56 protein-coding genes and 1 pseudogene are annotated in these 56,934 nt (G+C 71.6%); 26 read left to right on the top strand and 31 right to left on the bottom strand.

The window, feature by feature from the left end; all coding sequences use genetic code 11:
* Positions 1-78 precede the first annotated feature (78 nt).
* Positions 79-756, bottom strand: a complete 678-nt coding sequence (gene mtrA, locus HF999_RS07795; protein WP_168545325.1) for an MtrAB system response regulator MtrA — start codon at positions 754-756, stop codon at positions 79-81.
* 73 nt (positions 757-829) lie between these two features.
* On the opposite strand from mtrA, the gene HF999_RS07790 reads away from it, so the two are divergent.
* The 3 genes from HF999_RS07790 (at position 830) to HF999_RS07780 (ending at position 4,034) form a co-directional block, all read left to right on the top strand.
* Positions 830-1,468 carry a dTMP kinase gene (locus tag HF999_RS07790; RefSeq protein WP_168545324.1) on the top strand — a complete coding sequence of 213 codons (639 nt, stop codon included), beginning with the start codon at positions 830-832 and terminating at the stop codon, positions 1,466-1,468.
* Between the two features lie 100 nt (positions 1,469-1,568).
* Positions 1,569-2,852, top strand: coding sequence for a transglycosylase SLT domain-containing protein (locus HF999_RS07785; protein WP_168545323.1), 1,284 nt, complete (start codon positions 1,569-1,571; stop codon positions 2,850-2,852).
* A 45-nt stretch (positions 2,853-2,897) separates the two neighbouring features.
* Entirely contained in the window at positions 2,898-4,034 is a 1,137-nt protein-coding gene (locus HF999_RS07780) for an Mrp/NBP35 family ATP-binding protein (RefSeq protein WP_168545322.1), read from the top strand.
* 123 nt (positions 4,035-4,157) lie between these two features.
* On the opposite strand, the gene HF999_RS07775 is transcribed toward HF999_RS07780, so the two are convergent.
* From HF999_RS07775 to sigE, 5 genes are all read right to left on the bottom strand, one after another.
* Entirely contained in the window at positions 4,158-5,270 is a 1,113-nt protein-coding gene (locus HF999_RS07775; RefSeq protein WP_312854061.1) for a type IV toxin-antitoxin system AbiEi family antitoxin domain-containing protein, read from the bottom strand.
* A 24-nt stretch (positions 5,271-5,294) separates the two neighbouring features.
* The gene (gene tatB, locus HF999_RS07770) at positions 5,295-5,771 is read right to left on the bottom strand and encodes a Sec-independent protein translocase protein TatB (RefSeq protein WP_168545321.1); all 477 of its coding nucleotides are present in this window, start codon (positions 5,769-5,771) and stop codon (positions 5,295-5,297) included.
* Positions 5,772-5,819: 48 nt separating this feature from the next.
* Complete coding sequence (locus HF999_RS07765; protein WP_312854060.1) at positions 5,820-7,289, bottom strand: S1C family serine protease; 1,470 nt, start codon at positions 7,287-7,289, stop codon at positions 5,820-5,822.
* Between the two features lie 9 nt (positions 7,290-7,298).
* Positions 7,299-7,673 carry a hypothetical protein gene (locus HF999_RS22465; RefSeq protein WP_168545320.1) on the bottom strand — a complete coding sequence of 125 codons (375 nt, stop codon included), beginning with the start codon at positions 7,671-7,673 and terminating at the stop codon, positions 7,299-7,301.
* Between the two features lie 118 nt (positions 7,674-7,791).
* The gene (gene sigE / locus HF999_RS07755) at positions 7,792-8,445 is read right to left on the bottom strand and encodes an RNA polymerase sigma factor SigE (protein ID WP_168545319.1); all 654 of its coding nucleotides are present in this window, start codon (positions 8,443-8,445) and stop codon (positions 7,792-7,794) included.
* A gap of 241 nt (positions 8,446-8,686) precedes the next feature.
* Here sigE and HF999_RS07750 point away from each other — a divergent pair, with 241 nt between their 5' ends.
* Positions 8,687-9,346 carry an O-methyltransferase gene (locus tag HF999_RS07750; RefSeq protein WP_312854059.1) on the top strand — a complete coding sequence of 220 codons (660 nt, stop codon included), beginning with the start codon at positions 8,687-8,689 and terminating at the stop codon, positions 9,344-9,346.
* 126 nt (positions 9,347-9,472) lie between these two features.
* Here the strand turns inward: HF999_RS07750 and HF999_RS07745 are convergent, their stop codons facing one another.
* The 6 genes from HF999_RS07745 to rfbD form a co-directional block, all read right to left on the bottom strand.
* Positions 9,473-10,384, bottom strand: a complete 912-nt coding sequence (locus tag HF999_RS07745; RefSeq protein WP_168545318.1) for an aminoglycoside phosphotransferase family protein — start codon at positions 10,382-10,384, stop codon at positions 9,473-9,475.
* Between the two features lie 10 nt (positions 10,385-10,394).
* Entirely contained in the window at positions 10,395-11,240 is an 846-nt protein-coding gene (locus HF999_RS07740) for a hypothetical protein (RefSeq protein WP_168545317.1), read from the bottom strand.
* A gap of 101 nt (positions 11,241-11,341) precedes the next feature.
* The gene (locus tag HF999_RS07735; protein ID WP_168545316.1) at positions 11,342-12,148 is read right to left on the bottom strand and encodes an SGNH/GDSL hydrolase family protein; all 807 of its coding nucleotides are present in this window, start codon (positions 12,146-12,148) and stop codon (positions 11,342-11,344) included.
* A gap of 10 nt (positions 12,149-12,158) precedes the next feature.
* A complete protein-coding gene (locus HF999_RS07730; protein WP_168545315.1) occupies positions 12,159-13,262 on the bottom strand; it encodes a mannose-1-phosphate guanylyltransferase ManB in 1,104 nt (367 codons plus the stop codon).
* Positions 13,262-14,188: a glycosyltransferase gene (locus HF999_RS07725; RefSeq protein WP_312854058.1), complete on the bottom strand. Its 927-nt coding sequence runs from the start codon at positions 14,186-14,188 to the stop codon at positions 13,262-13,264. Before HF999_RS07725 ends, HF999_RS07730 begins: the two co-directional genes overlap by 1 nt.
* A gap of 9 nt (positions 14,189-14,197) precedes the next feature.
* Complete coding sequence (gene rfbD, locus HF999_RS07720; RefSeq protein ID WP_312854057.1) at positions 14,198-15,130, bottom strand: dTDP-4-dehydrorhamnose reductase; 933 nt, start codon at positions 15,128-15,130, stop codon at positions 14,198-14,200.
* 122 nt (positions 15,131-15,252) lie between these two features.
* On the opposite strand from rfbD, the gene HF999_RS07715 reads away from it, so the two are divergent.
* Together HF999_RS07715 and HF999_RS07710 are read left to right on the top strand one after the other, a co-directional pair.
* Positions 15,253-16,944 carry an LCP family protein gene (locus HF999_RS07715; RefSeq protein ID WP_168545314.1) on the top strand — a complete coding sequence of 564 codons (1,692 nt, stop codon included), beginning with the start codon at positions 15,253-15,255 and terminating at the stop codon, positions 16,942-16,944.
* Entirely contained in the window at positions 16,932-17,633 is a 702-nt protein-coding gene (locus tag HF999_RS07710) for a TIGR03089 family protein (protein ID WP_168545313.1), read from the top strand. The genes HF999_RS07715 and HF999_RS07710 overlap by 13 nt, the downstream gene beginning before the upstream one ends.
* A gap of 57 nt (positions 17,634-17,690) precedes the next feature.
* Here the strand turns inward: HF999_RS07710 and HF999_RS07705 are convergent, their stop codons facing one another.
* The 4 genes from HF999_RS07705 to HF999_RS07690 form a co-directional block, all read right to left on the bottom strand.
* On the bottom strand, positions 17,691-18,851 hold the full coding sequence (locus HF999_RS07705; protein ID WP_168545312.1) for an acyl-CoA dehydrogenase: 1,161 nt from the start codon (positions 18,849-18,851) through the stop codon (positions 17,691-17,693).
* A 129-nt stretch (positions 18,852-18,980) separates the two neighbouring features.
* A complete protein-coding gene (locus tag HF999_RS07700; RefSeq protein WP_168545311.1) occupies positions 18,981-19,637 on the bottom strand; it encodes a dihydrofolate reductase family protein in 657 nt (218 codons plus the stop codon).
* Between the two features lie 10 nt (positions 19,638-19,647).
* Positions 19,648-20,160, bottom strand: a complete 513-nt coding sequence (gene purE / locus HF999_RS07695) for a 5-(carboxyamino)imidazole ribonucleotide mutase (RefSeq protein WP_168545310.1) — start codon at positions 20,158-20,160, stop codon at positions 19,648-19,650.
* Entirely contained in the window at positions 20,153-21,379 is a 1,227-nt protein-coding gene (locus tag HF999_RS07690) for a 5-(carboxyamino)imidazole ribonucleotide synthase (RefSeq protein ID WP_312854056.1), read from the bottom strand. Before HF999_RS07690 ends, purE begins: the two co-directional genes overlap by 8 nt.
* Before the next feature lie 117 nt (positions 21,380-21,496).
* On the opposite strand from HF999_RS07690, the gene HF999_RS07685 reads away from it, so the two are divergent.
* Positions 21,497-22,036, top strand: a complete 540-nt coding sequence (locus HF999_RS07685) for a GtrA family protein (RefSeq protein ID WP_168545309.1) — start codon at positions 21,497-21,499, stop codon at positions 22,034-22,036.
* A 17-nt stretch (positions 22,037-22,053) separates the two neighbouring features.
* Positions 22,054-23,361, top strand: coding sequence for a sensor histidine kinase (locus HF999_RS07680; RefSeq protein ID WP_168545308.1), 1,308 nt, complete (start codon positions 22,054-22,056; stop codon positions 23,359-23,361).
* 21 nt (positions 23,362-23,382) lie between these two features.
* Here HF999_RS07680 and HF999_RS07675 read toward each other — a convergent pair whose 3' ends face one another.
* Genes HF999_RS07675 through HF999_RS07660 form a run of 4 tightly spaced genes read right to left on the bottom strand, consistent with a single transcriptional unit; the run spans position 23,383 to position 27,052 of the window.
* Positions 23,383-24,954 carry a GMC oxidoreductase gene (locus HF999_RS07675; protein WP_168545307.1) on the bottom strand — a complete coding sequence of 524 codons (1,572 nt, stop codon included), beginning with the start codon at positions 24,952-24,954 and terminating at the stop codon, positions 23,383-23,385.
* Positions 24,955-24,990: 36 nt separating this feature from the next.
* Entirely contained in the window at positions 24,991-25,677 is a 687-nt protein-coding gene (locus HF999_RS07670) for a response regulator transcription factor (protein ID WP_168545306.1), read from the bottom strand.
* Positions 25,674-26,219, bottom strand: coding sequence for a PH domain-containing protein (locus tag HF999_RS07665; protein WP_168545305.1), 546 nt, complete (start codon positions 26,217-26,219; stop codon positions 25,674-25,676). The genes HF999_RS07670 and HF999_RS07665 overlap by 4 nt, the downstream gene beginning before the upstream one ends.
* A 2-nt stretch (positions 26,220-26,221) precedes the next feature.
* Positions 26,222-27,052 carry a biotin--[acetyl-CoA-carboxylase] ligase gene (locus HF999_RS07660; RefSeq protein WP_168545304.1) on the bottom strand — a complete coding sequence of 277 codons (831 nt, stop codon included), beginning with the start codon at positions 27,050-27,052 and terminating at the stop codon, positions 26,222-26,224.
* 73 nt (positions 27,053-27,125) lie between these two features.
* On the opposite strand from HF999_RS07660, the gene HF999_RS07655 reads away from it, so the two are divergent.
* The 9 genes from HF999_RS07655 to HF999_RS07615 all read left to right on the top strand — a co-directional run bounded on the left by HF999_RS07655 (position 27,126) and on the right by HF999_RS07615 (position 35,203).
* Positions 27,126-28,772 (top strand): acyl-CoA carboxylase subunit beta, encoded by a 1,647-nt coding sequence (locus tag HF999_RS07655; protein WP_168545303.1) that lies wholly within the window; start codon positions 27,126-27,128, stop codon positions 28,770-28,772.
* On the top strand, positions 28,769-29,041 hold the full coding sequence (locus tag HF999_RS22460; protein ID WP_168545302.1) for an acyl-CoA carboxylase epsilon subunit: 273 nt from the start codon (positions 28,769-28,771) through the stop codon (positions 29,039-29,041). The genes HF999_RS07655 and HF999_RS22460 overlap by 4 nt, the downstream gene beginning before the upstream one ends.
* Complete coding sequence (locus tag HF999_RS07645) at positions 29,038-29,673, top strand: Maf family protein (RefSeq protein ID WP_168545301.1); 636 nt, start codon at positions 29,038-29,040, stop codon at positions 29,671-29,673. Before HF999_RS22460 ends, HF999_RS07645 begins: the two co-directional genes overlap by 4 nt.
* A gap of 99 nt (positions 29,674-29,772) precedes the next feature.
* Positions 29,773-30,672: a sulfurtransferase gene (locus tag HF999_RS07640; RefSeq protein ID WP_168545300.1), complete on the top strand. Its 900-nt coding sequence runs from the start codon at positions 29,773-29,775 to the stop codon at positions 30,670-30,672.
* Positions 30,669-31,085, top strand: coding sequence for a SufE family protein (locus HF999_RS07635; RefSeq protein WP_168545299.1), 417 nt, complete (start codon positions 30,669-30,671; stop codon positions 31,083-31,085). The genes HF999_RS07640 and HF999_RS07635 overlap by 4 nt, the downstream gene beginning before the upstream one ends.
* Positions 31,086-31,101: 16 nt before the next feature.
* Positions 31,102-32,586 (top strand): condensation domain-containing protein, encoded by a 1,485-nt coding sequence (locus HF999_RS07630; RefSeq protein ID WP_168545298.1) that lies wholly within the window; start codon positions 31,102-31,104, stop codon positions 32,584-32,586.
* A gap of 128 nt (positions 32,587-32,714) precedes the next feature.
* Complete coding sequence (locus HF999_RS07625; protein ID WP_168545297.1) at positions 32,715-34,526, top strand: acetyl/propionyl/methylcrotonyl-CoA carboxylase subunit alpha; 1,812 nt, start codon at positions 32,715-32,717, stop codon at positions 34,524-34,526.
* A gap of 4 nt (positions 34,527-34,530) precedes the next feature.
* Positions 34,531-34,758: a hypothetical protein gene (locus HF999_RS07620; protein ID WP_168545296.1), complete on the top strand. Its 228-nt coding sequence runs from the start codon at positions 34,531-34,533 to the stop codon at positions 34,756-34,758.
* 43 nt (positions 34,759-34,801) lie between these two features.
* Positions 34,802-35,203 (top strand): hypothetical protein, encoded by a 402-nt coding sequence (locus HF999_RS07615; protein ID WP_168545295.1) that lies wholly within the window; start codon positions 34,802-34,804, stop codon positions 35,201-35,203.
* A 57-nt stretch (positions 35,204-35,260) separates the two neighbouring features.
* Here the strand turns inward: HF999_RS07615 and HF999_RS07610 are convergent, their stop codons facing one another.
* The gene (locus HF999_RS07610; RefSeq protein WP_246207469.1) at positions 35,261-35,668 is read right to left on the bottom strand and encodes a type II toxin-antitoxin system VapC family toxin; all 408 of its coding nucleotides are present in this window, start codon (positions 35,666-35,668) and stop codon (positions 35,261-35,263) included.
* The gene (locus HF999_RS07605) at positions 35,668-35,928 is read right to left on the bottom strand and encodes a type II toxin-antitoxin system Phd/YefM family antitoxin (protein ID WP_168545294.1); all 261 of its coding nucleotides are present in this window, start codon (positions 35,926-35,928) and stop codon (positions 35,668-35,670) included. Before HF999_RS07605 ends, HF999_RS07610 begins: the two co-directional genes overlap by 1 nt.
* 181 nt (positions 35,929-36,109) lie before the next feature.
* On the opposite strand from HF999_RS07605, the gene HF999_RS07600 reads away from it, so the two are divergent.
* On the top strand, positions 36,110-36,670 hold the full coding sequence (locus HF999_RS07600; RefSeq protein WP_168545293.1) for an NADPH-dependent FMN reductase: 561 nt from the start codon (positions 36,110-36,112) through the stop codon (positions 36,668-36,670).
* A gap of 68 nt (positions 36,671-36,738) precedes the next feature.
* Here HF999_RS07600 and HF999_RS07595 read toward each other — a convergent pair whose 3' ends face one another.
* Positions 36,739-37,359, bottom strand: a complete 621-nt coding sequence (locus tag HF999_RS07595) for an LGFP repeat-containing protein (RefSeq protein ID WP_168545292.1) — start codon at positions 37,357-37,359, stop codon at positions 36,739-36,741.
* A 103-nt stretch (positions 37,360-37,462) separates the two neighbouring features.
* Between HF999_RS07595 and HF999_RS07590 the strand changes: the two genes are divergently transcribed.
* The 4 genes from HF999_RS07590 to HF999_RS07575 all read left to right on the top strand — a co-directional run bounded on the left by HF999_RS07590 (position 37,463) and on the right by HF999_RS07575 (position 43,949).
* Entirely contained in the window at positions 37,463-41,947 is a 4,485-nt protein-coding gene (locus HF999_RS07590) for an ATP-dependent helicase (protein ID WP_168545291.1), read from the top strand.
* 267 nt (positions 41,948-42,214) lie between these two features.
* Complete coding sequence (locus HF999_RS07585) at positions 42,215-43,105, top strand: hypothetical protein (RefSeq protein WP_168545290.1); 891 nt, start codon at positions 42,215-42,217, stop codon at positions 43,103-43,105.
* A 157-nt stretch (positions 43,106-43,262) separates the two neighbouring features.
* A complete protein-coding gene (locus tag HF999_RS07580; RefSeq protein ID WP_168545289.1) occupies positions 43,263-43,649 on the top strand; it encodes a PaaI family thioesterase in 387 nt (128 codons plus the stop codon).
* A 90-nt stretch (positions 43,650-43,739) separates the two neighbouring features.
* A complete protein-coding gene (locus HF999_RS07575; RefSeq protein WP_168545288.1) occupies positions 43,740-43,949 on the top strand; it encodes a dodecin in 210 nt (69 codons plus the stop codon).
* Positions 43,950-43,975: 26 nt separating this feature from the next.
* On the opposite strand, the gene HF999_RS07570 is transcribed toward HF999_RS07575, so the two are convergent.
* Positions 43,976-44,419: an SRPBCC domain-containing protein gene (locus HF999_RS07570; RefSeq protein ID WP_168545287.1), complete on the bottom strand. Its 444-nt coding sequence runs from the start codon at positions 44,417-44,419 to the stop codon at positions 43,976-43,978.
* Positions 44,420-44,547: 128 nt separating this feature from the next.
* Here HF999_RS07570 and HF999_RS07565 point away from each other — a divergent pair, with 128 nt between their 5' ends.
* The gene (locus HF999_RS07565; protein ID WP_246207467.1) at positions 44,548-46,173 is read left to right on the top strand and encodes an MDR family MFS transporter; all 1,626 of its coding nucleotides are present in this window, start codon (positions 44,548-44,550) and stop codon (positions 46,171-46,173) included.
* A gap of 50 nt (positions 46,174-46,223) precedes the next feature.
* A complete protein-coding gene (locus HF999_RS07560) occupies positions 46,224-46,805 on the top strand; it encodes an META domain-containing protein (protein ID WP_168545286.1) in 582 nt (193 codons plus the stop codon).
* On the opposite strand, the gene HF999_RS07555 is transcribed toward HF999_RS07560, so the two are convergent.
* The 4 genes from HF999_RS07555 to HF999_RS07540 form a co-directional block, all read right to left on the bottom strand.
* The gene (locus HF999_RS07555; protein ID WP_168545285.1) at positions 46,806-47,450 is read right to left on the bottom strand and encodes a response regulator; all 645 of its coding nucleotides are present in this window, start codon (positions 47,448-47,450) and stop codon (positions 46,806-46,808) included.
* Entirely contained in the window at positions 47,451-48,587 is a 1,137-nt protein-coding gene (locus HF999_RS07550) for a sensor histidine kinase (RefSeq protein WP_168545284.1), read from the bottom strand.
* A 1-nt stretch (position 48,588) separates the two neighbouring features.
* Positions 48,589-49,596, bottom strand: coding sequence for a DUF418 domain-containing protein (locus HF999_RS07545; RefSeq protein ID WP_168545283.1), 1,008 nt, complete (start codon positions 49,594-49,596; stop codon positions 48,589-48,591).
* A 112-nt stretch (positions 49,597-49,708) separates the two neighbouring features.
* On the bottom strand, positions 49,709-51,511 hold the full coding sequence (locus HF999_RS07540) for a glycerol-3-phosphate dehydrogenase/oxidase (RefSeq protein WP_246207465.1): 1,803 nt from the start codon (positions 51,509-51,511) through the stop codon (positions 49,709-49,711).
* Between the two features lie 27 nt (positions 51,512-51,538).
* Between HF999_RS07540 and glpK the strand changes: the two genes are divergently transcribed.
* Complete coding sequence (gene glpK / locus HF999_RS07535) at positions 51,539-53,092, top strand: glycerol kinase GlpK (protein ID WP_168545282.1); 1,554 nt, start codon at positions 51,539-51,541, stop codon at positions 53,090-53,092.
* Positions 53,093-53,159: 67 nt separating this feature from the next.
* A complete protein-coding gene (locus HF999_RS07530; protein WP_168545281.1) occupies positions 53,160-54,317 on the top strand; it encodes an aminotransferase-like domain-containing protein in 1,158 nt (385 codons plus the stop codon).
* A gap of 40 nt (positions 54,318-54,357) precedes the next feature.
* Here the strand turns inward: HF999_RS07530 and eno are convergent, their stop codons facing one another.
* From eno to HF999_RS07515, 3 genes and pseudogenes are all read right to left on the bottom strand, one after another.
* Entirely contained in the window at positions 54,358-55,656 is a 1,299-nt protein-coding gene (gene eno, locus HF999_RS07525; protein ID WP_168545280.1) for a phosphopyruvate hydratase, read from the bottom strand.
* Positions 55,653-56,672: a type I glyceraldehyde-3-phosphate dehydrogenase gene (gene gap, locus HF999_RS07520; RefSeq protein ID WP_168545279.1), complete on the bottom strand. Its 1,020-nt coding sequence runs from the start codon at positions 56,670-56,672 to the stop codon at positions 55,653-55,655. The genes eno and gap overlap by 4 nt, the downstream gene beginning before the upstream one ends.
* Positions 56,673-56,755: 83 nt before the next feature.
* A pseudogene (locus tag HF999_RS07515) lies at positions 56,756-56,934 on the bottom strand (class II fructose-bisphosphate aldolase); the annotation flags it as partial.

Raw genomic sequence — 56,934 nt, 5'->3', positions numbered from 1 at the left:
ACCGCGTGCACCGCCTGCCGCAGCCAGTCGCCCAGCCGGGCCGCTCCGGCCCGCCCCCTCACGATCGGCGGGGTCCCGTCACGCCGGACCCGCCTTGTAGCCGACCCCGCGCAGCGTGAGCACGATCTCCGGGTTCTCCGGGTCCTTCTCGATCTTGGCGCGCAGGCGCTGGATGTGGACGTTCACCAGGCGGGTGTCCGCCGGGTGGCGATAGCCCCACACCTGTTCGAGGAGCACGTCGCGGGTGAACACCTGACGGGGCTTGCGGGCCATCGTGACCAGCAGGTCGAACTCCGTGGGCGTCAGCTGGATCACCTCGCCGTCGCGGGTGACCTTGTGGGCCGGGACGTCGATGATCACGTTGCCGATGGACAGCAGCTCACTGGGCTCGTCGTCCGTGCGGCGCAACCGCGCCCGCACGCGCGCCACGAGTTCCTTCGGCTTGAAGGGCTTGATCACGTAGTCGTCGGCACCGGACTCCAGGCCCAGCACCACGTCGACGGTGTCCGCCTTCGCCGTGAGCATGACGATCGGGACGGAGGAGTCGGCGCGCAGCACGCGACAGACATCGATGCCGTTCATGCCGGGCAGCATGAGGTCGAGCAGGACCAGGTCCGGCCGGAACTCGCGCGCCGCGCTGAGCGCCTGCGTACCGTCGCCCACCACGGCCGAGTCGAAGCCCTCGTTGCGCAGGACGATGGTGAGCATCTCCGCCAGCGCGGGATCGTCGTCGATCACCAGGATGCGGGGTTTCATGGATCCATACTGTCACCTCACGCGGCGTGTCCGGTTCTGCGACACCGGTCACCGGTGAATACGATCGGCGGCCATGGGACGACTCGTTGCGATCGAAGGCCTCGACGGTGCCGGGAAGAACACGCTCACCCGCGCGGTCACCGAGCGCCTCGAGGCCACGGGCCGGACGGTGACCGCGCTCGCCTTCCCCCGCTACGGCACGCAGTTCGCCGACCTCGCGGCGGAGGCGCTGCGCGGCGGCAACGGCGACGTCGCCGATTCCGTGTACGGCATGGGCCTCCTCTTCGCCTTCGACCGGCAGGCCGCCGCGCCCGACATCCGCGCCGCGCTCGAGCGGCACGACGTGGTGCTGCTCGACCGGTACGCCGCCTCCTCGGCCGCCTACAGCGCGGCCCGTCTGCACGAGGGCGCCGACGGTGCCGTGGCCGGGTGGGTGCGCGAGACCGAGTTCGGCCGGTTCGGCCTGCCCGTCCCGGACCTGCAGGTGTACCTGGACGTGGGCGTGGCGCTCGCCGCGGAACGGGCGCAGCGCCGCGAGGCGGGCGACGCCTCCCGCGCGCGGGACGCCTACGAGACGGACGCGGGCCTGCAGGCGCGGACCGGGGCGGTCTACACCGGCCTCGCCGAGTCCGCGTGGGTCTCGCCGTGGCGGATCCACGGCGCGGACGACGCCCCGGAAACACTGGCCGACGCGATCGCATCGCTTTCCTGAAGATCAGCCCTGTAATTCACGCAAGTCCCACCCGCACCGGTACTACGGCGAAGTACCGTGCGACACGAAACTGACTCGTCAGTAACCGGAAGGGGCGACCGTGCGGATCGTCGGGGCCGGTGCCGCCGTGGGCGCCGCAGCGCTGCTGCTGGGCGTCGCCGGCGCGGACGGGGCATCGCTGCACGCCCCGACCCCGGCGCGCACCACCGGGCCCGAACTCGTCGCCCAGGCCGCGGTCGGCATCACGGACCTGCGCCCGCCCGCACCGTCGGACGCGCCGCCCGCACCCGCGCCGCGGCACGTCCCGATCCCCCCGCGTCCCGAGGCGGTCAAGGTCGCGCCCGGCCCGCTCGGCATCCCCGGCGCCGCGTACGCGGCCTACCGGGCCGCGGCCGACCGGATGGCCCTCGAGGCGCCGGGGTGCGGCATCGAGTGGAGCCTCGTCGCGGCGATCGGCCGGATCGAGTCGGGGCACGCGGACGGCGGCAACGTCGACGCCACCGGCCTGACCCTCACCCCCATCGAGGGGCCGGCGCTCGACGGCACGCTGGCCGGCAACGCCGTGATCCGCGACGGTGCCGGGTACGCCCGCGCGCTCGGCCCCATGCAGTTCCTCTCGACCACCTGGGCCCTGTTCGGCGGCGACAACTCCGGCGACGGCAAGGCCGATGTCAACAACGTCCGCGACGCCGCCTACGGCGCCGCGCGTTACCTGTGCTCCAGCGCGTCCGGGCTGCAGTCCGAGGCGCAGCAGCGGACCGCGGTGTTCGCCTACAACCAGTCGAACTCCTATGTCGACAACGTCGTGGCCTGGGCGAAGGCGTACCGGGACCGCGCGATCCCGGTGGGCGGCATCCCCGATATGACCGCGCCCGTCGCCCCGCCGAAGGAGCTGCCCAAGCCGCTTCCGCCCGGCCAGGTGGTGATCGTCGGGTGCGGCGCCCCCGACGGTGCCGCGCGCCCCTCGGGATCGGCCCGCCCCTCCGCCGCCCCCTCGGCCAAGCCCGCGCCGTCGGCATCCGTCGCCCCCTCCCCCTCGCGCGCTGCGAAGCCCTCGGGCCCGGCGGCACCGTCGTCCGCGGCACTCGGGCCCGACGGTAAGCCGCTCCCCACCGTGAGCGACTGCCCGACCGCGGTGCCGAGTGCGCCCGGCGCACCGTCGTCGGGCCCGGCCCTGCCCCCGACTCCCGCCCCGATCGGCCCCGGCGGGGCGCTCGCGATCGCGCCGAGCGCACCGTCGACCAGCGCATCGAGCCCCGCACCGGCGCCGTCCTCGGTCCGCCCCGCGCCGGCCTCGCGCCCCGCCCCCTCGAGCGCGCCCGCACCCTCGGCCCCGCAGGTCGCACCGTCGTCCTCGCCCGCGGTACCCCGTCCGCCGCGCTGAGGCGGATTTCCGCGGCCCGGGCCTGCGGATACGATGGAGGACGTTATGAGTGCGGTTACCGAAGAGAAGATCCGGTCGGCCCTGGCCACCGTGAACGACCCCGAGATCGGCAAGCCGATCACCGATCTGGGGATGGTGAAATCGGTCGCGGTGCAGTCCGACTCGTCGGTGGACGTCGAGGTGTACCTGACCACCTCGGCGTGTCCCATGCGCACGCAGATCGTGGACCGGGTGCGGACCGCGGTCGCGGACGTTCCCGGCACCGGCGAGGTGCGCGTCGAGCTGGACGTGATGAACGACGAGCAGCGTGCCGAGCTGCGCAAGACGGTGCGCGGCGACAAGGCCGAGCCCGTCATCCCGTTCGCCCAGCCCGGCTCGCTGACCCGCGTGTACGCGGTCGCGTCGGGCAAGGGCGGCGTGGGCAAGAGCTCGGTGACAGTGAACCTCGCGGCGTCACTGGCGGCGCGCGGCCTGTCCGTGGGCGTTCTCGACGCCGACATCTACGGCCACTCCGTTCCCCGCATGATGGGCACCGACGCGCGACCCACCCAGGTCGATTCGATGATCATGCCGCCGCAAGCGCACGGCGTGAAGGTCATCTCGGTGGCCATGTTCACCACCGGAAACACGCCCGTCGTCTGGCGCGGACCGATGCTGCACCGCGCGCTGCAGCAGTTCCTCGCCGACGTGTTCTGGGGCGATCTCGACGTGCTGCTGCTGGACCTGCCGCCCGGCACCGGCGACGTGGCGATCTCCATCGCGCAGCTCATCCCCGGCGCCGAGATCCTCGTGGTCACCACCCCGCAGACAGCGGCCGCCGAGGTCGCCGAGCGAGCCGGCGCCATCGCGCTGCAGACCCGCCAGCGCGTGGCCGGGGTCATCGAGAACATGTCCGGCCTGACGCTGCCCGACGGCACCGTCCTCGACGTCTTCGGCTCCGGCGGCGGCGAGCAGGTCGCGGCCCGCCTGACCCGCGCGGTGGGTGCCGATGTTCCGCTGCTCGGCCAGATCCCGCTGGATCCGCAGCTGCGCGAGGCCGGCGACGCCGGAACGCCCGTGGTGCTCTCCGCGCCCGACTCCCCCACCGGCGCGGCGCTGCGCAGCATCGCCGACAAGCTGGCCGTCCGCAAGCGCGGCCTGGCCGGCATGTCCCTGGGGATCGACACCACCCGCCACCTGTAGCCCGACGGTCCGCTCGCCCAGAGGTTTCGGCAGCGCGCTGCCGAAGTTCGCGAGCGCTGCCGTCGATCTGCAGCGTTGAGCAGTCTCGTCCGCGCGCTGCCGAAACCGCGGGCGCGTCGGCGCTCATGCACTGGCCTCGATCAGTCCGCCGCGGGCCAGCGCCGGCAGAAGTAGCCGACGAAGACCGTCTGCCGTGTTCAGCGCGCGCCAGCGCCATCTGACCACCTCGATCCCCGCCGCGGCGAAGAGCTCGTGGCGGCGCTTCTCCTCGGCGAGCGCGGCGTTGATCTCCTCGGGTTCGTCTCCGTACTTGGCGCGGCCGTCGAACTCGCCCGTCACAGTGCCCCAATCGAAGTCCGCGTAGAAGAGCTCCTCCTCGATGACGTGCGGAGTCTGCAGGCGCGGCATCGGGAGGCCGGCGGTCAGCATCTGCACCCGCGACAGCGACTCTCCCGCCGACTCACTGCATTCGACCGACAACTCGAGGGCTCGACGAGCCGTAGCACCGCCCCGGCATCGAGCCAGTGATTCCAGGCACTCCTGTAGCTCTGCGAGGGGAATCGGCCCCGGATCATCCGGCTGCGGAAACCTCGGCACCAGCCGGACCGCATCGAACGCACAGACGCCGCGCTCCAGCCCGCCGGACATCGCGATGTCCACCGCGGTCCGACATCGGGAGGTGACGCGCACCCCGTCGACGATCGTGATCTGGTCGGCGGGCAGCGGACGCGCGTGCACGTACTGCTTGCGCCGCTTCCACCCGCCGCTCGTGCGGTCGATCGTGAAGTGGACGTAGTGCCGGTCCGGACGCAGGAACGGGATGCCGTGCAGGACGGCCGCGCTCTCGTGACTGACTACCGCCTCGCAGGTCAGGGCAGCCGCGAGAACCCGATCGCGATCGCGCTCCCACTGCGGGGCTCCGTCGTCGCGTACGCCGTAGACACCATGCGCCAGCCGTTCGACCCCCTCCTCGGCGGCGCGGGCTATCCGGGCGTCGCTCCACCCCATCGCCCTGAGCTGCCGCCGTGTCCACATCTCCCCCATGCGGCCAGTGAACCCCATCGCCGACCTCCGGCTGCGCTCCATCGGGCCACTTTCCACAGGTTCGGGGTTATCCACAGGCGTCGCGCGCCCGCTCTCCGCGCATGCTCGCGCCGCTGCCGAAAGTGCTACCGCCGCTGCCGAATTCCTCCCACGCTGCCGACTACTGGCCGCGATGACGAACTTCGGCAGCACGCTGCCGAAACCGTCCCGGCGAGGCTACGTGGCGTCGGGGTCGAACGGGGGGCGCTCCTCCGGGGTCAGCGGCGTGTGCATCCGCGGCATGGTGGGGACCGGGCCGGCGGGCACTTCGAGCGGAGCCGAGGAAGCCGCGACGGATTCACCGCCGGCACCCTCGACCATCTTGCGCAGGTTGAGCGAGTCCGCGGTGGAACGCACCTGGTCGGTGATCTCGCGGACCACCGAGTCGTCGCCGTTGAGGAGGTGCTTGGTGACGATGGCGGTGGGCGTCATTCCGCGCAGGTTCTGGATCTGCTGGAGGGGCTCGCGGATCGCGTCGAAATCGCCGCCCATCTCGTCCTTGAGCTGCTGCGTGGCGCCGGTGGCGTAGTCGCGCACCTGCCGCAGGGTCGTGAAGAACCAGTTGACCGCCCCGGGAAGCCGCTCCGGCCCCAGGATCACCAGACCCACGACGACCAGCATGAGGATCTCTCCCATGCCGAGATTCGAGAACACCCCGCCATGCTACGGGAGGCTGAGCACCGCGCGCACGGCGCGGCCGCGTCAGCTCAGCGGTTCGGGGGTGACCTTGATCGGGACCCGGCGACCGTCCCGGGCCACCGTCACCGTCGTCTCCTTGCCCACACCGACGGCGCGGATCGCGACGATGAGGTCCGCGGACTCGGCGACCTCCGTGTCACCGACCTTGGTGATGACATCGCCCTCGCGGATGCCCGCCTTGTCGGCGGCGCCGCCCTTCTTGACGTTCTCCACGCGGACGCCGGTCGCGGTGTCGTTGCTGACCTCGCGGCCGTTGACGCCGAGGTCGGCGTGCACCACCTTGTCGCCGCGGATGATCGCCTCGGCGATCGGGAACGCCACATTGGAGGCGATGGCGAAGTTGAGGCCGATCGACCCGCCGCCGGGCGCGAGCCCGAGGGTGTTGACGCCGATCACGCGGCCCTTGAGGTCGAGGAGCGGGCCGCCGGAGTTGCCCGGGTTGATCGAGGCGTCGGTCTGCACGGAGTCGAAGGCCGCGGGCGGGTTGGGCCCGTCCGCGGGCCCCTGGACCGGACGGTGCGTCGCGGACACGACACCGGAGGTGACGGTGCGCCGCAGCCCCAGCGGGGAGCCGATCGCCACGACCTGCTGGCCGGGCAGCAACTGGCCGGAGTCGCCGCGGGAGATCTGCTGCAGGCCGTTGACGGCGACCTTGATCACCGCGACGTCGGTGTTCGGGTCGGTGCCCACGAGCTGCGCGGGGGTGCGGGTGCCGTTCCAGAACACGACCTCGATCTTGGCGTCCTTGTTCGTGGCCGCCGTCTCGATGACGTGATTGTTGGTCATGATGTAGCCGCGCTCGGCGTTGATCACCGAGCCGGAGCCGGTCTCGCCGGTGGTCCGGGTGCGCACCTCGATGGTGACGACGCTGGGGCCCACCTTCGAGACCATCTCGGCGATGGCGCCCTGATCGGTGACCTTCGTGTCGTCGACGGGGAGCGTGACCCGCGAATCGGTCAGCTTCTGGATCGTGGTGCCCGTGATCCGGCCGATCGCACCGCCCAGCAGGCCGATGACCAGGGCGATCACACCCAGCACGACGAGCGCGCGGACGGACACGCGACGGCCGAAGAGCACGTCGCGCACACCCAGCTGCTCCGGGTCGGGTTGCGGGACCGCCCGCGGCGGGGCCTTGACGCCGGGTTCGCCCAGCGCGGCGAGCGACTCGGTGTCGCGCCACGGGTCGGCGGGTTCGGGCTCGGGCTCCGCGTCGAGCGGGCCTGCGTAGGGGTCGCGCTGCAGGGCTTCCGTGCTGCCGACGGGGCGGGAGAACGCTTCGGTGAGCACGGGATCGGGGGCCGTGGCCTGCGGCTGCGGGCGGCCGTCGACCGCGCGGCGCACCGCGTCGGGCGCGAAGGCCCCGTCGACCCCGTCGGGCCGGCCGAAGACCACCTGCTCGCCTTCCGAGACCGAGGGACGATGCGTGGGGCGCGGCTCCAGCCGGGGACGCTGGGCGTCGGAATCGGACGTCACGAGTCGAATCTACCGAGCGTTCCGCCGGCGGCCGCGCTTGTTGCGCGCGTCGCGTCGCGACGACTCGGGCTGGAAGGTGGGGAAGCCCTCGAACGGGGCAGCGTGGCACTCGGTGGGGATCTGGGCGAGCTGGCCCAGGAGCCGGTGCGGGACGGTGATCTCGCCGGACTCGCGGAGCGCGGTGCGGACCTGCCGCTGCGCGTCCACCTCCGAGGCGCAGACGGCGCATTCCGCGATGTGGGTGCCTGCCCGCAGGTGCGCGTTCATGCGGAGCTCGCCGTCGACATAGGCGACGACGGCCTCGTACGCCAGGTGCTCCGTCGACGAGAACTCACCGGGGCGGCGGGCGAACGCGCGCTTGAAACTGCCACTGAGGTGCTCCACGCCGCTCCCCTCCTCTACTCCGGTCAACGGGCCGTCCGGGCCTACCGCCACAGTACCTGCACCACGAGTTCAACGGATCGAGTCACGTTCTCAGTTCCCGACGGTGCCGCGCCGACGTTCAGTACGCGAGCGCCGCGCTGCTGGTCAGGCCTTGGTTGGCCAGTGCCTCGCGGATGGACTTGCGGCCGCGGTGGATGCGCGAGCGCACCGTGCCGAGCTTCACGCCGAGCGTGGTCGCGACCTCCTCGTAGCTCAGGCCCTCGATGTCGGCCAGGACGACGGCGGCGCGGAACTCCGGCGCCAGCGCGTCCAGCGCGGTCTGCAGCTGCGGGCCGAGGTTGGCGTCCGCATAGATCTGCCCGGGGTCCGGGTCGGACGACGGTACGCGCTCGTAGTCCTCCGGCAGCGCCTCCATCCGGATGCGGTTGCGGCGACGGACCATGTCGAGGAAGAGGTTGGTGGTGATGCGGTGCAGCCAGCCCTCGAAAGTGCCGGGCTCGTAGTTCTGCAGGCTGCGGAACACGCGGATGAAGGTCTCCTGCGTGAGATCCTCCGCATCCTGCGCGTTGCCGGAGAGGCGATAGGCGAGGCGGTACACGCGGTCCGCGTGTTCGCGGACGAGCTCGTCCCAGGACGGCATGTCGGAGCGATCACCGGACGCATCGAACGCGGCGGTGCCTGCGGGCTGCGCAGGACGCTCGTCGTCGAACGTGGCGTACGCAGCCGGTGGCTGCGACTCCTGCCGGGGTCCGGCCTTGCGGGCCAGGGCCATGCGCTCCTCCTCGTGCCGCCGCCGAACTGCGGGGCTATTCACCTGACAGAACTCCCGAGGCGACCGTTTTGTTCCCACGATCGACAATCTCGCGGCGGGAGCTCTTCACTGACCGATACCTTTCCCTGCCGCCTTGTGGGGGTGCTGATCCCTCCCTGAGTGTTGGCTGTGCATGCATGGCCTTAGCTAACGATCGCGTCACGGTCCGGTTACCGGTTCGCGACCGGCTAGGCTTCTGGACGTGTCCAGTGCTTCGTTCTCCGCCGCTTCCGCCCTCGTCACCTACGCCGAGAACGCCATCGTCGAGGACGACGCGATGGCGTCGGCCCGCGAACGCGCCGCGGACCTCGGCGTCGACGCGGTGTCGCCGTCCATCGGCGCGCTGCTGTCGGTGTTCGCTGCGGCCGGCGGTGCCAGGTCCGTCGTGGAGGTCGGGACCGGCGCCGGGATCAGCGGCCTCTGGCTGCTCTCCGGCATGCGGCCCGACTCGGTGCTCACCACGATCGATGCGGAGCAGGAGTTCCAGGCGGCCGCGAAGATCGGCTTCCAGCAGGCCGGTGTGGCCGCGAACCGCACCCGCCTCATCAACGGCCACGCCCTGGACGTGCTCCCCCGGCTCGCGGACGCCGCGTACGACCTCATCTTCATCGACGGCGACCCGGTCGATCACCCGCGCTATGTCATCGACGCCGTGCGCCTGCTCCGCCCGGGCGGCGTGGTCGTCGTCAACCTGGGCGACGCGGGCTACCGCGTCCCCGATCCCGACGCCCACGACGACGAGGCCGTCGCCGCCCGCGAGGCCACCCGCATCATCGCCGCCGACGATAACCTGCTGCCCGTCATCCTGCCGCTGGGCGGCGGCCTCGTCGCCGCCGCGAAGGCCTTCGTCCCGGACGAGTAGCCGCGTCGCGTCCGTGATGCCCGACGGTTCGCCGTACTCGCTCGTGTCCTGAGCGTGCGACAGCCGCGCTAGTTTGGCCGCATACTCTGCGCTAGTTTGGCCGCAACATCGCGTCGCGTCCCAGCGTTACCGCTGCACCGCCTTCGCGACGCTGATGCACCGGGTGATCCAGTCCCGCTCCTCGGCGTCGAGGCCGCGCCGCATCCGCTGGGCGTCCTCCACCGCCCAGTGGGCGTTGAGGACCATCCGCACGATCACCCAGTCCCGGGCGCGATCCTCGTCCAGCCCGGCCGCCTCGACCACGGTGTAGAACCGCCGCTGGATGGATTCGCGCAGGTAGCCGGACATCTCGTCCCACCGGTTCCACAGCAACGGCGCCACCTCGTAGTGCGGGTCGCCGGACATCGGCTGCGGATCGATCACGAGCCACGGCTCACGCTCGGCGGCGAGCACGTTCTCGTAGTGCAGGTCGCCGTGGATGATCCGCCCCACGGACTCCGGGTCTTCGACGAACTCCCGTCCCCGGGCCAGGGTCAGGTCGATCAGCCGGGGCGGCACGGGCACGTCCCGACGGTCCGCCTCCAGCGCGTCCAGCCAGCGGGTCAGGTACGCGGTGAGCGGCCGCAGCCGCCCCGGGGCGGGGATGTGCAGCCGCGGGTAGAAACCGGCCACGGTCTCACACGCCTGCAGGTCCCACTCCTCCGTGAGATCACGATCGTCGAGCTTCTCGAGCAGCAGCGCGCGCCGCGCGGGGTCGGCGCGGAACATGCGCACGGCACCGTCGCCGCCCCACGCCTGCAGGGCGAGGTGCTCGTGCTCGACCTCCTCGGCACCGTCGAAGGCGATCTTGAGGACGGCCTCCCCGTCCTGGCTCCGGACGGGGATCACGAGTGAGGTGAAGCCGTACATCGGTGTGCCCGCAGGGGTGAGCCGCCAGTCCGCGAGCACCTCGTCCGCGAGGCGCGGCAGGCGATCGAGCCACGCCGCCCAGTCGGGCCCGAGCCGTCGCTGCGCATCCAGCCCGACGGGGATCTCCACGCCCGCCAGGCTACGGGAGCCGGGCCCCGAACCACCGCCGCGCCGATTCCGGCGCCCACAGCAGGATCGGCACCGCGATCACCGCGACGATGCCGGGCAGCCACGACACGATCAACAGCAGCGCCATCACGGTCGCCATGATCTGCGTACTGCGACGGTTCCCGCGCAGCAGCGCGATGCCGTAGGCCAGCGCGACCGCGCACACCGCGAGCGTCACGACCTGGAAGACCATCCACGGCGTCATCGTGCCCCAGTAGGTCGTGTCGAAGTCGCTCGCGACGCTGTCGTCGATGTCGCGGGCGAAACCGCTGTACACCTGACCGAGCCACGCGATGGCGACGATCATCCAGGCCGTGACCAGCGCGCACAACGACGCGGTAGTGATCAGCACGACCCCCGCCGCCGTGACCACGCCCGGTCGCCCGATCGGCATCGGGCGGGGTGGGTAGGGCATGTAGGGCACGGGCACGTAGAGCGGCGCGGGCGCCACGACCGGTCGTGGCGCCGGCAGCGGCGGACGTTGGGCAGGCGGCCCCGGGATCGGCGTGCGGTTCGGTGGAGGAGCTGGCCTGGGCGCGGCCCCAACCGGCCGGGAGCCCGACGGTGCCGGTCGCCGGCTCGGCGGGTTCGCCTGGGCGCGAGGCGGAAGCGCGGGTGGTCGCACGGGGAGCACCGGGGGCGCGACGATCCGCTCCGTCGCGGGGGCCGACGGCTCGCGACGCGGGAGCCGCATCGCCTGCGGATGCCGCGGCGCCGTCTCGGTGAGCGCCACCGCCTCCGCGGGCACATACGCGCCGACCGCCGGATCGAACCGCATCGTCATCGGCTCGTCGGGCCCATCGGTCGGCTTCTCCACCGGACCAGCTTCGCCGAACTCGCCGAACCGGACAATCGTCCGATCAGACGACAGTTGCGCTAGGACACGCGCACCTTCGACCGCCCGCAACGTCTGCCGGACTACCGCTCCGCGACCTCGTCGGCGTCCGCATCCGCACCCAGCCCCACCGGCCGCATCAACGTCGGATACTTCGGCGGCAGGCCGTCGCCGGTGGAGATGCCGCGCACGCGGCGGGAGATCCACGGGTAGGCGAACTCTCGGCGCCAGCGCTTCTTGATCTCGCGGTCCTCCGCCGCCGAGATCACCGGCTCCGGCCCGAGGTCCGGCACCGAGAGCGTGTGCGGCACCCCCAGCACGTCCAGCACCTCGATCGCCATCCGCAGGTGCCCCGGCGAGGACATGTGGATGCGGTCGAACTCCCACATCCGCAGGTCGCGGTACTCCTTCATCCGCCAGTAGTCGAGCAGGAGAAGTCCACGCTCGGAGGCGATCTCGCGCACCAGCTCGTTGTAGACGGCGAACCGCCCGCGAAGCGCGCCGAAGATCCCGCTGCCGTGCGTATCGGCGGCGGTCCACACCACCACGGTGGCGCCCGACGCCGCCAGCCGCGCGAGCATTGCATCGTAGGCGGAGACCACCGCGTCCACGTCGACCGACGGCCGGATCAAATCGTTCGCGCCCGCGTACACGGTCACCAGATCGGGCGCCAGTTCCAGGCACGGATCCAGCTGCTCGGCGACGATCTGGTCCATCTTCTTGCCGCGGATCGCTAGGTTCGCGTAGCCGAAATCCGATGAGCGCGAGGCCAGTACCTCGGCCACGCGGTCGGACCAGCCCCGATACTCGTGCGTGCCCGTGGGGTCCGGGTCGCCCACGCCCTCGGTGAAGGAGTCCCCGATCGCCACGTACCGCAGGAAGTCAGCCACCTTCGAGCCCCTATACGTCCGTCGAGAACCGCACGCCGCCGTCGGGCAGCTCGACCCCCGGCCACACCCGCGCGCCGTGCAGCAGCTCGCACCGGGCGCCGACGGAGGCACCGTCGCCGATCACGGCCTCGCGGATCCGCGCCCGCGGCCCGATGTGCGCACCGAACCCGATGATCGACCGTTCGACGATCGCGCCGGCCTCGATCCGCACGCCGTCGAAGACCACGGCACCGTCGAGCCTTGCGCCCGCACCGATCTCCGCCCCACGCCCGACGACGGACCCGCCGATCACCAGCGCGCCCGGCGCCACGGAGGCACCGGGGTGGATGAGGCATTCGCCACGGACGCCGTCCAGGGCGGCCGACGGTGCGATGCCCCGCACGAGGTCCGAGCTACCGGCGACGAAGTCCTCGGGCGTGCCCATGTCGCGCCAGTAGCCGTAGTCGACGTGGCCGTAGAGCTTGCGATCGCTGTTGAGCAGCGCGGGGAACACCTCGCGCTCCACGGAGACCGGCCGCCCGGCGGGGATCTCCTCGATCACCGAACGCTTGAAGACGTAGCAGCCGGCGTTGATCTGGTCGGTCGGCGGATCCTGGGTCTTCTCCAGGAACGCGGTGACCCGACCGGAGGCGTCGGTCGGCACGCAGCCGAACGCGCGGGGGTCGGCGACGCGCACGAGGTGCATGGTGACGTCGGCGTCCTTCTCGCGATGCGTGTTCACGACGGCGCGGATATCGCTGCCGCCCAACACGTCACCGTTGAACACCAGCACGTTCTCCGCCTTGAGGGCGGGCAGCACGTTGCGGATGCCGCCGCCGGTGCCCAGCGGCTCCGTCTCGACGACGTACGAGAGCTCCAGTCCCAGTTCGGATCCGTCGCCGAAGTACTCCTCGAAGACCTCCGCCTTGAACGAGGTCCCCAGCACCACGCGGCGGATACCGGCGTCACGGATCCGCGAGAGCAGGTGGGTCAGGAAGGGCTTGCCCGCCGTGGGCAGCATCGGCTTGGGCGCCGACAGGGTGAGCGGCCGTAGACGAGTGCCCTTGCCGCCCACCAGGATCACGGCCTCGACATCACTGAGGTCCACCCCGGCGTCCTGTTGCACCGAACTCATCATTCCCCTTTTCGTCTCCGCGTCGCCGCGAGAACACTGATCCGCGAGCGCGCGGCCAGCCCCACCTTCATCGCCGCGCGCAGGGGCGCGGCCGCCGGACCGGGATGACGGTCGGCGAAGAACCGGTACGCCGAGGCGTGGTGCGCGGGCAGCATGAGCTCCGGCACCTTCCCCGCGGCGTGCCCCTTGGCGTGCACGATCTCCGCGCTCGGGACGTAGACATTGCGCCACCCGGCCCGCGCGAGGCGATCACCGAAGTCCACGTCCTCCATGTACATGAAGTAGCGGTCGTCGAAGCCGCCGATCGCGGCGAAGGCCTCGGGACGCACCAGCAGGCAGGAGCCGCTGAGCCAGCCCGCCTCCCGCTCCGAGAGGTCCGCCTCGGACTGCTGGTACGCGCGGGTCCACGGGTTCGACTTCCACACCGCGCCGAGCAGCGCGTGCCCGATCCCGTACCGCATGCTCGGGACGGCCCGGGCCGACGGGTAGACGGTGCGGTCGGGGTCGCGGATCAACGGACCGAGCGCGCCCGCCTCGGGGTGCCGCGCCGCGGCCGCGATCAGCTCGTCGATCGACCCGGGACCGAACACGACGTCCGGATTGCTGATCAGGAGGAAGTCCGGGAACGGCGCGGTGCCGGCCGCCGCGTCGGCGCGCAGCCGGGCCACCGCAAAGTTGATGGCCCCGCCGTACCCCAGGTTCGCGCCGGTGCGCAGCAGTTCCGCCTCGGCGTGCGCGGCGTCGGCGGCCTCGGGCGCACCGTCGACCGACCCGTTGTCGGCCATGAGCACACGCGGCGCGGCACCGGAGAAGGCGCCGTCGATGCTGGTCAGGAAGTTCTCGAGGTGCTCACCCGGGGAATAGGTGACGGTGACCACCCCGAGCGTCACAGGGGGTGGGGCGATCTCGTCGGAGGTTCCGGGCACGCGCACAGGCTACCGGTCGGTTGCGGGGACGGTGCCCATTGGCCGGGCCCCGGCGCCGCCCAGCGCCCGGTCCAGCGCGTCCTCCCAGTCCGGGAGGGGAGCCAGTCCCCAGGCCGTCCACGCGGCGGGCGAGAGCACGGAGTACGCCGGGCGGGGCGCGGGGCGCGGGAACTCCGCGGACGTGCAGGGCGTGACCCGGGCGGGGTCCGCGCCGACCCGCTCGAACACGCCTCGGGCCAGGTCGAACCAGGTCGCCGCGCCGCCACCCGCCGCGTGCAGCACGCCCCCGGTCCGGCCGGGCCCGGCGGCGAGCAGGTCGGCGAGATCCAGCAGGCCGACGGCGAGGTCGGGGGCGTAGGTGGGCGAGCCCGTCTGGTCGTCGACGACCTTCGGGTCCACGCCACCGTCGGCCAGCCGCCCCATGGTCCCGACGAAGTCCGGGGCCCAGACGGTCCCGCCGTCCGGGCCGGGGATCCGTCCGGTGTACACCCACGCGGTCCGGACCACGACGGTGCGCGGGTCCGCCGCGCGGGCCGCCTCCTCCCCGGCGAGCTTGGTGCGCCCGTACACGCTCGACGGTGCCGTCGGGTCGCCCGGCTCCCAGGCCCGGGGCGGCACGGGTGCGGGCCCGAAGACGTAGTCGGTGGAGACGTGGACGAGCCGGGCGCCGGCGACGGCGCACCGTCGGGCCAACCGACCGGGCGCGAGCGCGTTGAGCGCCCCGGCGGCGTCGGGCTCGGACTCCGCGGCGTCGACGGCCGTGTGCGCCGCGCAGTTGATGACGACGTCGCCGGGCGCGAGATCGAGCCCCGCGACCGACTGTGGCGAGGTCACATCGAGGGCGTCGCGGCCGAGCGCGCGCACCGCGACCCCACGCTCCGCGGCTACCCCGACCAGCGCCGATCCCAACTGGCCGGTTGCGCCGGTGATCACCAGATTCACACTGCGAACGGTACGTGACGGCCGCGCATGGACACGATCCCAGGTCCAGTCGGTACCGTTATGGGGATGTGATCAAGCGGAGCCGAAGCAACCGGCCCGATCCCGGCGACAAGGAGTGGTGGGTGTCCGACAGCCCGAGTCCGCGCGGCGCGCGCCATTCCCGCGGCGCCGACGCGCAGCGTCGGAGCGTCCGCGCGGAGAACGAGGGCGGCACCGACGGTGCGCAGAGCCCGCGGCAGGTGCCCCGCGCCGCCGACCTGTCCGCCGACACCCGCGAGCGTCTCCAGCGCAGTGGCAAGGCCCTGATCGCACTGATCACGGCGATCGTGCTGGTGGTCACCGGCGTGGCCTGGTTCTGGTGGTCCCGGTTCGCGGGCGATATCGAACGCGGCCCGTCGCTCAGCGCCAAACCCGACGGCGCGACCGACATTCTGCTGGTCGGCACCGACTCGCGCACCGACGCGAAGGGCAATCCGCTCTCCAAGCAGGAGCTGGCGCGGCTGAACGCGGGCGTCGACGACGGCACCCTCAACACCGACACGATCATCCTCATCCGCATCCCCAACGACGGGAAGTCGGCCACCGCGATCTCGATCCCCCGCGATGCCTATGTCGCAATCCCCGATCAGGGCAAGGGCAAGATCAACTCGGCCTTCGCGGGCGCCGCGAACGTGACGCGGGACAAGGCGATCGCGAACGGCGACGACGAGAAGACGGCCGTGCAGAAGGGCAACGAGGAGGGGCGCAAGGCGCTGATCGAGACCGTCGCTGACCTGACCGGCGTCTCGGTCGATCGGTACGCGGAGATCGGCCTGGTCGGCTTCTCCCGCCTCACCGACGCCGTGGGCGGCGTCGAGGTGTGCCTGAAGCGACCCGTCAACGACTCCTTCTCCGGCGCCCGGTTCCGGGCCGGCAAGCAGACCCTCAAGGGCCCGCAGGCACTGAGTTTCGTGCGCCAGCGGCACGGTCTGCCGCGCGGCGACCTGGACCGCGTCACCCGACAGCAGGTGTTCATGGCCTCGCTGGCCAGCAAGATCCTCTCCACCGGCACGCTCACCAGCCCCAGCAAGCTCAGCCAGCTCCAGAACGCGCTGACCACCTCCGTCACGCTGGATCAGGACTGGGACGTCATGGGCTTCGCGAAGGAGCTAGCAAACCTCTCGGCGGGCAACATCAAGTTCGCGACGGTCCCCGTCGTCCGCGACGACGGCTGGAGCGACGACGGGCAGCAGTCCGTGGTCGTCGTCGACCCGAAGCAGGTCCAGGCCTACGTGAGCGGCCTCCTCGGGGGCAGCGCGCCGAAGGCCAAGCCGACCACGACCACCACCTCGAGCGCGCCCGCCGTCCCGTCGGTGAACCGCTCGTCGTACACCGTGGACGTGGTCAACGGCGGCTCCACCACGGGCCTCGCGAGCGGCGTATCGAGCTTCCTCGGCAACAAGGGCTTCGCGGAGGGCAAGACCGGCAACGCCTCGACCGCCGAGGCGGGCCTGAGCTCGCGCAGCGCGGTGCTCGCGAGCTCGTCGAACGACCAGGGCGCGAAGGCCGTCGCCGCTCTGCTCGGGGGACTGCCCGTGGTCGCGAGCACCTCGGTGTCGTCGGGCCACGTCAAGGTCCTGCTCCAGGACGGGTACTCGGGTCCGGGCTCGTCGGGGAACTCGGGCTCCTCCGGGTCGGACGCCGCCACGACCACGTCGCTCGCGCCGGGCATGACCGAGGCGCTCGACCCCAGCGAGGCGGCGCGCATCAGCTCGCTGCTCAACCGGCCCGGCTTCACCGCCCAGCAGAACGGAGGCGTCCCGTGCGTGGACTGACGGTCACTGACCGCCTGCTCGTCCCGATCGTCCAGGCCGACGGTGCCGCGCCCCGGTTCACCTGGTACGACGATGCCTCCGGCGCGCGGATGGGCCTCTCGGCGGTGACGCTCGGGAACTGGGCGGCCAAGTGCGGCAACCTGCTCCGCGACCAGTACGGCCTGGGCCCGGGCGATGCCGTCGGCGTGCTGCTGCCGGCGCACTGGCAGACGGCGGGAATCCTGTTCGGCGCGTGGTGGGCCGGGTGCGAGGTCCGCTTCGGCGAGTCCGGCTCGGTCACCTTCTGCGCGCCGGACCGGATCGGTGAGGCCGACGGTGACGAGATCCTCGCCGTGGGCCTCGATGCCTTCGGCATGGCGGTGCCCGACCTGCCGCCCGGCATCGACGACTACACCACCGAGGTGCGCGTGCACCCGGACGCGTTCACCCCCGGCGACGCGGGCACCGCACTCGCCGGCGACTCCCCCGAGATCGTCGTGGCGCGGGCGACGGCCCTGTCCGCCTCCGCCGGCTACGCCGCGGGCGACCGCGTGCTCTCGACGCGGGCGTGGCGCACCGTCGACGACCTGTATGACGGCCTGCTGGCCCCGTTCGCCGCCCCGGCCGCCGTGATCCACGTGTCGAACCCCGACGCCGGCAAGCTCATGGACAAGTTCGCCACGGAGAAGGCCACCGCCCGGGTCGCGTGATGCCCCGGGGCGGTGGCCTCCGTGTTCGTGTTGTCGTGGCGGTCGCCCGCCCCGTGATCAGCGCAGCAGCTGGCGGCTCATGACCACGCGCTGGACCTGGTTGGTGCCCTCGTAGATCTGGGTGATCTTGGCGTCGCGCATCATCCGCTCGACCGGGAAGTCGCGGGTGTAGCCGGCGCCGCCGAGCAGCTGGACCGCGTCGGTGGTGACGTCCATCGCCACGTCGGAGGCGAAGCACTTCGACGCGGAGCTGATGAAGCCCAGGTTCTTCTCGCCGCGCTCGGCGCGGGCGGCGGCGGTGTAGACCATCAGGCGGGCGGCCTCGAGGCGCATCGCCATATCGGCGACCATGAACTGCACGCCCTGGAACTCGGAGATGGACTTGCCGAACTGCTTGCGGTCCTTGATGTAGTCGATCGCCACATCGAGCGCGCCCTGCGCGATGCCGACGGCCTGCGCGCCGATGGTCGGGCGGGTGTGGTCGAGGGTCTGCAGCGCGGTCTTGAAGCCGGTGCCCTCGTCGCCGATCATGCGCATCGCGGGGATGCGGCACTCCTCGAAGGCCAGCTCGGCGGTCGGGCTGCCCTTGATGCCCAGCTTGTGCTCGTAGCCGGTGACGGAGAAGCCCGGATCGTCCTTGTGCACGATGAACGAGCTGATGCCGTTGGCGCCCTTCTCGGGGTCGGTCACGGCCATGACGGTGTACCAGGTGGACTTGCCGCCGTTGGTGATCCAGCACTTGGAGCCGTTGAGGATCCACTCGTCGCCCTCGCGGCGGGCGCGGGTGCGCATCGACGCCGCGTCGGAGCCGGCCTCGCGCTCGGACAGCGCGTAGGAGGCCATGGCCTCGCCCTCGGCGAGCGACGGCAGCACGTGCTGCTTGAGCTCCTCGGAGCCGTTGAGGATCAGGCCCATGGTGCCGAGCTTGTTCACCGCGGGGATCAGCGAGGAGCTGCCGCAGACGCGGGCCACCTCCTCGATGACGATGCAGGTCGCGACCGAGTCCGCGCCCTGGCCGCCGTACTCCTCGGGCACGTGGATGGCGTTGAAACCGCTCGCGACCAGCGCGTCGAGCGCCTCCTGCGGGAACCGCTCCTTCTCGTCGACATCCTTGGCGTGCGGCGCGATATCGCGCTCCGCGAGCGCCCGGATGGCGGCGCGCAGTTCCTCGTGCTCCTCGGGGAGCTGGAACAGGTCGAAGTCGGGGTTGCCAGCCATAAGGGCCTCCATCAGCGTCTACGTGTTTGGGTCCGGGCTGATTCTATCCATGCCCGGTCGCGGGTCAGTTAGTCGCACGTAACCAAATTTCGACGGTCCGGTTGTTCCGGGGAACAACCACATGGATGGCTACCGGGGCAGGCGGGTGAAGACGCGGTGCACCACGCCGGCGGCGGGGCTCACCGTCGACTCGATCGCGAACCGCTCCTGCACGCCCTCGAGGCCGTCCCACAGCCGCTCGCCGCGGCCCAGCACGATCGGCACCTCGACGAGGTGCAGGTGGTCAACCAGGTCGGCGGCGAGGAATTCGCGCACCGTCGAGACGCCACCGCCGATGCGGATGTCCTTCTCGCCCGCGATCTCCCGGGCCGCGGCCAATGCCTCGGCGGGCGAGCCGTCGAGGAACCGGAACTCCACCCCGTCCCCCGTGGTGAACGCGGGCCGGGGGCGGCTCGTGAGCACGATGACCGGCGTGGTGAACGGCGTCTGCTCGCCCCACCAGCCGCGCCAGGACTCGTCGGCGAGGACCTCGAGCGTGGGCGCGAACTTGCCGCGGCCCATGATCTCCACGCCGATACCCTCGTCCCAGGCCTCGGAGAAGGCATCGTCGACGCCCCGGGCCGCGCCGGCCAGTCCGTGGATCGCAGCGCCCCGCCTGGTCCCGAAGAACCACGACATCAGCGATCCGCCGGCGTGCCCGAAGGGTGCGTCCACCGACTGGTCGGCGCCGGTGCCGAAGCCGTCCAGCGAGATCGCGAAGTTGTGCACCCGCACCTGTCCGCCCATGCGGACCAGGCTAGCCCTCCAGCAGCTTGCGCCGCAGCGCCTCGTCCTTGGCCAGCACCATCTGCTCCAGCTCCGCCTGGAAGGCGGCCATGCGCGAGCGCAGCGCGGGATCGGCGGCGCCCAGGATCCGGACCGCGAGCAGTCCCGCGTTGCGGGCGCCGCCCACGGACACCGTCGCGACCGGGATCCCGGCGGGCATCTGCACGATCGAGAGCAGCGAGTCCATACCGTCGAGGTGCTTGAGCGGCACCGGCACGCCGATCACCGGCAGCGGCGTCGCGGAGGCCACCATGCCCGGCAGGTGCGCGGCGCCGCCGGCGCCGGCGATGATCACCTCGATGCCGCGATCCGCGGCGCCCTTCGCGTAGTCCAGCATCCGCTGCGGGGTGCGGTGCGCGGAGACGACGCCGACCTCGAACCGGATCCCGAACTCGGCGAGCGCCTCGGCGGCGGCCTCCATCGTCGGCCAGTCCGAGTCGCTGCCCATGATGAGTCCGACGCGCGGTCCCGTGTTCTCAGCCATGCACACTCCATCCATCGGTCCACTCCGCGGTCGCCATCCAGTGCGCCGCGCGTTCCGCCCGCTCCCGCAGCTCGGCCGCGTACTCGGGGTCGTTCCGGTCACCGTCGAGCCCGCCGACCAGGTTCACGTGCCCGATCTTGCGGTCGGGCCGGCCCTCCTTGCCGTACATGTGCACGTGCGCCTCCGGCATCCGGGCCATGAGGTGGTGCAACCGCTCGTCGACGCTCATCTCGGGCTCCGACGACGCCCCGAGCACGTTCGCCATGACGGTCAGCGGCGCGGTCGCGGCGGTGTCGCCCAGCGGGTAGTCGAGCACCGCGCGCACGTGCTGCTCGAACTGGCTGGTCACGCACCCGTTCATGGACCAGTGCCCCGAGTTGTGCGGGCGCATCGCGAGCTCGTTGACGAGCATCTCGCCCGACGGGGTCTGGAACAGCTCCACGGCCATCACGCCCACGACGCCCAGTTCGTTCGCCAGGCTCAGCGCGAGCGACTCGGCGAACGACGCGTCCTCGTCGGACAGGCCCGGCGCGGGCGCGAGCACGACGGCGCACTGCCCGTTCCGCTGCACCGTCTCGACGACCGGCCACGCCGCGCCCTGCCCGTACTGCGACCGCGCGACCATCGCAGACAACTCCCGCGCCAGCTCGACCCGCTGCTCCGCGAGCACCTGCACGCCCGCGGCGAGCTGCTCCCGCGCGACGGCCACGGCCTCGTCGAGCGTGTCGGGCAGCCACACGCCGCGGCCGTCGTAGCCGCCGCGCACGGCCTTGAGGACCACGGCACCGTCGAACCGGGCCCAGAAGTCGCGGACATCGCCGGGCGAGGTGATCTCGGCGAAGCCCGGTACGGGCGCGCCGAGCTCGGCCAGACGGTGCCGCATCGCCAGCTTGTCCTGCGCGTAGAGCAGCGCCTGCGGCGGCGGGTTGACGGTGACGCCCTCCGCCTGCAGCTGCAGCAGGTGCTCGGTGGGCACGCCCTCGTGGTCGAAGGTCAGCGCGTGGGCGCCGGTCGCGACCCGGCGCAGGTCCTCGATGCGATCGTGGTCGCCGAGCACGACGTCGGCGCACACCTGGGGCGCGGGCTCATCGGGGGCGGCGGCCAGGACGCGCAGGGACTGGCCCAGCGCGATCGCGGCCTGATGGGTCATGCGGGCCAGCTGACCTCCGCCGACCATGGCCACGACGGGCCGCGACCGGCGCGGTTGAACATCACTCACCCGTCCATAATCGCAGGTCCACGCGGCCGTGGAGGTGCCCGGCACGCCGCACCGCCCCCGTGCCGACCACGTCACACTCCACGCGGTACTATTCACGGTTCCGTTAGAGTGGCGCACGTGGCTTTCATCGAGGCGATTCTGGATCGCACCCCGGCACCGCTCCGCGGGCTCGTCATGCAGCACCACGAGCTGATCAAGTTCGCCATCGTGGGCAGCACGACGGCGGTGTTCGACCTCGCCATCTTCTACGGCCTGGTGCTCACGGTGATGAGCGAGAAGCCCACCGTCGCGAAGGTGTTCTCCGGCGTCTGCGCCGTGATCCTCTCCTACATCCTCAACCGCGAGTGGAGCTTCAAGCACCGCGGCGGCCGGGAGAAGCACCACGAGGCACTGCTGTTCTTCGCCATCTCGGGCATCGGCGTACTCATCATGGCCGCGCCCATCTTCATCGCGAACAACTTCTTCCACCTGCGTGATGTCGACTCGAAGACCACGTTGATCATCGTCGACTTCGTGCTCAACTACATCGTCGGCAACCTGCTGCAGATGGCGTTCCGGTTCTGGGCGCTGCGCCGCTGGGCCTTCCCGGAGGACATGCGCGAGGCCCCCGCGCAGGAGTCGATCCCCTCCACCGGCGATTCGGCACCCCGCCGCTGAGCGCTCGCAACCGCAGCGTGCGGAGCCGCATCCTCCGCTCGACCATCGCGGTCGTGGCCGTCACCGGCCTCTTCCTCGGCCTACCGCTGATGTTCTACACCTGGCGCTGGCTCGACGACGCCGCCCGCACCGACCTGCAGCACCGCCTGACCCGGGCATCGTCGGAGATCCTGGGCCAGGACCAGCGCACCGGCGACAGCGGCGAGCCCCCCGTCGCCGCGCTGCGGCTGCTGGTCCCGTCCGGCGGGCGCCTCGTGCTCACCTACACCGACGGCGACGGCGTGCCCCGCGAGCTCACCGTGGGCGCCGACGCGCCGCTCGAGAGGCCCATGGTCGAGGGCACCTCGCTGGGCGAGGCCGGCGTGCTGCGCCTGGAGCAGGACTACTCCACCGTGCGCAGCGAGCAGTACCGCGCCCTGACGATCGAGCTCATCGTGATGGCGCTGTCCGTGACCGCGGGCGTCGTGGTCGCCGCTGTCACCGCCAGCCGCGTCGCCGACCCGGTGCAGGACGTCGCGGACCGCGCCCAGCGCCTCGCCGACGGCGACTTCCGACCCGACCCGAACCGGCACGGCATCGAGGAACTCGACCGCGTCCTCGACGTCCTCGACGCGGCCACCGTCGAGATCGCGGACCGGCTGCAGCGCGAGCGGCAGATCGTGGGCGATGTCTCACACCAGCTGCGCAGCCGCCTCACCGCCATCCACATCCGCCTCGACGAGCTCACGCTGCACGCCGACCCCGAGGTCGTCAGCGAGGCCCGCGCCGCCCTCGACCAGGTCGACCGGCTGACCTCGTCGGTCAGCGACATGGTGCAGATGGCCCGGACCGAGCGCACGCCGCAGGGCACGGTCGACATCCGCGCCGAGCTCACGCCGCTGCTGGCGGACCTCGCGCCGTCCTTCGAGAAGGCGGGCCGGCGGCTCACCGTCGTGTCCGGGCGCGAGGCTCCCCTGCCCGCCCGCGCCACCGCGACCCGCGTCCGCGAGGCCACCGCGGTGCTCGTCGACAACGCGCTGGTCCACGGTCACGGGGAGGTCCGGGTCACGCTCGGCGCCGTCGGCGCGCACACGGTGCTCGTCACCGTCTCCGACGAGGGCTCGGGCATCTCCGACGGTGACGCCCAGCGCATCTTCCGGCGCGGCTACTCCGTCGGGAACGGGACCGGGGTCGGCCTCGCGCTCGCCCGGGCCTCCATCGAGGGCGACGGTGGCCGTCTCCAGCTGCAGAGCCGCAGGCCCACCACCTTCGCGATCTTCCTCCCCGCCGCGTCCCCGGACGACCGGCCCGAGCCGCCCGTCACCCGGGAGCCGGAGCCCCGCTGACCGGCCCGACGGTGCCGCCGCTCACGCCGCGCGACGGGCGCGGTCCATCACGTACTCCGCGAACGCGGTGATCACGAGCGACGGATTCGCGCCACCGGCGTTGCCGGGGTTGAGGGCACCGTCGACCACGCGGATCGCGGGGTGGCCGCGGAGGCGACCCGCGTCGTCGGTCGCCAGCCCCAGCGGGACGCCGCCGAGCGGGTGGGCGGTGACGGAGAAGGGCAGGCCGTTCATGCTCGTTCCGAGCGCCGGGACGGGGCCGGGCACGGGGATCCCCGGCAGTGGATCGAGGGCGATCCCGCCGTTGGCGTCCGTGACCCGGCGCAGCACGCGCGCATTGGCCGCACCGGCGTCGCGGGTGATGGCCTCCGGCGCGACGAGCAGCGCCGCCCGGCCGCCGACGGTCGTCCACGAGGTCCGGTTCTCCCAATCGACGGTCTCGGTGAAGTAGCCGATCACGGGCAGCGGCAGCGGGAGTCCCGCGGTCTCCACGCGGACCGGGAGGTGGTGCGGGTCGTCGTCGACGAACGCGGAGGTGACGATCGGCGCGGCTTGGATCTCGGGCGGGCGGGCCACGAACCGCGCGCTGAGCTGATTGCCGTTGTCGCCCACGCTCGTCCCGACGTGCTCGTTCATCCGGGTCAGGCCGCCGGCGATGCGAGAGTTGAGGAGCAGCTCCGTGGTGCCCCACGAGCCCGCGCCCAGATACAGCTCGTCGCAGGTGTAGGTGCGTCGCCGGACCACCGTGCCGGACGCGGCGAGCTCGTCGACGTGCACCGCGACCCGGTCCCGCTCCTGGGTCAGGCCGGTCACCCGCTGCAATGTCCGTAGCCGGATCCTCCCGCTGGCCAACGCGGCACCCAGGTACGTACTGCTCAGCTCGCGTTTGCTTCCGTTGCTGTTGCCGAACACGATCTCGCCCGCGGTCATCGACGGCCGCACCTCGCCGCGCAGCTCGCGCCGCACGACGCCCCAGTCCACCGTCGAGAGGAGCGACGCGCAGGGCCAGCCCGCCCGGGCCATGGACTCCTCGAACTCGACCATGCCGGCGAACGGGCGGCTGCGGCGCACGTCGTCGGGGATCGCGGCGGCGCGCAGCCGCCGGACCGCACGCGGCACGTACTCGCCGATCAGTTCCGGGTACCGGGGCCCGTGCCGGAAGACCTTGTCGTAGTACCTCGGGTGGGGCGGCACCGTCGCACCGTGGTAGACCACCGAGCCGCCGCCCACCGCCGCGCCGCGCGCCACGCCGACGGTTCCCGCGGGCTCGACGTCGAGGACGCCGGTCCGCCCGAGGGCCGGTGCCCACAGCGCGTTCGGGTTCGCCACGTCGACACCGCTCGCGTACACGGCCGCGTGATCGTCGTGCCGGTAGGCGCGGCCGCGCTCGAGGACGAGCGTGTCCACGCCGGCCGCTCCGAGGTGCGCCGCGGCGACCGAACCGCCGAACCCGGTACCGATCACGATCGCCGGGAAGTGGGTCCGCTCCGGCACGGCGGCCGCGCGCACGGGGAGCGCGGCCGCGGTCACGAGGGCCGCGGCACCGGCGAGGGCCGCGCGACGGGTCAGCGGGGGACGATTCGGGGGCTGCACCCCGCGATCGTATGTTGCGATTGCAACATACGTGAACTATTCGGCGTCGAACCGGAAACCGACGCCGCGGACCGTGACGATCCGGCGTTGCGGCCCGGTGTCGTCGCCGATCTTCCGGCGCAGCCAGGAGATGTGCATGTCGAGGGTCTTCGATCCGCGCAGGTCGGAGTCGCCCCACACGTCGGCGAGGATCTCCTCGCGGGAGAGCAGCCGCCCCGCGTGCTCCATCAGGAAGCGCAGCAGCTCGAACTCCTTGTTCGCCAGGGCGATGTCAGCGCCCTCGACGGTGACCCGCCGCGCGGTCGCGTCGAGCCGGATCCCGCCCGCCTCCACGACCTCGAGGACGTCCTGCGCGGGCGCGCTGCGCCGCAGCAGCGCGCGAGTGCGTGCCATGAGCTCGAACATGCGGAAGGGCTTGCCCACGTAGTCATCGGCGCCGGCGTCGAGACCGACGACGAAGTCCATCTCGTCGGTGCGTGCGGTGAGCATGAGCACCGCGATCTCCGGCCGGGCGGCGCGCACCTCGCGGCAGACCTCGAGCCCGTCGAGCTCGGGCAGGCCCAGGTCGAGGATCAGCAGGGCGTAGTCCTCGTCGAGCGCGCGCTGCAGCGCGACGGTGCCGGTGGCGGCGACGGTCACCTCGTACCCCTCGCGCGAGAGCGCGCGGGCCAGCGGCGACGCGATCGCCTCGTCGTCCTCGGCCAGGAGCACCCGCGTGGTCATGACCGCCGAGAGTACTCCGCCGAGCCGTCGTCGCGGCCGCGGTAGTCGTCCGCGTCGTCGAGCGCGTCCACGATGAGCGCGTGCGTGCCGGCGATGCGGGGCACGTCGGGGAAGTCGAGCGGGTCCTCGCCCGCGGACTCGACGGTGAGCACCCCGCAGCGCAGCATCCGGTCGACGAGCCGCTGGTGGTACTGGACCGAGTTGATCCGGCGCAGCGGAATGTCGATGCCGCGGCGGCGCACGATGCCGGAGCGGAACATGATCCGCAGGTCGGTGACCACGAGGTGGGTCGCGCGCCAGGACGCCCACGGACGCATCGTCCACCACCCGACGACGCCGAGCCAGGCCACGACGACCGCCAGGAGCAGCCAGTCCGGCCAGGCACCGTCGAGGTGGGCCCGGCCGATCAGGCCCAGCGCCACGCCGGCCGCGGCGCACGCCGCGAACAGGACCAGGACCGGCACGATCAACCGCTTGGCGTGGGGGCGCACGTGCAGCAGGACCCGCTCGTCGTCGATGAGCGCCTTCTCGGGGAACGCCATCGTCACGCCGGCCGCAGGTGCGTCACGTCGCCGGCGGACAGCACGTGCCGGGCGCCGGCGTCGTCGGCCACCACGATGCGGCCCTCGGGGTCCACGTCGACCGCGGTGCCGAGCAGGACCTCGTCGGCCGGGAGCTCCACCCGGACACGCTGCCCGACGGTGACGCACGCGTCCAGGTACGCGGCGCGGGCGGCGGCGGGGTCGTCGGCCCACGCCGCCAGCCCCGCGTCGAGATGCCGCAGGTAGGCGACGGCGAGCGCGGTCCGGTCGGGATCCTCGGCGCCGGCCAGCCGGAGCGAGGTGGCCGTCGGGACCGGCACGTCCGCGGCGGCCAGCTCGGTGTTCAGGCCGGTCCCGATCACGGCGACCAGCCGGCCGTCCGGCGCGGTGGCCAGCTCGGACAGGATGCCGGCCGTCTTGCCGCCGCGCTTGCCCTCCTCGGCCTCGAGCAGGACGTCGTTGGGCCACTTCAGCCCCGCGGTCAGCCCCGTCACCTCGCGCACGGCGCGCACGGCGGCGACGCCGGTGACCAGCGACAGCCAGCCGGCGCGGGGCGCCGCGGCGGCGGGCACCGCCACCGTCACCGAGATGGACAGCTGCGTGCCGGAGGGCGCCGACCAGAGGCGCTGGTGCCGGCCCCGGCCGGCGGTCTGGACGTCGGCGATGAGCACACGACCGGCCTCGTCACCCGCGCGGACACCGTCGGCGAGATCGGCGTTCGTCGAACCGGTGGTGGGCACCACCGACACCGCGTGCCACCGCGTGCCGCGCACCGCCTCGGCGATGACCGAGCGGTCGGGGAGCTCTCCCGGCTCGTGCGCGCGCTCGTTCATCCGTGTCCTCCATCCGTCCCACCCCGACGGGCAGTGCGCTTATTCATCGACTCTATTGGTTACAGTCAGTTCCATGACGAGTGCCTCCACCACCGACGGCGCGGCCGACGCCCAGGGCGGCGAGCCCAGCATCCACACCACGGCCGGCAAGCTGGCCGCCTTCCGCAAGAAGGACGCCGAGGCGATGGCCCCCATGGGCCAGGGCGCCATCGACAAGGTGCACGAGAAGGGCCGGCTCACGGCGCGCGAGCGGGTGCTGGCACTGCTGGACGAGGGCTCCTTCGTCGAGCTCGACAAGCTGGCCCAGCACCGCTCGACCAACTTCGGGATGGCGGCGCGCCGCCCCGTCGGCGACGGCGTGGTGGCCGGCTACGGCACCATCGACGGCCGTGAGGTCTGCGTCTTCAGCCAGGACTCGACGGTCTTCGGCGGCTCCCTCGGCGAGGTCTACGGCGAGAAGATCGTCAAGGTCATGGACCTGGCCACCAAGACGGGCCGCCCGCTGATCGGCATCATCGACGGTGCCGGTGCCCGCATCCAGGAGGGCGTCGTCTCGCTCGCCCTGTACTCGCAGATCTTCTTCCGCAACACGCAGGCCTCGGGCGTCATCCCGCAGATCTCCGTCGTCATGGGCGCTGCGGCCGGCGGCCACGTCTACTCCCCCGCGCTGACGGACTTCGTGGTGATGGTCGACCACGAGAGCCAGATGTTCATCACCGGCCCGGACGTCATCAAGTCCGTGACCGGCGAGGAGGTCACCAAGGAGGAGCTGGGCGGCGCCCAGACCCACATGACCAAGTCCGGCACCGCGCACTACGTCGCGTCGGGCGAGCAGGACGCGCTGGACTACGTCCGCGAGCTGCTCACCTACCTGCCCTCGAACAACCGCGCCGAGGCCCCGCGCTTCGTCCCGACCGACCCGCTGACCGGCTCGATCGAGGACTCGATCAACGACGAGGACCGGGAGCTGGACGCCCTGATCCCGGACTCGCCGAACCAGCCGTACGACATGCACGAGGTCATCCGTCGCCTGCTCGACGACGACGAGTTCCTCGAGATCCAGCCGCAGCGCGCGATGAACATCATCGTCGGCTTCGGCCGGATCGACGGCCGCAGCGTCGGCATCGTCGCGAACCAGCCCACCCAGCTGGCCGGCTGCCTCGACATCGACGCCTCGGAGAAGGCCGCCCGCTTCGTGCGCTTCTGCGACGCCTTCAACATCCCGATCGTCACCCTGGTGGACGTGCCCGGCTTCCTGCCCGGCACCGAGCAGGAGTACGACGGCATCATCCGTCGCGGCGCGAAGCTGCTCTACGCCTACGGCGAGGCCACCGTCCCGAAGATCACCGTCGTCACGCGCAAGGCCTACGGCGGCGCGTACTGCGTGATGGGCAGCAAGGACATGGGCGCCGACATCAACCTGGCGTGGCCCACCGCCCAGTTCGCCGTCATGGGCGCCGGCGGCGCCGTCGGCTTCGTCTACCGCAAGGAACTGGCCGAGGCGGCGGACAAGGGCGAGGACGTCGACGCCCTGCGCCTCAAGCTCCAGGAGGAGTACGAGGACACGCTGGTCAACCCGTACGTGGCGGCCGAGCGCGGCTACGTCGACGCGGTGATCCCGCCCTCGCACACCCGCGGCCAGATCGTGACGGCCCTGAACATGCTCGAGCGCAAGGTGGTCGCCACCCTGCCCCGCAAGCATGGGAACATCCCGCTGTGAGCGCGGCCGACAAGCCTGTGGAACCGATCGCGGCGGACGTCGAGAAGCTCAGCGCCGCCATCCGATTCGAGAAGGGCAACCCCTCGGCCGCGGACGTGGCCGCCGTCGTCGCGGTGCTCGCCGTGGCCACGAGCTCGGCCCCGCAGACCGGCCCGGGCGGCCCGAAGTCGCTGTGGGGCGACTCGCGCGATCGCATGCGGCCGCAGTACTTCAACGGCCCCAACGCCTTCACCAGCCAGACGCCCGTGTTCTGGACGAAGGGCTCTTGACCCCTCGCGTTCGTCTCGTCCTCGCGTCGGCCTCCCCGGCCCGGCTGTCGGTGCTGCGCGGGGCCGGGGTGTCGCCGCAGGTGATCGTCTCGCAGGTCGACGAGGACGCGGTCCAGGCTGCGCTGCCCGCCGGGAGCATGCACGAGGACACCGTGCTCGCCCTGGCCCGCGCCAAGGCGCGGGACGTGGTCGCACGGCTCGCCGAGGATCCGGTCCCCGGCCGCGCCGTGGTGATCGGCTGCGATTCCATGCTCTCCATCGACGGCGAGCTCGTCGGCAAGCCCCACACCCCGGACGTCGCCGCGGCACGCTGGCGCGCGATGCGGGGCCGCACCGGCCGCCTCCTCACTGGGCACTGCGCGGTCCTCCTGTCCGACGGTGCCGTCGCCGCCGAAGCCGCCGGCACCGGGTCCACGACGCTGCGGTTCGGCGCACCGTCGGACGCGGAGATCGAGGCGTACGTCGCTACGGGCGAACCCCTGCAGGTGGCCGGCGCGTTCACGCTCGACGGCCTCGGCGGCTGGTTCGTCGAGGGCATCGACGGTGACCCCAGCTCCGTCATCGGCATCTCCCTCCCGCTGACCCGCGGGCTGCTGGGTGAGCTGGGCGTCAGCGTCACCGACCTCTGGTAGCCCGTCACCCGGTGACGTAGTCCCGGTTTCGGGGTGGAGACGGAGGTCCCGAGGCTGGTCGGGACGGCGACCTCCGTGCCCGCCCGCTAGTCTGATCACGTGGCTATCGAGAACGATCCCAGCGCCGAACTGCAGGACTACGCACACCCCGAGCGGCTCGTCACGGCGGACTGGCTGAGCGGGCACCTGGGGGTCCCCGGCCTCAAGGTGATCGAGTCCGACGAGGACGTGCTCCTCTACGACATCGGGCACATCCCGACGGCGCAGAAGGTCGACTGGCACCTGCACCTCAACGACCCGGTGACGCGCGACTACATCGACGGCGAGCAGTTCGCGGAACTGATGCGCAGCAAGGGCATCAACCGCGACGACACCGTGGTGATCTACGGCGACAAGTCCAACTGGTGGGCCGCGTACGCCCTGTGGGTGTTCACGCTGTTCGGCCATCCCGATGTCCGCCTGCTCGACGGCGGCCGGGACCTGTGGATCAGCGATGCGCGTGACGTGTCGCTGGAGCAGCCCGAGTACCCGCGCAGCGACTACCCCGTCGTGGAGCGCGACGATTCGGTGATCCGCGCGTTCGCCGACGAGGTCCGCGCCGACCTCGGCCGCCGCGCCCTCGTGGACGTGCGCTCCCCGCAGGAGTACACCGGGGAGCGCACCCACATGCCCGACTACCCGGAGGAGGGCGCCCTGCGCGGCGGCCACATCCCCTCCGCGGTGTCGATCCCGTGGGCGAAGGCGGCCCGGCAGGACGGGCGGTTCCTCCCCCACGCCGACCTCCTCGAGGTCTACGGCGGCCTCGACCCGAAGGCGCCCGTGACGGCGTACTGCCGGATCGGCGAGCGCTCGAGCCACACCTGGTTCGTGCTCACGCACCTCCTCGGGTTCGACGACGTCCGTAACTACGACGGTTCCTGGACCGAGTGGGGCAACACGGTGCGGGCGCCCATCGTCCGCGGCGAGGAGCCGGGCGCGGCCCCGACCGCCGGCTCATGAGCGGGCTCCCGCAGCCCCTGGCGGAGATCGTCGACGACTTCGCGGGCGTCGGCGAGCAGGACCGGCTCGAGCTGCTCCTCGAGTTCTCGCGCGAGCTGCCGGAGCTCCCGGAGCACCTGACGGCCGCGGCGATGGAGCCGGTGCCGGAGTGCCAGTCACCGCTGTTCCTCGACGTCGACGCGTCCGACCGCGAGGCGGTCCGGCTCTACTTCAGCGCGCCGCCCGAGGCGCCGACCACGCGCGGCTTCGCGTCGATCCTCGCGCAGGGCCTCGACGGCCAGTCCGCCGCGGCGATCGCCGCGGTCCCCGACGACTTCCACCACGCGCTCGGGCTCGATTCCGTGGTCAGTCCCTTGCGTCTGCGCGGCATGTCGGCGATGCTGGCGCGCATCAAACGACGCCTCGCCGCCTAGCCCTGCCGGAAGCCCGATGCAATTCACCGAACTGGACGCATACCCGCTGCGCCCGGGGGAACTGCGCAACTGGACCCCCACGACGGGACCCGCGGCACGCTGGCGCGACGACCCGCGCGGCACCTCGCACGTCCACGAGGCGCATCTGCGCGGCGCTGAGGCGATCCTGCGGCGCCGGCACATCGACGGGGGCCGCGAGTCCTGGCTCGGGGTCGGTATCGAGTTCGACGAGCCGCTGTCCATCCCGGGACTGCGCACCGCGCTGCGGGCGTGGATCGACCGGCACGAGGTGTTGCGCACCCACGTCTTCCTCCAGGACGACCGGCCGCGGCGCCGGAGCGCACAGACGGCCACCGTCGACCTGAAGGTCAAGACGATCGGCACCTACCGGTCCACCGGGCCCCTCCTCGAACAGCTGCTGGGCGAGTTCGACCGGTCCACGGCGCCGCTGACCTGGCCCGCGTACATGTTCTCGACGGTGTCGCGGGAGGACTCGTTCACCCTGTTCTTCGCGGCGGACCACTCGCTGCTCGACGGCTACTCACTGATCCTGAGCCCCTACGAGATGCGCGAGCTCTACCACGAGGCGATCGGCGAGCACGACGCGCGACTCCTGCCGACCGGCAGCTACGTGAACTACTCGGACACCGACCGTCAGGTCGCGGACCGGGCGGGCGCCGGGCATCCGGCGGCACAGATGTGGAACGAATACCTCAGCGAGACCGGGTTCCGGCCCGATCCCTTCCCGATGCCTCTGCTGCCGACCAGCGCGAAGGTCCTCGCCGACGAGACCCGCGCGGCGCTCAGCCGCGACCCCGACGGGGTGCCCCGGCTGCCGCAGGGTGCGCTGAACTTCCACCTGCTCGACGACGAGCGGGCCAACAACTTCGCCCGTGTGTGCTCCGAGTCCGGCGCATCGCTGGTCACCGGCGTGCTCGCGGGCATGGCCAAGATCAACACCGACCTCGGCTTCGGGCCGGTGTTCCGGTGCGCCGTCACCCGCCACACCCGCGACGCCGAGCAGTGGATCGCCGCGCTCGGCTGGTTCGTCGGCATCGCCCCGTTCCGGCTGGACACCACCGGCGCACGCGCCTTCGGCGAGCTGGCGCAGCGCGCGCAACGGGAGTGGAAGCGGTCCAAGGCGGGCAGCACCCTGCCCTACCTGCGCATCTCCGAGATCCTCGCGGACCTGTCCGACCGCTCGCAGGTTCCGCTGCTGCAACGACCGGCGGCTCCGCCGCCGCGCTTCGTCGTCTCCTTCATGGACACGCGCTCCGCGCCGGGAGCCGATATCAACGACGCCGGCGGCGCCGCGGCGCTGCGTTCGCGCGACTACTCCATCGAGGACGTCTACCTCTGGATGCTGCGCACACCGTCCGGACTGCACGTGGCCGCACGGTTCCCGGGCTTCGAAACAGCGCGCCGGAGTGTGACTCTGTACCTCGGCGCGCTACGTTCAATGGTGACCGAAATAGGCGACGCAGGAGTTACTCGCGGGTAACCGACCGATGGGGGACTGTCGGCTGTGTCACGATGCCGGAGGCATAGACTCCTCACGAGTTCGAGCCCCCGGCGCAACAGCAAGGCGGCACGCGACGAAGCGGCAACGCACAGAACGAGGAGACTTGAGTGGCAGCCCACGCTGACAAGAAGATCGAGAAGGTGCTCATCGCCAACCGCGGTGAGATCGCCGTCCGGGTCATTCGCGCCGCCCGCGACGCCGGACTGACCAGCGTCGCCGTCTATGCGGAGCCCGACGCCGAGGCGAAGTTCGTGCGCCTGGCCGACGAGGCCTTCGCCCTGGGCGGGCAGACCTCGGCCGAGTCCTACCTGGTCTTCGACAAGATCCTCGACGCCGCACGCAAGTCCGGCGCCGACGCGATCCACCCCGGCTACGGCTTCCTCTCGGAGAACGCCGACTTCGCGCAGGCCGTCATCGACGCGGGCCTGACCTGGATCGGCCCGTCCCCCTCGTCGATCCGCGACCTCGGTGACAAGGTCACCGCGCGCCACATCGCCGAGCGCGCCGACGCCCCGATGGCGCCCGGCACGAAGGATCCGGTCAAGGACGCCGACGAGGTCGTCGCGTTCGCCAAGGAGTACGGCGTGCCCGTCGCCATCAAGGCGGCGTTCGGCGGCGGCGGCCGCGGCATGAAGGTCGCCTACACGATCGACGAGATCCCCGAGCTCTTCGAGTCGGCCACCCGCGAGGCGGTCTCCGCCTTCGGCCGCGGCGAGTGCTTCGTCGAGCGCTACCTGGACAAGGCCCGCCACGTCGAGGCCCAGGTCATCGCCGACCAGCACGGCAATGTCATCGTCGCCGGTACCCGCGACTGCTCGCTGCAGCGCCGGTTCCAGAAGCTCGTCGAGGAGGCCCCCGCGCCCTTCCTCACCGAGGAGCAGCGCACCGCCATCCACGAGTCGGCCAAGCGCATCTGCCGCGAGGCGGGCTACTACGGCGCCGGCACCGTCGAGTTCCTCGTCGCGGCCGACGGCCTGGTGAGCTTCCTCGAGGTGAACACCCGGCTGCAGGTCGAGCACCCCGTCACTGAGGAGACCGCGGGCATCGATCTGGTGCGCCAGCAGTTCCGCATCGCCGAGGGCAAGGAACTGGAGATCACGGAGGATCCCACTCCGCGCGGCCACTCCTTCGAGTTCCGCATCAACGGTGAGGACGCGGGCCGCGGCTTCCTGCCCGCCCCGGGCCCGATCAGCGTCTACCGCGAGCCCACCGGCCCCGGCGTGCGCGTGGACTCCGGCGTGGACCAGGGCGATGTCATCGGCGGCCAGTTCGACTCGATGCTGGCCAAGCTCATCGTGACCGGCGAGAACCGCCAACAGGCGCTGGAGCGTTCGCGGCGCGCGCTGGCCGAGTTCCAGGTGGAGGGCCTGGCCACGGTCATCCCGTTCCACCGCCACATCGTCTCCAACCCCGCCTTCGTCGGGGACGAGAACGGCTTCGAGGTCTACACCAAGTGGATCGAGACCGATTGGGAGAACCCGATCGAGCCCTACACCGACGGCCAGGCGATCGAGGAGGACGATTCCCTCCCCCGCCAGAACGTGGTCGTCGTCGTGGACGGTCGCCGCGTCGAGGTCTCCCTGCCGGGCGAGCTGTCGCTCGGCGGCGGAGCGGGTGGCGCCGGAGGCGCCGGCGTCATCCGCCGCAAGCCCAAGCCCCGCACGCGCGAGCGCGGCGCCGGCGTGGCCGCGACGGGCGACTCGGTCACCGCACCCATGCAGGGCACCGTCGTGAAGGTCGCCGTCGAGGACGGTCAGAAGGTCAGCGCGGGCGATCTGGTCGTGGTCCTCGAGGCCATGAAGATGGAGAACCCCGTCGCCGCGCACAAGGACGGCGTCATCACCGGCCTGGCCGTCGAGCCGGGCACCGCCGTCACGCAGGGCACCGTCCTGCTCGAGATCAAGTCCGACGAGGACTGATCGCTTGGATCCCGTCGGCCTGAACGTCGGGGCGTGGTACCTCACGGAACTGCGCCCCGACGCCTGGCTGGCCGACGAGGCCTACGCCTGGGCCGTCCGCGTCAACACCACGGGCGATTCGATCGGCGAGGTCGTCCTGCACCCGTCCGGCGCGGTCACCGTCGACGGTCCGGACAGCGAGGGCCTGCGCACGGCGCGCGCCGCGGTCGAGCGGTTCAGCGCGTCGCTGTAGCCAAATCCCCGTGCACGGGCGCCCGGCGGGCGATGATCATCGCATGGCGAGAAAGCCGGAGCCCCCGAAGGCCCCACCCAGCATCAGCGAATCGGTCAACGACCTCGTCGACTCCGTGCGCTCCGCCGCTGGGCGCGCGATGGACAACACCGGCCGCACCGTGACCAGCGTCGGCAAGCTCAGCACCATTCCGCCCGACACCATCGAGCTCATCGCCGAGCTGCCGAAGGTGATGCTCGCGATGGCGGACATGATCGAGCGGGCCAACAACGTGATCGACCGCGTCGAGCGGCTCACCGCCGTCGCGGATCCCGCGCTCAACACCCTCGATGCCGTGCTCCCCCCGCTCGTCGAGGTCACCGGCAAGCTCAGCGAGGTCCAACGCGGGGTGAACAAGCTCCCCGGCGTCAGTCATCTCCGCAAGGCCACCGGCCGGGCCGATTGAGGCGCGCCCACTCCCCGCGGAGGGTGCACGCGCTCGCCCCCGCGAGCCGTCGTACCGCTACCCGAACGGGTTGAAGGTCCGCACGCCCGTGCCGTCGAAGTCCTGCACGTTGCGGGTGACCAACGTGAGGTCATGCGCGAGTGCCGTCGCCGCGATCAGCGCGTCGACGACCGGCAGCGTGCGGCCCGCGGACAACTCCGCCCACCGAGCGGCCGCGGCGACGTCGAGGTCGATGATCTGATCGCCGTACGCGCTCTCGACATCCCTGATCCACTCCGCGACGACCGCCGCCTGCCGGGGATCCTTCCGGGCCAGCATGCGCTCGCCGCGGCGCAGCTCACCGATGGTGAGCACACTGAGGTACCCGGCGTCACCGATGCCGGCGAGCCAGTGCGCCACCGCCGCGTTCGGGCGCCGCTTCATCCCCTCGGACACGATGTTCGTGTCCAGCAGGTAGGCCACCATCACTCGAAGAGCCCGTCCGTGCGATCCGGGTCGACGGTGCGTTCGGGAATCTCGAAATCGTCCACATTCGGCGCGGACAGCAGGAACTCTGCGAAGGTGGGCTTGCGTGCCGCCGCGTGTGTGGCGCGGAACTCCTCGATGTCCACGACCACCGCGATCGGATCCCCGTGCCGGGTGATCACCTGAGGCTCCCCCTCGCCGACCGCGCGCAGCAGCTCACTGAGCCGTTGCTTGGCCTCCTGCACCTGCCACTCCCGCATGAGCACAGAATATCCGATTCTGTCCAGACAGTCCGGACTGAATTTCGGCACGCCCTCCGCGGGCGGTGGCCGACGAGACCTTCGCCGAGCGACAGACCCTCTCACTAGCCGGACCGCGGTCCGGTACGCTACGGTGGAAGTCACCGCCCAGACCGGGCGGACACTCGTCGAAAGGGCGCACATGAAGATCGGCATCATTCTCGGATCCATCCGCGACGGCCGCAAGGCCGAGCAGGTCGGCCAGTGGGTCGCCGCCGCGGCGGGGGCGCGCGAGGGCGTCGAGGTCACCGTGCTCGATCTCAAGGATTTCGACATCCCGCTGCTGACCTCGGCCACGGTGCCCGGCGCCGCCAACCGCCAGTACGACAGCGCGGCCGTGACGGCCTGGGGCGAGGCGATCGACGCGCAGGACGGCTTCATCTTCGTCACCCCGGAGTACAACCACTCCGTCCCCGGCGCCTTCAAGAACGCCTTCGACTCGATCGGCCCGGAGTGGGCCGGCAAGACCGTCGGCTTCGTGGCCTACGGCGCCGACGGCGGCGTCCGCGCCGTGGAGCACTGGCGCCAGATCACCGCCAACTTCTCGATGGTCGACGCTCGCGCGCAGATCAGCCTGAGCCTGTTCACCGACTTCGAGGCGAACGGGGACTTCGCGCCGATCGACCGTCGCCCCGCAGAGCTCTCGGCCCTGCTCGACGAGCTCACCGCGGCCACCGAGCGCCACCTGGTCGCCGCCCGCTGACCCGAGATCACCACGATCCCCGTCCCGGGGTCCGGGACGGGGATCGTCGCGTTCGAGGGGGCGAGAGGTCAGGGCCAGCTGATGACGCCGCGTTGGAAGGTCTGCGAGTAGGTGCCGGTCGTGGAGCGGACCTCCGGCCCCGTCGGGTAGCCGTAGGTGCCGGACTCGCGCTTGGCGGAGCTCCACTTCACCAGGATCTCGCCCCACACCGGCCAGGCGCCGCTCGCGGGCGACCAGTAGATGACGCCGCCCTGGAAGGCGTTCATCGCGCCGGTGACGGCGTTGAACGGTCCGCGCGCCTGCAGCTCGTCGGTGATCGGGTAGCCGAGCGGCCCGTTCTCCCAGCGGTTCTCGCCCCATTTGGCGCGGATCGCACCGCCGATCTCGTGCGCATTGCCGCCGTCCGCCGCGGGATGCCAGTAGAAGGACGCCTGGTTCTTGAAGGTCTGGAACTTGCCGCCGCGTCCCGCGTTGGTCTCGGGAATCAGCGGGACGCCCCAGGTCGGGGTGCCGCCGGTGGCGAAGTAGGAGACCTCGATCTGCCCCTTCACCAGGAAGCCCCCCACCTGCTGATCGGCCCGCGCGAGGGCGGTCACGCCGCCGCTGATGCCGACCGCGATGGCCACCGCGGCGACGATGCCCCGGAGCCAGGCTCGACGATGATCGTTCGAGAACATGTGCGTGGCCATACCTGCTCCTTCGGCTCTTATCTCCCGTTCATCATGAACCACACCAGTAACACAGGCAACGACTGCAACAGGGCGTGTCGGTGCGCTGCGTCATGATGAACGCATGCCGGACGTCCTCCGGGCGTTCACGCCCGCCACCGCCGAGTGGTTCGCCGAGTCCTTCGCCGCCCCCACCGCGGCGCAGGCCGGCGCGTGGCGGTCCATCGCGCAGGGCCGCAACACCCTCGTCGTCGCGCCCACGGGCTCCGGCAAGACGCTCTCCGCCTTCCTCTGGGCCCTCGATCGCCTCGCCGCCCGGGCACCGTCGGATCAGCCCGACGATGCCGCAGCCGCCCGGCCCGGCACGTCCGTGCTCTACATCTCCCCGCTCAAGGCCCTCGCCGTCGACGTGGAGCGCAACCTGCGCGCCCCGCTGGCCGGCATCGCCCGGGTCCGCGAGCGGCGCGGCGAACCGGCGCCCGCGGTCACCGTCGGCGTGCGGTCCGGGGACACGCCCGCCCAGCAGCGGCGGCAACTCGTCCGCACGCCCCCGGACATCCTCATCACCACGCCCGAGTCGCTGTACCTCATGCTCACCTCGCAGGCCCGCGAGTCGCTCGCGCGCGTGCACACCGTGATCGTCGACGAGGTGCACGCGGTCGCGGGCACCAAGCGCGGCACCCATCTCGCGCTGTCGCTGGAGCGGCTGGACGCACTGCTCGAGCGCCCCGCGCAGCGGATCGGGTTGTCCGCCACCGTCGAGCCCGCACAGGAGGTGGCGGCCTTCCTCGGCGGGCCCCGCCCGGCCACGGTCGTGCGGCCGCCCTCGGACAAGCGGTTCGAGCTCAGCGTCACCGTGCCGGTACCGGACATGACGGAGCTGGACGTGATCGGGGACGATCAAGACGAGCCGGTGCAGCAGGGATCCCTGTGGCCGCACGTGGAATCCGCGATCGTCGAGCTCATCGAGCGGCATCGCTCCACCATCGTCTTCGCCAACTCGCGGCGGCTGGCGGAGCGGCTCACCGCCCGGATCAACGAACTCGCCGCGGGCGTGCACGCGGGGCCGCCCAATCCGGCGGTCGCCGGCGGCGCGCCGGCACAGCTGCTCGCCAGCGGGCAGACCCACGGCGCGGAGGCGGTGCTCGCGCGGGCGCACCACGGCTCGGTCAGCAAGGAGCAGCGGGCGATCATCGAGGACGATCTGAAGTCGGGCCGGCTGCGCTGCGTGGTGGCCACCTCCAGCCTCGAACTCGGGATCGACATGGGCGCAGTCGATCTGGTGATCCAGGTCGAGTCGCCGCCGTCGGTGGCCGCCGGGCTGCAGCGCGTGGGCCGCGCCGGGCACCAGGTGGGCGAACCCAGCCGCGGCGTGTTCTTCCCCAAGCACCGCACCGACCTGCTGCACAGCACCGTCACCGTCCAGCGGATGCGGGAGGGCGCCATCGAGAAGCTCGTCGTGCCGCGCAACCCGCTCGACGTGCTGGCGCAGCAGACCATCGCCGCCGCGGCGATGGACGTCCTCGACGTGCACGACTGGCTGGCCCTGGTCCGGCGCGCGCATCCCTATGCGGCGCTGCCGGACTCGGCGTACGAGGCGGTGCTCGACCTGATCTCGGGACGGTACCCGGCCGAGGACTTCGGCGAGCTCCGGCCGCGCGTGGTGTGGGACCGGGACGCGGGCACGCTCACCGGCCGCCCCGGCGCGGGCCGGCTCGCCGTCACCTCCGGCGGCGCCATCCCGGATCGCGGCCTGTTCGGTGTGTTCATGGTGGGCGAGAAGGCCTCCCGCGTGGGCGAGCTCGATGAGGAGATGGTCTACGAGTCCCGCGTGGGCGATGTCTTCGCGCTCGGCGCCACCAGCTGGAAGATCGAGGAGATCACCCACGACCGCGTCCTGGTCTCGCCCGCCTTCGGCCGGCCCGGGCGGCTGCCCTTCTGGATCGGCGACACCGTGGGCCGGCCCGCGGAACTGGGCCGCGCCATCGGGCGGTTCACCCGCGAGTTCGGCGCGCTGGGCCCCGACGAGCAGCGCGCCCGGGCGCAGGAGGTGGGCCTGGGCGACTGGGCGACCGACAACCTCATCGCCCTGCTCGACGAGCAGCAGCGGGCCACCGGCGTGCTCCCCACCGACCGCACGCTGGTGGTCGAGCGGTTCCGCGACGAGCTGGGCGACTGGCGGGTCGCGCTGCACTCCCCGCTCGGGATGAAGGTGCACGCGCCGTGGGCGCTCGCGATCGGCGCGCGACTGAACGCCGCGCTGGGCCTGTCCGGCGCCGTCACCGCGACGGACGACGGCATCATCGTCCGGCTGCCCGACACCGACGACTCCCCGCCGGGTGCCGAGCTGTTCCGCTTCGAACCGGACGAGATCGACGACCTGGTCACCGAGGCCGTGGGCTCGAGCGCCCTGTTCGCGTCGCGGTTCCGCGAATGCGCCGCGCGGGCGCTGCTGCTGCCCCGCCGCGACCCCGGCAAGCGCGCCCCGCTCTGGCAGCAGCGGCAGCGGGCGAGCCAGCTCCTCGAGGTCGCGCGCGGGTTCCCGCAGTTCCCCATCGTCCTGGAAGCCGTCCGCGAGTGCCTGCAGGACGTCTACGACGTGCCGGAGCTCATCGCCGTCCACCGGACGCTCGCCGCGCGCACCGTCCGGCTCGCGGAGGTCGAGACCGCGGCACCGTCGCCCTTCGCGGCCTCGCTGCTGTTCAGCTACGTCGGCGCGTTCATGTACGAGGGCGACGCCCCGCTGGCCGAACGCCGCGCGGCCGTGCTCAGCCTCGACCCCGCCGTGCTGTCCCAGCTGCTCGGTCGGGTCGAGCTCACCGAGCTGCTCGACGCCGACATCCTGCAGGAGATCGCCGCGCAGCTGCAGCGCACCGCGCCCGGCTACCGCGCGCGCACCGTCGAGCAGGTGGCCGACCTCATCCGCGAGCTGGGTCCGCTCAGCCGCCCGGAGATCGCCGAGCGGTCCGACGGTGCGCCCGGCGCGGTCGACGAGCTCCTCACCGCCGGAAGGGTGTTCGAGTACGGCGAGGGGTGGATCGCCGCCGTCGAGGACGCGGCGCGGTTGCGCGACGGGCTCGGCGTGCCACTGCAGCCGGGCATCGCGTCGGCGTTCACCGCCGAGGTACCGGACCCGATCGGCGACCTCGTGTCGCGCTACGCCCGGCGGCACGGCCCGTTCACGGCCGGCGAGGTCGCTCGCCGCTACGGGCTGGGCGTCGCGGTCGTGCAGCGCGCGCTGACGGAGCTGGTCGGGGCGCGCCGGGTCATCGAGGGCCGGTTCGTCCCCGAGTCCGACGGTGCCGCCGACACCGACGGCGTCCCCCAGTTCTGCGATGCCGATGTACTGCGCCGCATCCGCCGGCGCAGCCTCGCCCGCCTGCGGCAGGACGTGGAGCCGGTGCCGGAGCTGGCGTACGCCGAGTTCCTCGCCGGCTGGCACCACCTGAAGACGCCGCTGCGCGGCATCGACGGCGTCGCAACGGTGATCGACCAGCTCGCGGGTGTGCCGATCCCCGCCTCCGCATGGGAGTCCCTGGTCCTGCCGCAGCGGGTCGCCGATTACTCCCCCGCGATGCTCGACGAGCTCACCGCGGCGGGCGAGGTGGTGTGGACGGGGCACGGCGCGATCGGCGCACAGGACGGCTGGATCGCCCTGCATCCCGCGGATCTGGCGCCGCTCACCCTGCCCCCGCCCGACGCCCTCGAGACCACTGCGGCGCACGAGGCGATCGAGGACGCCGTGCGCGGCGGCGGCGCCTACTTCTACCGCCAGCTCACCGGCGCGACGCCCGAGGCGCTGTGGGACCTGGTCTGGACGGGCCGCCTCACGGGCGACACCTTCGCCCCGGTCCGCGCCCGGCTCGCCGGCGGCCGCCGGTCCACCGCGCATCGCACGCCGCGCCGCGCGCCGCGCGCCCGGTTCCGCGTGGCGGTCGACCAGGCGCCGCCCATGGTCGCCGGGCGGTGGTCGCTGCCGCCCGCCCCGGCGGAGGCGAGCGCCACCGAGCAGTCGGCGGCCATCGCCGAGCAACTCCTCGAGCGGTACGGCGTGGTGACCCGCGGCGCGGTGATGGCCGAGCACGTCGAGGGCGGCTTCGCCCGCGTGTACCGCACCCTCGCGGCCTTCGAGGAGTCCGGTAAGGCGCGGCGCGGCTACTTCATCGAGCGCCTCGGGGCGGCGCAGTTCGCGCGGGGCGGCACCGTCGACGCGCTGCGCGACGCGGCGTCCGCCCTCGAGCGGGCCCAGCAGCGGGGCGAGAGCTCCGCGCTGGTGCTGGCCGCCACCGATCCCGCGAACCCCTACGGCGCGGCGCTCCCCTGGCCCGAGCGCGGCGACGAGGGTGCCCGCCCGGGCCGCAAGGCCGGTGCCGTCGTGGTCCTCGTCGACGGTGCCCTGGCCCTGTTCGTCGAGCGCGGCGGCCGCACGCTGCTCACCTTCACCGACGTGCCGGAGGCCGCGTTCACGGCGCTCGCGGTGGCGGCACCGGGACTCGGCGGCCTCACCGTCGAGAAGGTCGACGGTGCGCCCGCCCTCACCTCCCCCCTCGCCGGGGCGCTGGCCGCCGCGGGGTTCGCCCGCACCCCGAAGGGCCTTCGCATTCGCTGAGCCCCCACCGATCCGTCGCCTCCCCACCGCAACGCCAGCGCTCCCCCCGATTCGTTCCCACCCCACCGATTCACCCGGCGTTCCGGTGGGGTGGGAACGGATCGGGGGGATGAGGACTGTGGAGGAACGCACCTTCCGCATCGTCGGATGCGGGTGGACCTGTGGACAACCGTGTCTCCGCGGGCATTCGCGGCGGCGGGAGCTGGTTCACTGCGGAGATGGGGACGATCCTGACGCGGGGGCATCTGGAGTCGACGGGGTGGAGCAGTGGCGACATCAGCCGCGCCGTGGCCGCCGGCGCACTCGAACGGCTGGCGAGCGGCATGTACACCGAGCCGGACGACAGCAAGCAAGCCCTGGGTGCGGTACCTGCTGCGCGTGCGGGCGGCCAGCGTGAACCGCATCCACGTGGTCAGCCACGAGAGCGCCGCGGCGCTCCACGACATCCCCTTCATCAATCCGCAGCGCACCCATGTCCACTTCACCACCGGCCGCGACCACGGTGGCGGCGTCCGGGGCGGCAAGGCCGGCAAGGTGCACCTGCACCCTCGTCCGATCCTCCCCGGGGAGACCACAACGGTGGACGGCATCCCCGTCACCTCGCGCGCCCGCACGGCCGTCGATGTCGCGATGAGCGACGATCTGATCCGCGGCGTCTGCGCGTTCGACGCGGTCCGTCTGGTCCGTCGCTACCCGGAACCCGACGATCCGGCGCCCGTGCCCCTCGCGGAACTGCAGGGCTGCCTCGATCGCCTCCGCGGCCGTCGAGGCACGGTCAACGCCCAACGTGCACTGGACCTTTCGGTGGAACACAGCGAGTCGCCCGGTGAGTCGTGGTCGCGGGTCGACATGCTGAACTGGAAGCTGCCCCGTCCCCCGCTCCAGACCGAACACCGGATCGGCGGTCGGTCGTACTTCGCCGACTTCGACTGGGGGACACTGATCGGCGAGTTCGACGGCGAGAGCAAGTACGGGGAGACCGCGGCGGAGCGAGCCGTCGCGCTGTCGGAGGAGAAGGAGCGCGCGGCCGAGTTCACGGACTCCGGGATCGAGGTGGTCCGATGGAAGTGGCGGCACCTCACGCGCACCGGCGCACTGCACGCGCTCCTCCTACCGGCCATGGCCCGCCACGGCCTCGTCGTCCCGCCGCTCACGTGATCACCGCCCCACCCCGTTCGTCGCCTCCCCACCACAACGCCAGCGCTCCCCCCGATTCGTTCCCTCCCCACCGATTCACCCGGCGGTCCGGTGGGGAGGGAACGGATCGGGGGGGAGACGGTGCGTGGGCCGTGACGCCGTCCGCGATGATTGACCGATGAGCACGCAGCAGCCCGTGGACCGGTACGCGCAGTTCCTCGGCATCGAGGTGACGGGGCACGGCGGCGGTCGGGCGGTGTCGACCACGACCGTCACCGAGGACCACCTCAACCCGCACGACACGACGCACGGAGCGTTCATCTTCGCGCTGGTCGGCACGGCCGTCGCGGCGGCGGCCAACGACGACGAGCACACCGGCGTAGCCAGCGCGATCCACATCGACTACCTGCGGCCGACCCGCCTCGGCGATGCTCTGCGCGCGGAGGCGACCGTGGGCGAGCGCCTGCCGAAGGAGGACCTGTTCGTCATCCGCGTCACCGACGCCGGCGATCAGGTGGTCGCCCGCGCCACCGCCCGGTTCACCCGCCGCATCCGCGCCCGGTAGCGCGGAGCATCCGGCAGCACGGCGCGCCCGCGGGCACCGACCTCGCCGTTCCGCCACCCCGCCCGCCGCAAAGGCGGAGCATGAGCAGGTATGACGAACAACGTGTATCGAGTGATCGAAGTGGTCGGCACCTCCACCGAGGGGTACGACGCCGCCGTCGCCAACGCGGTGCGTCGCGCCGCGGAGACGATGCGGAACCTGGAGTGGTTCGAGGTGGTCTCCACCCGCGGCCACATCGAGGACGGTGCCGTCGCACACACCCAGGTGACGCTGAAGATCGGCTTCCGGATGGACGACTGAGCGCCGGTCCCGCACGCCGCCGGACGTCAGCGGGCGAGGAACTCCGCCCGCGCGACCAGTCCGTCGGCGTTCCCCTCGAAGCCCCGGCGCAGGTTCCCGCCGAGGATCGCTCCTACGACGGGTGACAGCGGACCGTCGAGCTGGAAGTGCGAGGTGTAGCGCGATCGCCCGTCACCGAGGTCGACGATGCTCTGCTCGCGAATGCTCCGCAGCAGCCCGGCGGGCGCCGGCTTCATGGCGTACGCGAAGCCGCGCCCCTCGTCGACCGAGACGATGAACTCCTTCTGGGTCATCACCTTCGGTGGGCGGAGCGCCACCCGCATGACGATCGCGCCGCCGGGCCGAAGATCGCAGGTCGCCTCGACCGCGAACGGGTTCCACGACGGGTACGAGTCGAAGTCGGTGAGCGCTTGCCAGACGAGCGCGGGCGGTGCCGCGATCTCGCGCGTGTGGTCGATGACGAAGGCCATGCCCCGAATCTAGAACATGTTCCACTCAATGCGAGCCGGATCACACACTAACGACTTGGCGGAATATCTTCGCAGACGTTACAGTTGCACCCTGCAAGTTATTGCTTAGAGCTTAGAAGGAAGGTCCGATGTCCGAGACCACGGTGGAAACACCGCCCCAGTCCGCAGCCCCCATGACCCACCGAGAGATCCTCGAGGTCATGGCGGGCCTGCTCGCCGCCCTGTTCACGGCCCTCCTGAGCACCACAGTCGTGTCCACGGCGCTCCCCCGGATCATCGCCGACCTGGGCGCGTCCACCACGGCGTTCTCCTGGGTCATCACGACGGCCCTGCTGGCGAACGCCGCGTCGACCCCGATCTGGGGCAAGCTGGCCGACCTGTTCAACAAGAAGGTCCTGGTCCAAGCCGCGATCATCATCTTCGTGATCGGCTCGGTACTGGCCGGCGCCACCCCGAACGTCGAGATCCTGCTGGTGGCCCGCGTCATTCAGGGCATCGGCATGGGCGGCCTCACGGCCCTCGTGGTCGCGATCATCGGCAGCATCATCCCGCCGCGCGAGCGCGGCCGCTACTCCGGCTACATGGGCGCCGTCATGGGTGTGTCGATGGCCGGCGGACCGATCCTGGGCGGCGTCATCACCGACCACATCGGCTGGCGCTGGTGCTTCTACGTCAGCGTCCCGCTGGCGCTCGCCGCACTGGTCCTCATCCAGCGGACCCTGCACCTGACGTCCGAGCGCAAGGACGAGGTCACCATCGACTGGCTCGGTGCCACACTGCTGACCGCGGGCGTATCCGTCCTGCTCATCTGGGTCTCCTTCGCCGGTAAGAACTACGGCTGGGTCTCGACCTCCTCGGCCGTCTACCTGGCCGTCGGCATCGTGCTGCTCATCGCGACGGTGCTCGTGGAGCTGCGCGCCAAGGACCCGATCATCCCGTTGCAGATCATCGCCGAGCGCACCACCGCGCTCGCGATCATCGCCTCGATCACCGTCGGTGTCGGCATGTTCGGCGCGATGTCCTTCCTGGGCCTGTACTTCCAGAACTCGCGCGGCTACAGCCCGACGATGGCCGGCGTCCTCACCATCCCGATGGTCGCGGGCATGCTCCTGTCGTCCATCGCGTCCGGCCAGCTGATCACGCGCACCGGCAACTGGAAGCGCTTCGTCGTGGGCGGCGCGATCGTCCTCGTCGCAGGTTTCGCCCTGCTCAGCACGATCGATCACCTGACCCCGATCTGGCAGGTGCAGCTCTACATCGCGATCATGGGCCTGGGCGTCGGTGCCCTGATGCAGAACCTGGTGCTCGCGGTGCAGAACACCGTCAGCGTGCACAACATCGGCGCGGCCTCGAGCTCCGTCGCCTTCTTCCGCACCTTCGGCGGCGCGATCGGCGTGTCGGCCCTCGGCGCGGTGCTCACCGCACGCGTCACGGACCTGGTCAAGGAGGGGGTCGTCACGAACGGCATCCGCGACCCGCACAGCCCGCTCATCCGGGCGATCACCAATGCGGCGTTCGGCGACGCCACCAGCCGGATCTTCCTGGTCGCGACCGCCTGCTCGATCGTCACACTGATCGCCGTCGCGTTCCTGCCGAACAAGCCGCTTCGCACGACGATCGACATGGCCCCCGACGCCGCGATCGACACCGCCGACCAGGACGCCGAGCAGGCCGCCGGGCCCGCGATCACGGCTTCGACGACCTCGACTCAGGCCGAGGATCGCACGCCGGTGGAGGTCGCGAAGCCCAACTAGGGTGTTACTGAAGTTTCCCCTGTGACGAGGGAGGCGGCATAATCGCACACATGATGCGTATGACCGCCTCCCTCGTCCTTCCTCTGCTCGCGGGTGCCGCCGTCCTCACGGCCGGGTGCGCCGCATCCGCGGGCGCCGATCCCGCCAACCCGTCCGGCTCCGTGAAGCCGAGTGCGGCGGCGCCGTCGAAGCCCTCGATCGTGGGCTCGCAGTGGCGCCTGAAGTCCGACCCCCAGGCCTGGTTCCGGGTCCAGGGCTCCAACATCTCGGGCAACGACTCGTGCAACTCGCTCACCGGCAGCGCGGCATCGCTGGCCAGCGCGGACCGCTTCGACTTCGGCAACGGCGTCGCCTCCACCATGATGTACTGCCCCGATCCGAAGGGCACCCAGACCGCCATCAGCGAGGCCCTCAAGGGCGTGCGGATCTGGTCGCGCAACGGCGCCGAGCTCGTGCTGACCGATCCGGACAACAACCGGTCGTGGACCTTCGTGCTCACCCCCGCGGGCTCGCCGTCCGCATCGGCGACACCGTCCACCTCCGCGGCGACCTCCGCGCCCGCCACCTCCGCAGCACCCTCCGCGTCCGCCACCTCCGCAGCGCCCGCCACCACCGCCGCCCAGGCCCGGTAGTCAGTCCACCTCGCCCGCGGCCCACACGGCCGCGGCGATCTCGACGCGGTTGCGCGCTCCCAGTCGTCGCGTGACCGCGCCGAGGTGGGTCTTGACCGTGCCGAGGCTGATCACCAGTTCATCGGCGATCTCCGCGTTGGTCCGGCCGCGCGCGACGCACCGTGCCACCTCCCGCTCCCGCGCGGTCAGCTCGCCGAGCGCCGCCACCGCGTCGGCGGAGCCCCGCCCCATGCCCCGGCTGCGGCGCAGCAGGTCGACGGTGAGCTCGGGGCTGATCAGGGCGTCCCCCGACGCGGCCGCCCGCACCGCGGCGAGCAGCAGGTCGGGGCCCGCGTCCTTGAGCAGGAACCCCGACGCACCTGCGGCCAGCGCCGCATCCACGTAGTCGGGTTCGCCGAAGGTCGTGACCATCACCGCCCGGGTACCCGCCGCGGTCACCCGCCGGCACACCTCGATCCCGTCGACGCGCGGCATCCGGATGTCCAGGAGCGCGACATCGGGCCGGGTCTCGGCGATCACTGCGACGGCCTCGGCACCGTCGGCCGCCTGGCCCACCACCTCCACATCGGACGCGGCGCCGAGGATCATGGCGAACCCGATCCGCACCATCTCCTGGTCGTCGGCGAGCACCACCCGGATCGTCATTCACACCTGCCTCACCGGCAGCCGCGCAGCGAGCCGCCATCCGTTCTCCTCCGGCCCGGCGGTCACCGTGCCGCCGACCGTCGCCGACCTCTCCATCAGCCCGATCAGCCCCGTTCCGCCGCCGGGCCCGGGCCCGGGCGGCCCGCCCGCGGAGGGTCCGTCGTCCACGACGTCCACCAGCAGCTCACCGTCGGCCCGCTCGACGGTGACCCGTACCACCGAGCCCGCGGCGTGCCGGCGCGCGTTGGTGATGCCCTCGGACACGACGCGGTGCGCGACGAGCCGCACCAGATCCGAGACGTCCTCGCCGTCCGCCTCCGCCGCCACGTGCACGAGGACGGAGGTGGAGGCGAGCGGCTCCAGGGTCGCGCGCAGCCCCGCCGCGCCGGAGGCCGACGGTGCCCGCGGCGGCGCGACGACGTCCGGGTCGCGCAGCGTGCCGACCATGGCCCGGATGTCGGCCAGGGCCCGCGCACCGCTGCGTTCGATGCGGGCGAGCACGCCGCTCCCGTCGTCGCCGGCGGCGATCCCCGCCTGCGCGAGCACCACGATCCCGGTCACCTCGTGGGCGATGACATCGTGCAGTTCACGCGCCATGGCTCTGCGCTCGTTCACCGAGGCGTCCGCCCGCGCCGTCACCAACCGCCGCTCCGCGACGCGATGCCGATGCCCGAAACCGATCGAGGTGGCGGTCGCGCCCGCCGCGAGCAGCGCCACGACCCACAACGTCGGATCCTGCCGGGCGGTCGGCGCGATGGACAGCACCGCGAGCACCGCCGCGGCGGCGACCAGGGCACCGTCGACCACGGACTCCGCCCGCGCGGCGGCGACGCCGGCCACGAGGACGAACAGCCAGCTCGCGCCCGCGGGCCAGATCGGGTACTCGAGGGCCGTGGCGGCGGTCACCGCCGTCAGGAGGGCGAGCCCGATGCCGGACCACGCCGCGCCGATCGGCCATCGACGGACCACGGCGGCCAGCACGATCAGTGCGCCGACCGAGGTCAGGATCTCGACCACCAGGCTCCACGCCGCGCGGTGACCCGCGAGGCCCCGCGCCGATTCGGCCGTCAACAGGACCCCGATCGCCCAGGGGATCAGGGCCAGCGCCGCGAAACCGATCGCGCCGGAACGCTTCATGTCACGAATCTATCCGAGCGGGGTCGACGGTCCGCCGTGCCGCAGCCGGGTCCGACGGCCCGGGGTCGCGCCGGAACGGGGGCCGCGTTCGCCAGGTGGCCGCGCGCACCACCCACTCGAGCGGACCGTACCGGAAGTGCGCGAGCCACAGCCGCGAGGCCGCGGACTGCACCAGGATCAGGACGACCGCGTAGCAGCTGGTCGGTCCGATCGTGGACTCGGCCGCGAGCCCCAGGACGGGCGCGGCGACCACGGTCACGAGCGACGCCCCGACGTAGTTGGTCAGCGACATCCTGCCCAGCGGCTCGAACACCGCCGCGAGCACCCGCCGGACGGGCCTCAGCTGCCACAGCAGCGCGAGCACCGCGATGTACCCCACCGCCATGCACAGACCCGCACGAGCACCGTCGACGCTGAACCTCGGGTCGCCGCCACCGGCCTGCAGGTACCGCCACAGGAGCGGTGCGGCGACCGCGACGGACAGCGCGAGCAGCACGCCGGCGAACCGTCGGGACCCCTCCAGCAGGGCCGGCACGCCCAGCCCCGCGGCACCCGCGCCCACGAGCATCAGGCCGGGCAGCGTCTCGACGCCCCCGGAGCCGAGCCCGAACGCGAGGCCGGTGAGCGCGGTGCCGAGGAGCAGGTTGATCCACGCCGGCAGCCAGACCACGAGCGGGATCACCAGCAGGCCGCCGATCGCGTAGGACCGGAGGATGTCGCCGGAGTAGAGCAGCATGTGCACCGCGCCGATGGCCCCGAGCGCGAGCATCCGCAGCGCCAGCGCCGACCATCCGGCCGTGCCGCGGCGCCGCGCGCCGCCGGCGATGAGGTACAGGGACACCCCGAACATCAGGGTGAAGATCGGCACGAACCGGCTCTGCACGGCGAGGTCGAGGACCGCGCGCCCGGCCGGCTCGCCGTGCGGCGTCGCGATGTCGAGCACGTTCACCAGCAGGATGCCGAGCAGCGCGAAGCCGCGGAGTACGTCGAGGAAGCGATAGCGGGTCATACGGGCCACGATGCCCGACGGTGCCGCCCCCCGGATCAGCCGAAAGGACGCACCTGCGCGCGCGGGATCGGCCGTTCGGCCTACCGTGCGCGCCGGGGCCCGCCGGGCACCGTCAGCGCCCCACGGCCTTCGTCGTGCTGCCCGGGACGGGGACGGGCTCGAGGATCTCGCCCCGCGCCTCGGGCGCCGCCGCACGCAGGGCGTCGGCGGTCTCGTCGTCGGGCATGTTCTGCGACTCGATCTCCGCGGCCACGCGCGCGCCGTAGTTCTCCAGCTCGCGGGCGACGTCTGCGCCGGACCAGCCGAGGATCGGTGCGATGAGCTCGGCGACCTCGGCGGCCGCCTCGAGTCCGCGGTCGGCGTACTCGATGGAGATGCGGGTGCGGCGGGCCAGGACGTCCTCGAGGTGCAGCGCGCCCTCGGCCTTCGCGGCGTACACGGCCTCGACGCGCAGGTACTGCGGGGCACCGGCCAGCGGCTCGAGCAGGCCCCGGTCCGCGTCGGCCAGCGCCAGGACGTCGCCGATGAGCGAGCCGTACCGGTTCAGCAGGTGCGTGACGCGGTGCGGATGCACGTCGTGCTCGCGCGCGATCGACGTCGTCTGGTTGGTGAGCGCGTAGTAGCCGTCCGCGCCGACGAGCGGCACCTTCTCCGTGCAGGAGGCGGGCACCTTGTGCGGCAGGTAGGCCTCCGCGGCGTCGACGGCGTCCGACGCCATCACCCGGTAGGTGGTGTACTTGCCGCCCGCGATCGTCACGAGGCCCGGCGCGATCGCGGCGACGGCGTGCTCGCGGGAGAGCTTGCTGGTCTCGTCCGACTCGCCGGCCAGCAGCGGGCGCAGGCCCGCGTAGACGCCGGTGATGTCGTCGCGGGTCAGCTCGGTGATGAGCACCTTGTTGACGTGGTCGAGGATGTAGTCGATGTCCGTCGCGGTGGCGGCGGGGTGCGCGAGATCGAGGTTCCAGTCGGTGTCGGTCGTGCCGATGATCCAGTGGATGCCCCACGGGATGACGAACAGGACGCTCTTCTCGGTGCGCAGGATCAGGGCGACGTCGCTGACGATGCGGTCGCGCGGCACGAGGATGTGCACGCCCTTGCTGGCCCGGACCCGGAAGCGCCCCTTCTGATGGGACAGGGCCTGCAGCTCGTCGGTCCATACGCCGGTCGCGTTGATGACCACGGTGGAACGAATGTCGGTGACGGCGCCGGTCTCACTGTCGCGGACCACCACGCCGGAGACCCGGTCGGCCTCGCGAAGGAAGTCCACGACCTGCGTCGATGTCCGTACGACGGCGCCGTAGTGGGCGGCCGTGCGGGCGACGGTCATGGTGTGCCGGGCGTCGTCGACGACGGTGTCGAAGTAGCGGATGCCGCCGATGAGCGCGTCCCGCTTCAGGCCCGGGGCCAGGCGCAGGGCGCCGGCCCGGGTGAGGTGCTTCTGCGCGGGCACGGACTTGGCGCCGCCCATGGTGTCGTAGAGGAACATGCCGGCGGCCATGTAGGGCCGCTCGATCACGCGCTTGGTGAGCGGTGCGAGGAAGGGCAGCGGCTTGACCAGGTGCGGCGCGAGCGTCGAGAGCGACAGCTCGCGCTCGTGCAGGGCCTCGCGGACCAGCCCGAACTCCAGCTGCTCGAGGTACCGCAGGCCGCCGTGGAACATCTTCGAGCTGCGCGAGCTGGTGCCGGACGCGAAGTCACGGGCCTCGACGAGCGCCACCTTGAGCCCGCGGGTGGCCGCGTCCAGCGCCGACCCGACACCGACGACGCCGCCGCCGATCACGACGACATCGAACTCCTCGGACCCGAGCCGGTCCCAGGCCTGTGCCCGGTACTCCGGCGACAGCAGCGGCGCGGTGGTCGAGACCCCCGTGGGCGTGGCCGCGGCAGTGGCGGTTTCAGGGTTGGCAGCGTTCATCAGTGATCCCCATGTCAGTATTCGGGCGTGGCAGTTACATCTCGCGACCCGCAGTTCGTCGCCGCTATCGATCAGGGCACCAGTTCGACTCGGTGCATCATCTTCGACCGGCGCGGGACCATCGTGGCCTCCGAACAACGGGAACACGACCAGATCTTCCCACGCGGCGGGTGGGTGGAGCACGACGCCACGCAGATATGGGTGAACACGCGCCTGGTGTGCTCGCAGGCGCTGGCGACCGCCGACCTCACCGCGGCCGACATCGCGGCCGTCGGGATCACCAATCAGCGCGAGACGGTGGTCGTGTGGGACCGGGCCACGGGCGAGCCGATCCACAACGCCATCGTCTGGCAGGACACCCGCACCGAGGAGCTGTGCGAGGAGCTCGCGTCCGTGGGCCTCGAGGAGCCGGACCGGGACCGGTTCAAGCGGTCCTGCGGCCTCCCGCTGTCCACGTACTTCTCGGGGCCGAAGATCGCCTGGATCCTCGACAACGTCGACGGTGCCCGCGAGCGCGCCGAGCGCGGCGAGCTGTGCGCGGGGACGATCGACTCGTGGCTGGTGTGGAACCTGACCACGGACGACGACTTCGGCGACGCCTCGGCCGACGGCGCGCGCCCCCTGCACATCACCGACATCACGAACGCCTCGCGGACGATGCTGATGAGCCTCGCCGATAGCGCCTGGGACCCCGCGACGTGCGCGGCCATGGGCGTTCCCGTGTCGATGCTGCCCGAGATCCGGTCCAGCTCCGAGGTGTACGGCACGGTCCGCGAGCGCGGCGTCTTCGGGGGCGTGCCGATCGCCGGCATCCTCGGCGATCAGCAGGCCGCCATGTTCGGCCAGGCCGCGCTCGATCCGGGGACGGCCAAGAACACCTACGGCACGGGGAACTTCCTGCTGGTCAACACGGGCGAGCGGCCGGTCTTCAGCGAGCACGGGCTGTTGACCACCGTCTGTTACCGATTGGGCGACGGTGCGCCGGTGTACGCCCTGGAGGGCTCGGTCGCGGTGAGCGGCTCGCTGGTGCAGTGGCTGCGCGACAACCTCGGCATCATCTCGGCGGCGCCCGAGGTGGAGGAGCTCGCGACCGCCGTCCCGGACAACGGCGGCGTGTACGTGGTGCCGGCCTTCTCGGGCCTGTTCGCACCGCGCTGGCGGCCCGACGCCCGCGGCGTGATCGTGGGCCTGACGCGGTTCTCCGACAAGCGGCACATCGCGCGGGCGGCGTTGGAGGCCACGGCCTACCAGTCCCGCGAGGTGATCGACGCCATGAACGCGGACAGCGGCATCCCGCTCACCGAGCTGCGGGTGGACGGCGGCATGGTGGTCAACGACACGCTCATGCAGTTCCAGGCGGACGTGCTGAACGTGCCCGTGATCCGGCCGCGGATCATCGAGACCACGGCCCTCGGCGCCGCGTACGCCGCCGGCTACGCGACCGGTGTCTGGACGCTCGACGAGATCCGCACCAACTGGGCCGAGGACCGGCGCTGGCTGCCGACGATGCCCGCCGAACAGCGCGAGCATCTCTTCAGCGAGTGGAACCGCGCGGTGGACCGCACGTTGAACTGGGCTTGACCCGTACCTTCTCAATTACTGAGATAATCCTCTCGACACGTGGGATTCGCGCTGACAGACTCCTCGCATGTCCGAAGAACGAGGCTCCCAGTCCGTCCGTGCCGTCCGCGGTTCGGCGATCCGCGACCTGCTCGCCGTCACCGAACGGCCCGACGTCCTCTCGCTCGCCGGCGGGCTGCCCGCACCCGAGCTCCTGCCCACCGCGCGGGTAGCTCGTGCCACGCAGGCGGCGCTCGCGTCCCCGGCCGCCCTGCAGTACGGAGTGACCACGGGCGCGCCGTCGCTGCGCGAGATCGTCCACACCCGCGAGTCCGCGAAGCTCGGACGCGATGCCGGCACCGTCATCATCACGCACGGTTCCCAGCAGGCGCTCTCGCTCCTCGCGCAGGCGCTGCTCGATCCCGGCGACACGGTGATCGTCGAGGATCCGGGTTACATCGGAGCGCTGCAGGCCTTCGACACCACCCGCGCCCGGGTGGTCGGCGTGCCGCTGGACTCCGGTGGAATGCGCATCGACGAGCTACGGCCGCTGCTGCAGCGCGAGCAGGTCCGGATCGTCCACACGGTCTCCAACTTCCACAACCCCGGCGGTGCCACCATGACGGTGGAACGGCGACGCGAACTCGCTGAGCTCGCAGACGAATTCGGATTCTGGATCATCGAGGACGACCCGTACGGAGAGCTGCGGTTCGCCGGCCCGACGGTGCCGCCCGTCGCCGCGTTCTCCGACCGGGTGATCCGTCTGTCCAGCGCGTCCAAGATCGTGGCCCCCGGGCTGAGGGTGGGCTGGATGCACGGCGACCCGGCCGTGCTCGCGCTCGTCGAGCGGCTCAAACAGGGCGCCGATCTGTGCGGTTCGAGCCTCACGCAGGCGGTGGCCGCGGAGCTGCTCGCCGACTCCGCGTGGATCGACGACCACATCCAGACGATCCGCGCCGTGTACGGCGAGCGCGCCCTCGCCCTCCACACGGCGCTCACCGACGCCTTCGGCGACCGGCTGCACCTCACCGCGCCCGAGGGCGGCATGTTCCTGTGGGGTGAATTCGCCGACGGCACAGTCACATCGGCACGGCTGCGCGATGCCGTTGCCGCGGGCGTGGCCTACGTCCCCGGCTCCGCGTTCGCCGTGCACCGCGACCTCGGCCACGCGCTTCGGCTGTGTTTCACCACCTCCGGGCCCGACGAGCTCCGGGAGGCGGTCCGACGGCTGGCGACGGTGCTGTGACCAGCACGGCCACTGGGGATCTCCCAGTGGCCGTGCGGGGTCACCCGTCGTACCGCGGGAAGGCGGTGTCGCCGGCGTACCGCGCCGCGTCCCCCAACTCCTCCTCGATACGCAGCAACTGGTTGTACTTAGCCACCCGCTCACTACGCGCCGGAGCACCGGTCTTGATCTGACCCGACCCGACCGCGACCGCAAGATCAGCGATCGTCGTATCCTCCGTCTCACCCGAACGATGACTCATCATCGACTTGTAACCATTGTTATGCGCCAACGCCACCGCATCCAAGGTCTCCGTCAACGTACCGATCTGATTGACCTTCACCAGCAACGCATTCGCAGCACCACGAGCAATACCGTCCTCAAGACGCTCCGGATTGGTCACGAACAGATCATCACCGACCAACTGCACCTTCTCACCGATCGCATCAGTCAGATCAACCCACCCCTCCCAATCGTCCTCCGAGAGCGGATCCTCGATCGAGACCAGCGGGAACTCACCGACCAGACCACGGTAGAACTCACCCATCTCCGCAGCCGTCAGCGTCCTACCCTCGAACCTGTACCCCTCCGGTCCGTAGAACTCGGTAGCCGCGACATCCAACGCCAACGCCACATCCGACCCCAACGTCAGGCCGGTGGTGGCGATCGCCTCCGAGATCAGCTCCAACGCCTCCCGCGTGCCGGCGACGGACGGCGCGAAACCACCCTCGTCGCCGAGGCCGGTGTTCAGGCCCTTCTTCTTGAGCACCGACTTCAAGGCGTGATACACCTCCGCACCCCACCGCAGCGACTCCTTGAAGGTCTCCGCCCCGATCGGCGCGACCATGAACTCCTGCACATCCACACCACTATCGGCATGCGCACCACCGTTGAGGATGTTCATCATCGGCACCGGCAGGATGTGCGCGTTCGGCCCACCCAGGTAACGGAACAACGGCAACGCCGCCGACTCCGCCGCGGCCTTCGCCGCCGCCAGCGACACACCCAGCAGCGCGTTCGCACCCAGGCGGCTCTTATCCGGGGTGCCATCCAGATCCAGCAGCGTCTGATCGATGATCCGCTGCTCATCCGCCGGGATACCGATCACCTCCGGCGCGATCACCTCCAGCACACCCTCAACGGCCTTCGTCACGCCCTTACCCAGGTAACGATCACCACCGTCACGCAACTCCACAGCCTCATGCTCACCGGTCGACGCACCCGACGGCACCGCCGCCCGAGCGAAACTACCGTCGGCCAACACCACCTCCACCTCCACCGTGGGATTGCCACGGGAATCGAGGATCTCGCGGGCGCCCACCTGGATGATGTCGGAGACACCGCGCTGGGTCGAGGTCATCGGAGCGACTTCCCGACGAGGCCCGCGACATCGACGAGGCGGTTGCTGTAGCCCCACTCGTTGTCGTACCAGGACACGACCTTGGCCTGGTCGTCGATGACCTTGGTCAGGCCGGCGTCGAACAGCGAGCTGTGCGGGTCGGTGACGATGTCGGAGGAGACGATCGGGGCGTCGTAGTACTTGAGGATGCCCTCGAGGTCGCCCACGGCTGCTGCCTTCATGGCCGCGTTGATCTCCTCGACGGTGGCCTTCTTCTCCAGCTGCACAGTCAGATCCGTCACCGAGCCGGTGGGGATCGGCACGCGCAGCGCGTAGCCGTCGAGCTTGCCCGCGAGCTCGGGCAGCACGAGCCCGATGGCCTTCGCGGCGCCGGTGGAGGTGGGAACCACGTTGATGGCGGCGGCACGGGCACGGCGCGGATCCTTGTGCGGGCCGTCCTGCAGGTTCTGGTCCTGGGTGTAGGCGTGGACCGTGGTCATCAGGCCCTTGACGATGCCGAACTCGTCGTTGACGACCTTCGCCAGGGGGCCGAGGCAGTTGGTCGTGCACGAGGCGTTGGAGATGACGTCCTGGCTGCCGTCGTACTGGTCGTCGTTGACACCCATGACCACGGTGAGATCGGCACCGTCGGCCGGCGCCGAGACGATCACCTTCTTGGCGCCGGAATCCAGGTGCCCCTGGGCCTTGTCCCGGGCGGTGAAGATGCCGGTCGACTCGATGACGACATCGACACCGAGATCACCCCACGGCAGCGCCGCCGGACCCTCGCGCACCTCCAGGGCCTTGATGACCTGATCGCCGACGCGGATGGTGTCGCCATCGGCGACCACGTCCTCATCGAGGCGTCCCAGGATGGAATCGAACTTGAGCAGGTGGGCGAGCATCGCGTTGTCGGTGAGGTCGTTGACCGCCACGATCTCGATGTCGGTGGTGCCCAGTGCCTTCTGCGCGGCGACCGCGCGGAAGAAGTTGCGGCCGATCCGGCCGAATCCGTTCACGCCTACACGAATCGTCATGACTTGTTCCTTTCGAGAGTGCCCGTTGCGCGGCGAAATCCGCTGCGACGGGCGGGATAAGATTGTGATGCAGCCTTTTCCGGCTACTTGGTACTGATCGACTTGCCGGCGGAGTGGAGGTCGTTGCACGCCTCCACGACCCGCTCGGCCATCGACGCCTCGGCCTTCTTCAGGTACGAGCGGGGGTCGTAGGTCTTCTTGTTCCCGACCTCACCATCGACCTTGAGCACACCGTCGTAATTGGCGAACATGTGCCCCGCCA

Source organism: Tsukamurella spumae, assembly GCF_012396015.1.
GTDB classification, from domain to species: Bacteria; Actinomycetota; Actinomycetes; order Mycobacteriales; family Mycobacteriaceae; genus Tsukamurella; species Tsukamurella spumae.
The sequence above is the reverse complement of the archived record's forward strand: the minus strand, read 5'-3'. Positions and strand labels throughout refer to the sequence as shown.

Excerpts from the sequence above, each read along its gene's own strand:
- mtrA (WP_168545325.1), bottom strand. The coding sequence starts at position 756 with ATGAAACCCCGCATCCTGGTGATCGACGACGATCCCGCGCTGGCGGAG.
- HF999_RS07790 (WP_168545324.1), top strand. The coding sequence starts at position 830 with ATGGGACGACTCGTTGCGATCGAAGGCCTCGACGGTGCCGGGAAGAAC.
- HF999_RS07780 (WP_168545322.1), top strand. The coding sequence starts at position 2,898 with ATGAGTGCGGTTACCGAAGAGAAGATCCGGTCGGCCCTGGCCACCGTG.
- sigE (WP_168545319.1), bottom strand. The coding sequence starts at position 8,445 with ATGGCCCTGGCCCGCAAGGCCGGACCCCGGCAGGAGTCGCAGCCACCG.
- HF999_RS07730 (WP_168545315.1), bottom strand. The coding sequence starts at position 13,262 with ATGAGTTCGGTGCAACAGGACGCCGGGGTGGACCTCAGTGATGTCGAG.
- HF999_RS07705 (WP_168545312.1), bottom strand. The coding sequence starts at position 18,851 with ATGGCTGGCAACCCCGACTTCGACCTGTTCCAGCTCCCCGAGGAGCAC.
- HF999_RS07700 (WP_168545311.1), bottom strand. The coding sequence starts at position 19,637 with ATGGGCGGACAGGTGCGGGTGCACAACTTCGCGATCTCGCTGGACGGC.
- purE (WP_168545310.1), bottom strand. The coding sequence starts at position 20,160 with ATGGCTGAGAACACGGGACCGCGCGTCGGACTCATCATGGGCAGCGAC.
- HF999_RS07670 (WP_168545306.1), bottom strand. The coding sequence starts at position 25,677 with ATGACCACGCGGGTGCTCCTGGCCGAGGACGACGAGGCGATCGCGTCG.
- HF999_RS07665 (WP_168545305.1), bottom strand. The coding sequence starts at position 26,219 with ATGGCGTTCCCCGAGAAGGCGCTCATCGACGACGAGCGGGTCCTGCTG.
- HF999_RS07660 (WP_168545304.1), bottom strand. The coding sequence starts at position 27,052 with ATGAACGAGCGCGCGCACGAGCCGGGAGAGCTCCCCGACCGCTCGGTC.
- HF999_RS07655 (WP_168545303.1), top strand. The coding sequence starts at position 27,126 with ATGACGAGTGCCTCCACCACCGACGGCGCGGCCGACGCCCAGGGCGGC.
- HF999_RS07635 (WP_168545299.1), top strand. The coding sequence starts at position 30,669 with ATGAGCGGGCTCCCGCAGCCCCTGGCGGAGATCGTCGACGACTTCGCG.
- HF999_RS07630 (WP_168545298.1), top strand. The coding sequence starts at position 31,102 with ATGCAATTCACCGAACTGGACGCATACCCGCTGCGCCCGGGGGAACTG.
- HF999_RS07615 (WP_168545295.1), top strand. The coding sequence starts at position 34,802 with ATGGCGAGAAAGCCGGAGCCCCCGAAGGCCCCACCCAGCATCAGCGAA.
- HF999_RS07610 (WP_246207469.1), bottom strand. The coding sequence starts at position 35,668 with ATGGTGGCCTACCTGCTGGACACGAACATCGTGTCCGAGGGGATGAAG.
- HF999_RS07605 (WP_168545294.1), bottom strand. The coding sequence starts at position 35,928 with ATGCGGGAGTGGCAGGTGCAGGAGGCCAAGCAACGGCTCAGTGAGCTG.
- HF999_RS07600 (WP_168545293.1), top strand. The coding sequence starts at position 36,110 with ATGAAGATCGGCATCATTCTCGGATCCATCCGCGACGGCCGCAAGGCC.
- HF999_RS07595 (WP_168545292.1), bottom strand. The coding sequence starts at position 37,359 with ATGGCCACGCACATGTTCTCGAACGATCATCGTCGAGCCTGGCTCCGG.
- HF999_RS07590 (WP_168545291.1), top strand. The coding sequence starts at position 37,463 with ATGCCGGACGTCCTCCGGGCGTTCACGCCCGCCACCGCCGAGTGGTTC.
- HF999_RS07580 (WP_168545289.1), top strand. The coding sequence starts at position 43,263 with ATGAGCACGCAGCAGCCCGTGGACCGGTACGCGCAGTTCCTCGGCATC.
- HF999_RS07575 (WP_168545288.1), top strand. The coding sequence starts at position 43,740 with ATGACGAACAACGTGTATCGAGTGATCGAAGTGGTCGGCACCTCCACC.
- HF999_RS07570 (WP_168545287.1), bottom strand. The coding sequence starts at position 44,419 with ATGGCCTTCGTCATCGACCACACGCGCGAGATCGCGGCACCGCCCGCG.
- HF999_RS07565 (WP_246207467.1), top strand. The coding sequence starts at position 44,548 with ATGTCCGAGACCACGGTGGAAACACCGCCCCAGTCCGCAGCCCCCATG.
- HF999_RS07560 (WP_168545286.1), top strand. The coding sequence starts at position 46,224 with ATGATGCGTATGACCGCCTCCCTCGTCCTTCCTCTGCTCGCGGGTGCC.
- HF999_RS07555 (WP_168545285.1), bottom strand. The coding sequence starts at position 47,450 with ATGACGATCCGGGTGGTGCTCGCCGACGACCAGGAGATGGTGCGGATC.
- HF999_RS07550 (WP_168545284.1), bottom strand. The coding sequence starts at position 48,587 with ATGAAGCGTTCCGGCGCGATCGGTTTCGCGGCGCTGGCCCTGATCCCC.
- HF999_RS07545 (WP_168545283.1), bottom strand. The coding sequence starts at position 49,596 with ATGACCCGCTATCGCTTCCTCGACGTACTCCGCGGCTTCGCGCTGCTC.
- HF999_RS07540 (WP_246207465.1), bottom strand. The coding sequence starts at position 51,511 with ATGAACGCTGCCAACCCTGAAACCGCCACTGCCGCGGCCACGCCCACG.
- HF999_RS07530 (WP_168545281.1), top strand. The coding sequence starts at position 53,160 with ATGTCCGAAGAACGAGGCTCCCAGTCCGTCCGTGCCGTCCGCGGTTCG.
- eno (WP_168545280.1), bottom strand. The coding sequence starts at position 55,656 with ATGACCTCGACCCAGCGCGGTGTCTCCGACATCATCCAGGTGGGCGCC.
- gap (WP_168545279.1), bottom strand. The coding sequence starts at position 56,672 with ATGACGATTCGTGTAGGCGTGAACGGATTCGGCCGGATCGGCCGCAAC.